Source organism: Minwuia sp. (genome assembly GCF_048263705.1).
In the GTDB taxonomy this organism is placed as follows: Bacteria; Pseudomonadota; Alphaproteobacteria; order Minwuiales; family Minwuiaceae; genus Minwuia.
The window spans coordinates 1-57671 of sequence record NZ_JBLXDV010000014.1; the positions used below are offsets into that span (position 1 = coordinate 1).

Annotated in this window: 45 protein-coding genes (1 of these 45 running past the window's edge); 16 read left to right on the top strand and 29 right to left on the bottom strand. The window is 63.9% G+C overall.

All coding sequences use genetic code 11. The features are described 5' to 3' along the window. Positions 1–42: 42 nt before the first annotated feature. The gene (locus tag ACN0X7_RS17050; RefSeq protein ID WP_417519479.1) at positions 43–1755 is read right to left on the bottom strand and encodes an ABC transporter permease; all 1713 of its coding nucleotides are present in this window, start codon (positions 1753–1755) and stop codon (positions 43–45) included. Further along, positions 1752–2783: a Fe(3+) ABC transporter substrate-binding protein gene (locus ACN0X7_RS17055; RefSeq protein ID WP_417519481.1), complete on the bottom strand. Its 1032-nt coding sequence runs from the start codon at positions 2781–2783 to the stop codon at positions 1752–1754. Before ACN0X7_RS17055 ends, ACN0X7_RS17050 begins: the two co-directional genes overlap by 4 nt. Before the next feature lie 187 nt (positions 2784–2970). Here ACN0X7_RS17055 and ACN0X7_RS17060 point away from each other — a divergent pair, with 187 nt between their 5' ends. Next, positions 2971–3885, top strand: a complete 915-nt coding sequence (locus ACN0X7_RS17060; protein ID WP_417519483.1) for a DMT family transporter — start codon at positions 2971–2973, stop codon at positions 3883–3885. Positions 3886–3900: 15 nt separating this feature from the next. On the opposite strand, the gene ACN0X7_RS17065 is transcribed toward ACN0X7_RS17060, so the two are convergent. Together ACN0X7_RS17065 and ACN0X7_RS17070 are read right to left on the bottom strand one after the other, a co-directional pair. Beyond that, positions 3901–4692, bottom strand: a complete 792-nt coding sequence (locus ACN0X7_RS17065; protein WP_417519485.1) for a methyltransferase domain-containing protein — start codon at positions 4690–4692, stop codon at positions 3901–3903. 16 nt (positions 4693–4708) lie between these two features. Then, a complete protein-coding gene (locus ACN0X7_RS17070) occupies positions 4709–5824 on the bottom strand; it encodes a ferritin-like domain-containing protein (RefSeq protein WP_417519487.1) in 1116 nt (371 codons plus the stop codon). Positions 5825–5976: 152 nt separating this feature from the next. Between ACN0X7_RS17070 and ACN0X7_RS17075 the strand changes: the two genes are divergently transcribed. Next, positions 5977–7320, top strand: coding sequence for an MFS transporter (locus ACN0X7_RS17075; protein WP_417519489.1), 1344 nt, complete (start codon positions 5977–5979; stop codon positions 7318–7320). Positions 7321–7435: 115 nt separating this feature from the next. Continuing rightward, positions 7436–9691 carry an EAL domain-containing protein gene (locus ACN0X7_RS17080; RefSeq protein ID WP_417519491.1) on the top strand — a complete coding sequence of 752 codons (2256 nt, stop codon included), beginning with the start codon at positions 7436–7438 and terminating at the stop codon, positions 9689–9691. Positions 9692–9753: 62 nt separating this feature from the next. On the opposite strand, the gene ACN0X7_RS17085 is transcribed toward ACN0X7_RS17080, so the two are convergent. Beyond that, entirely contained in the window at positions 9754–11403 is a 1650-nt protein-coding gene (locus tag ACN0X7_RS17085; protein WP_417519493.1) for a thiamine pyrophosphate-dependent enzyme, read from the bottom strand. Positions 11404–11586: 183 nt separating this feature from the next. On the opposite strand from ACN0X7_RS17085, the gene ACN0X7_RS17090 reads away from it, so the two are divergent. From ACN0X7_RS17090 to ACN0X7_RS17100, 3 genes are read left to right on the top strand one after another with little or no spacing between them, the layout of a single operon-like run. Then, entirely contained in the window at positions 11587–12729 is a 1143-nt protein-coding gene (locus ACN0X7_RS17090; RefSeq protein WP_417519495.1) for a TAXI family TRAP transporter solute-binding subunit, read from the top strand. Positions 12730–12743: 14 nt separating this feature from the next. Beyond that, on the top strand, positions 12744–14789 hold the full coding sequence (locus ACN0X7_RS17095) for a TRAP transporter permease (RefSeq protein WP_417519497.1): 2046 nt from the start codon (positions 12744–12746) through the stop codon (positions 14787–14789). Beyond that, complete coding sequence (locus ACN0X7_RS17100; protein WP_417519499.1) at positions 14789–15805, top strand: ABC transporter substrate-binding protein; 1017 nt, start codon at positions 14789–14791, stop codon at positions 15803–15805. Before ACN0X7_RS17095 ends, ACN0X7_RS17100 begins: the two co-directional genes overlap by 1 nt. Positions 15806–15831: 26 nt before the next feature. On the opposite strand, the gene ACN0X7_RS17105 is transcribed toward ACN0X7_RS17100, so the two are convergent. Further along, positions 15832–17136 (bottom strand): ABC transporter substrate-binding protein, encoded by a 1305-nt coding sequence (locus ACN0X7_RS17105; RefSeq protein ID WP_417519501.1) that lies wholly within the window; start codon positions 17134–17136, stop codon positions 15832–15834. 172 nt (positions 17137–17308) lie between these two features. Here ACN0X7_RS17105 and ACN0X7_RS17110 point away from each other — a divergent pair, with 172 nt between their 5' ends. Beyond that, positions 17309–18829, top strand: coding sequence for a GH3 family domain-containing protein (locus tag ACN0X7_RS17110; protein WP_417519503.1), 1521 nt, complete (start codon positions 17309–17311; stop codon positions 18827–18829). Here ACN0X7_RS17110 and ACN0X7_RS17115 read toward each other — a convergent pair. Genes ACN0X7_RS17115 through ACN0X7_RS17125 form a run of 3 tightly spaced genes read right to left on the bottom strand, consistent with a single transcriptional unit; the run spans position 18817 to position 21382 of the window. Next, positions 18817–19293, bottom strand: coding sequence for an NUDIX hydrolase (locus ACN0X7_RS17115; RefSeq protein ID WP_417519505.1), 477 nt, complete (start codon positions 19291–19293; stop codon positions 18817–18819). The two genes, ACN0X7_RS17110 and ACN0X7_RS17115, sit on opposite strands and share 13 nt — an antisense overlap. Next, positions 19290–20669 carry an ATP-binding protein gene (locus ACN0X7_RS17120; RefSeq protein WP_417519507.1) on the bottom strand — a complete coding sequence of 460 codons (1380 nt, stop codon included), beginning with the start codon at positions 20667–20669 and terminating at the stop codon, positions 19290–19292. The genes ACN0X7_RS17115 and ACN0X7_RS17120 overlap by 4 nt, the downstream gene beginning before the upstream one ends. Next, positions 20663–21382 (bottom strand): response regulator, encoded by a 720-nt coding sequence (locus ACN0X7_RS17125; RefSeq protein ID WP_417519509.1) that lies wholly within the window; start codon positions 21380–21382, stop codon positions 20663–20665. Before ACN0X7_RS17125 ends, ACN0X7_RS17120 begins: the two co-directional genes overlap by 7 nt. 182 nt (positions 21383–21564) lie before the next feature. On the opposite strand from ACN0X7_RS17125, the gene ACN0X7_RS17130 reads away from it, so the two are divergent. Further along, the gene (locus ACN0X7_RS17130) at positions 21565–22065 is read left to right on the top strand and encodes a Spy/CpxP family protein refolding chaperone (protein WP_417519511.1); all 501 of its coding nucleotides are present in this window, start codon (positions 21565–21567) and stop codon (positions 22063–22065) included. Between the two features lie 88 nt (positions 22066–22153). Here ACN0X7_RS17130 and ACN0X7_RS17135 read toward each other — a convergent pair whose 3' ends face one another. After that, the gene (locus tag ACN0X7_RS17135) at positions 22154–22774 is read right to left on the bottom strand and encodes a phasin family protein (RefSeq protein WP_417519513.1); all 621 of its coding nucleotides are present in this window, start codon (positions 22772–22774) and stop codon (positions 22154–22156) included. Positions 22775–22897: 123 nt separating this feature from the next. Then, positions 22898–23596, bottom strand: a complete 699-nt coding sequence (locus ACN0X7_RS17140; protein WP_417519515.1) for an orotate phosphoribosyltransferase — start codon at positions 23594–23596, stop codon at positions 22898–22900. 76 nt (positions 23597–23672) lie between these two features. Between ACN0X7_RS17140 and ACN0X7_RS17145 the strand changes: the two genes are divergently transcribed. Continuing rightward, positions 23673–25757, top strand: coding sequence for a S9 family peptidase (locus ACN0X7_RS17145; RefSeq protein WP_417519517.1), 2085 nt, complete (start codon positions 23673–23675; stop codon positions 25755–25757). A gap of 31 nt (positions 25758–25788) precedes the next feature. After that, positions 25789–26583: a YgfZ/GcvT domain-containing protein gene (locus tag ACN0X7_RS17150; protein ID WP_417519519.1), complete on the top strand. Its 795-nt coding sequence runs from the start codon at positions 25789–25791 to the stop codon at positions 26581–26583. On the opposite strand, the gene ACN0X7_RS17155 is transcribed toward ACN0X7_RS17150, so the two are convergent. The 7 genes from ACN0X7_RS17155 to purM all read right to left on the bottom strand — a co-directional run bounded on the left by ACN0X7_RS17155 (position 26570) and on the right by purM (position 32610). Next, positions 26570–27541, bottom strand: coding sequence for an alpha/beta hydrolase (locus ACN0X7_RS17155; protein WP_417519521.1), 972 nt, complete (start codon positions 27539–27541; stop codon positions 26570–26572). The genes ACN0X7_RS17150 and ACN0X7_RS17155 overlap by 14 nt on opposite strands. 11 nt (positions 27542–27552) lie before the next feature. Beyond that, entirely contained in the window at positions 27553–28173 is a 621-nt protein-coding gene (locus ACN0X7_RS17160; protein ID WP_417519523.1) for a glutathione S-transferase family protein, read from the bottom strand. Between the two features lie 18 nt (positions 28174–28191). Next, positions 28192–29343, bottom strand: coding sequence for an MFS transporter (locus ACN0X7_RS17165; RefSeq protein WP_417519525.1), 1152 nt, complete (start codon positions 29341–29343; stop codon positions 28192–28194). Then, positions 29340–29996 (bottom strand): NUDIX hydrolase, encoded by a 657-nt coding sequence (locus ACN0X7_RS17170; protein ID WP_417519527.1) that lies wholly within the window; start codon positions 29994–29996, stop codon positions 29340–29342. Before ACN0X7_RS17170 ends, ACN0X7_RS17165 begins: the two co-directional genes overlap by 4 nt. Next, entirely contained in the window at positions 29993–30718 is a 726-nt protein-coding gene (locus ACN0X7_RS17175) for an NUDIX hydrolase (RefSeq protein ID WP_417519529.1), read from the bottom strand. Before ACN0X7_RS17175 ends, ACN0X7_RS17170 begins: the two co-directional genes overlap by 4 nt. 150 nt (positions 30719–30868) lie before the next feature. Then, a complete protein-coding gene (gene purN / locus ACN0X7_RS17180) occupies positions 30869–31519 on the bottom strand; it encodes a phosphoribosylglycinamide formyltransferase (RefSeq protein WP_417519531.1) in 651 nt (216 codons plus the stop codon). Continuing rightward, positions 31507–32610 (bottom strand): phosphoribosylformylglycinamidine cyclo-ligase, encoded by a 1104-nt coding sequence (gene purM / locus ACN0X7_RS17185; protein ID WP_417519533.1) that lies wholly within the window; start codon positions 32608–32610, stop codon positions 31507–31509. The genes purN and purM overlap by 13 nt, the downstream gene beginning before the upstream one ends. 15 nt (positions 32611–32625) lie before the next feature. Here purM and ACN0X7_RS17190 point away from each other — a divergent pair, with 15 nt between their 5' ends. The 5 genes from ACN0X7_RS17190 to pdeM all read left to right on the top strand — a co-directional run bounded on the left by ACN0X7_RS17190 (position 32626) and on the right by pdeM (position 36800). After that, positions 32626–33723 carry a DUF2066 domain-containing protein gene (locus ACN0X7_RS17190; protein WP_417519535.1) on the top strand — a complete coding sequence of 366 codons (1098 nt, stop codon included), beginning with the start codon at positions 32626–32628 and terminating at the stop codon, positions 33721–33723. Continuing rightward, the gene (locus tag ACN0X7_RS17195; RefSeq protein ID WP_417519537.1) at positions 33720–34802 is read left to right on the top strand and encodes an AI-2E family transporter; all 1083 of its coding nucleotides are present in this window, start codon (positions 33720–33722) and stop codon (positions 34800–34802) included. Before ACN0X7_RS17190 ends, ACN0X7_RS17195 begins: the two co-directional genes overlap by 4 nt. After that, a complete protein-coding gene (locus ACN0X7_RS17200) occupies positions 34799–35464 on the top strand; it encodes an HdaA/DnaA family protein (RefSeq protein ID WP_417519539.1) in 666 nt (221 codons plus the stop codon). Before ACN0X7_RS17195 ends, ACN0X7_RS17200 begins: the two co-directional genes overlap by 4 nt. A 150-nt stretch (positions 35465–35614) precedes the next feature. Then, positions 35615–36055 carry a DUF2147 domain-containing protein gene (locus ACN0X7_RS17205; protein WP_417519541.1) on the top strand — a complete coding sequence of 147 codons (441 nt, stop codon included), beginning with the start codon at positions 35615–35617 and terminating at the stop codon, positions 36053–36055. A gap of 19 nt (positions 36056–36074) precedes the next feature. Beyond that, the gene (gene pdeM, locus ACN0X7_RS17210) at positions 36075–36800 is read left to right on the top strand and encodes a ligase-associated DNA damage response endonuclease PdeM (protein ID WP_417519543.1); all 726 of its coding nucleotides are present in this window, start codon (positions 36075–36077) and stop codon (positions 36798–36800) included. Here pdeM and pelG read toward each other — a convergent pair. From pelG to ACN0X7_RS17255, 9 genes are all read right to left on the bottom strand, one after another. Beyond that, positions 36759–38135, bottom strand: a complete 1377-nt coding sequence (gene pelG / locus ACN0X7_RS17215) for an exopolysaccharide Pel transporter PelG (protein ID WP_417519545.1) — start codon at positions 38133–38135, stop codon at positions 36759–36761. The genes pdeM and pelG overlap by 42 nt on opposite strands. Beyond that, positions 38135–39676 carry a GT4 family glycosyltransferase PelF gene (pelF, locus tag ACN0X7_RS17220; RefSeq protein ID WP_417519547.1) on the bottom strand — a complete coding sequence of 514 codons (1542 nt, stop codon included), beginning with the start codon at positions 39674–39676 and terminating at the stop codon, positions 38135–38137. Before pelF ends, pelG begins: the two co-directional genes overlap by 1 nt. Beyond that, on the bottom strand, positions 39669–40820 hold the full coding sequence (locus ACN0X7_RS17225) for a tetratricopeptide repeat protein (RefSeq protein WP_417519549.1): 1152 nt from the start codon (positions 40818–40820) through the stop codon (positions 39669–39671). The genes pelF and ACN0X7_RS17225 overlap by 8 nt, the downstream gene beginning before the upstream one ends. Next, on the bottom strand, positions 40817–42337 hold the full coding sequence (locus ACN0X7_RS17230) for a GAF domain-containing protein (protein ID WP_417519551.1): 1521 nt from the start codon (positions 42335–42337) through the stop codon (positions 40817–40819). The genes ACN0X7_RS17225 and ACN0X7_RS17230 overlap by 4 nt, the downstream gene beginning before the upstream one ends. Then, positions 42337–44490 carry a hypothetical protein gene (locus tag ACN0X7_RS17235; protein WP_417519553.1) on the bottom strand — a complete coding sequence of 718 codons (2154 nt, stop codon included), beginning with the start codon at positions 44488–44490 and terminating at the stop codon, positions 42337–42339. The genes ACN0X7_RS17230 and ACN0X7_RS17235 overlap by 1 nt, the downstream gene beginning before the upstream one ends. Before the next feature lie 182 nt (positions 44491–44672). After that, positions 44673–45599 carry a homoserine O-acetyltransferase/O-succinyltransferase family protein gene (locus ACN0X7_RS17240; protein ID WP_417519555.1) on the bottom strand — a complete coding sequence of 309 codons (927 nt, stop codon included), beginning with the start codon at positions 45597–45599 and terminating at the stop codon, positions 44673–44675. A 5-nt stretch (positions 45600–45604) separates the two neighbouring features. After that, the gene (locus ACN0X7_RS17245) at positions 45605–46513 is read right to left on the bottom strand and encodes an ATPase (RefSeq protein WP_417519557.1); all 909 of its coding nucleotides are present in this window, start codon (positions 46511–46513) and stop codon (positions 45605–45607) included. A gap of 50 nt (positions 46514–46563) precedes the next feature. Continuing rightward, entirely contained in the window at positions 46564–52290 is a 5727-nt protein-coding gene (locus tag ACN0X7_RS17250) for a hypothetical protein (protein ID WP_417519559.1), read from the bottom strand. 9 nt (positions 52291–52299) lie between these two features. Beyond that, the gene (locus tag ACN0X7_RS17255) at positions 52300–54522 is read right to left on the bottom strand and encodes a polysaccharide deacetylase family protein (RefSeq protein ID WP_417519561.1); all 2223 of its coding nucleotides are present in this window, start codon (positions 54520–54522) and stop codon (positions 52300–52302) included. 85 nt (positions 54523–54607) lie between these two features. Between ACN0X7_RS17255 and ACN0X7_RS17260 the strand changes: the two genes are divergently transcribed. Further along, positions 54608–55930, top strand: a complete 1323-nt coding sequence (locus ACN0X7_RS17260; RefSeq protein WP_417519563.1) for an MFS transporter — start codon at positions 54608–54610, stop codon at positions 55928–55930. Here the strand turns inward: ACN0X7_RS17260 and ACN0X7_RS17265 are convergent. Further along, positions 55918–56934: a fumarylacetoacetate hydrolase family protein gene (locus ACN0X7_RS17265; protein WP_417519565.1), complete on the bottom strand. Its 1017-nt coding sequence runs from the start codon at positions 56932–56934 to the stop codon at positions 55918–55920. The genes ACN0X7_RS17260 and ACN0X7_RS17265 overlap by 13 nt on opposite strands. 81 nt (positions 56935–57015) lie before the next feature. Continuing rightward, a protein-coding gene (locus tag ACN0X7_RS17270; RefSeq protein WP_417519567.1) for a homogentisate 1,2-dioxygenase crosses the window boundary here: on the bottom strand, positions 57016–57671 show its 3' portion. Its footprint extends 490 nt past the window's final position; 656 of the gene's 1146 nt are visible here — the last part of the coding sequence; its start codon lies off the right edge, out of view — the gene reads right to left on this strand; the stop codon is at positions 57016–57018.

Consider the following 57671-nt stretch of genomic DNA (forward strand, 5'->3'; position numbering starts at 1 on the left):
CCAGCCAGCATGTTGAATCAGAACCAGACTGATTTGGGAATCCTAAATCGATTCAATCAAATATGGGGACGCTCTAGGTGCGGATACGCCCCGGATCATCCGGCTCATCAGGATCACCGGCACGACACCGGCCAGCACGATGGCCAGCGCGCCGGGTGCAGCGGCCGCGAACTGCTCGTCGGTGGCATACTGGTGTGCCAGTGTCGCCAGTGTCTCGAAGTTGAAGGGTCTGAGCGCCATGGTCATGGGCAGTTCCTTCATCGTGTCGACGAAGACCAGCAGCGCGCCGGTCAGTACGCTGGCCCGGATCAGCGGCCAGTGCACCCGCCGCACCAGCGCGACCGAGGTGCAGCCCAGCAGGCGCGCCGCATCATCATTGTTGCGCGACACGCGCTCCATCCCGGATTCCGTCGCACCGTAGGCCAGCGCGAGAAACCGCACCGTGCATCCGAACAGCAGCGCGAAGATCGAACCCGACAGCAGCAGGCCGGTCGAGATACCGAACCAGTCCCGCATCACACCATCCAGCGCATTGTCGAAGCTGGCGAACGGGAACAGGATCCCTACCGCCAGCACGGCACCGGGCACGGCATACCCGATACTGGCAAATCGAGCCGCCCAGACCACAGGCCCGCGCCCGCCGGAGACCCGGACGGAATAGGCCAGCCACAGGGCCAGGCCCGCCGCGCACAGGGCGGCGAGGAAAGCCAGTTCGAGCGAACTCAGCAATCCGGCAAGCAGTTGCCCTTCGAACAGCGTATCAAGACGCCCGAGAGATTCAGAAAGCAGCAGGCCGAACGGCAGCAGAAACCCCAGGAAGACCGGCAGCAGGCAGGCGAGGAATGCCAACCCCGCCCGACCGGGCGTGAGACTCTGGCGCGGTGATGCGCCGCGCACGTGGCGCGGATCGGCAAAGCGGCGATCCGCACGGTTGCGGCGTTCCAGCCAGACCAGCAGCGCGACCACGGCCACCAGCATCAGTGCGAGCCCCGCCGCACCGTCCAGGCTGCCCATGTTCAGCCAGACGTGATAGATGCCCGTCGAGAAGACCTGCACGGCGAAGAAGTCCACGGTGCCGTATTCGTTCAATGTCTCCATCATGGCCAGCGCAAGGCCCACGGCGATGGCAGGGCGGGCCATCGGCAGGGCGACCCGCCAGAACGCCCGCGCCTGATCCATGCCCAATGTCCGCGCGGCCTCCACAGCGGCCCGCGACTGCGACAGGAAGGCCGTCCGCGCCAGCAGATAGACGTAAGGGTACAGGACGAGCGACATCACGATGATCGCGCCACCCAGACTGCGGATTTCAGGAAAGGCGTATTGGGAAGCCGAGGACCATCCGAAGGTGGTCCGCAGCCACGTCTGCACCGGACCGGCATAGTCGAGGAAATCCGTGTAGACGAAGGCGACGATGTAGGACGGCGCGGCCAGCGGCAGCATCAGGCCCCATTCGAACCAGTTGCGACCGGGAAACTGATACATCGCCACCAGCCAGGCCGCGCCGACGCCCAGCATCAGCACCCCGACACCGACACCCAGCGCGAGCGCCAGCGTGTTGAGAATGTAGTCCAGCAGGAAAGTGTCGATCAGATGCTGCCAGACAGCGGCTTCCGCCGACAGCGCAAACACAACAAGCGCGATCAGGGGCACCCCGATCAGCCCGGCCGAAATCACGGCGAGAGAACTGACGCGGAGCGCCCCTGTGCGCTGGATCCCGGCGTCGACCGCCGGGCTGTTGCTGTAGGTGATGCTCACCCGTCGAAATTCACCTTGTCGACCAGTTTCGCCGCATTCACCCGTTCGCGACCGATCTTGTCGACCTGGATCGCGTCTTCCTTGAAGTCGCCGAACCCTTCGACGATCGGATGCAGTTTCGCGTCCTCCAGAACAGGAAACTCATAGTTCTGGGCGGCATAGATGCCCTGCGCGGTCGGACCTGCCAGGAACTCGATGAGTTTCACCGCATTCTCCCTGTTCTGCGCATGCTTGGTCACCGCAGCGCCGGAAATGTTCATGTGGGCGCCTTCACCGGACTGATCGGGAAACACGGGACGCACCTGCTCGGCGGCACCCTTCTGCTCGGGGTCCGACAGCATCACGCCGTAGTAGTAGGTGTTGCCGATGGCCAGATCGCACTCGCCGGACGCCACACCCTTGATCTGCGCGCGGTCATTGCCCTGGGGCTTGCGCGCCAGATTGGCCTTCAGACCCTTCAGCCAGTTCTCGGTCCAGTCCTCGCCATGGCGCGCGATCATCGCGGCGACCAGGTCGATGGTGTAGCCGTGCTTGCCGGAGCGGGTGCAGATCTTGCCCTTCCACTTCGGATCGGCGAGATCGGCGTAGGACAGCGCCATATCACCCGGCACACGGTCACGGCTGGCATAGATGATACGCCCGCGCTTGGTGATCGCAAACCAGCGCCCCTCCGGATCGCGCAGGTTGGCGGGGACCCGCTCGTTCAGCGTATCCGACGACACGCTCTGCACCAGATCCTCTTCGACCAGATCGTTCAGGCGACCGGCGTTGGTCGTGATCACGACATCGGCCGGTGTATTGGCACCTTCCGCCTTCAGACGCTCCAGCAAGCCCTTGTTGGCATAGACCATGTTGACCTTGATGCCGGTTTCCTCGGTGAAGGCATCGGTCAGCGGCTGCATCAGGAACGGCTGCCGGTATGAGTAGAGATTGACCTCCTCTGCTGCGCTGGCAACAGCGGGAATGAGGGCCGCCATGCCGGCCGCCATCGTGAGGCCGAGAACAGAGGTACGAATCGTGGATTTCATGTTTCTACGCCCAGTTTGTTGTTGCGATTGATTATCAGTTACCGCCCATCGCAAACCATGTCAATCATAATGAAAATCATTCGCATGATGGGCAATCGGGACTGTTGCAACCTGCCCATGCGCAAACCGCAGTCCGCCGAGGCGATCACATCTTGGCACCGAGCGGTGACGCCCTATTGTCGCTGCCATGTCCACGGATTCCTCCACCCCGTCTCCTGCTGACACCGCGCGGCCCGACAGCTTTGCACTGATGATCTTCATCATGCTGGTGATGGTCTGGGGGCTGCTGTGGCCGATGATGAAGATCGCCACGACCGAGATCCCCGTCCTGCCGTTCCGTGCCATCGGTTCGATGATGGCCGTCGTCGCCATGGCGCTGATCACGCTGATCGCCGGACACAGCCTGAAGGTGCCGAGGGGATCATGGCTGCCGCTCGCCATCGCCGGTCTGTTCAACGTAGGGGCATGGCTTTACCTGTCGGCGGTTGGCGTGACCATGATCGGCGCGGGCCGCGCCGCATTGATCGCCTATACGATGCCGGTCTGGGCCTTCCTGATCAGCATTCCGATGCTGGGCGAGAAGGTGACCCGCTGGCGCGTCGCCGGTCTGGTGCTGGCGATGGCCGGGCTGGCCATCCTGATCGGCGAGGACATCCGCGCCGCCAGTCGCACCCCGGTCGGCGTTCTGGTGATGATCGGGGCGGCGTGGTGCTTCGCCTTCGGCACGGTCTGGCAGAAGAAGATGGACTACGGCATGGCGCATATGCCGGTCATGACATGGCAGCTCTTCTTCGGCGCTGCGCCCATCGTTGTCCTGGCCATCCCGGAGATGTCCGATCTGAAACCGGTGTCCTGGCAGGCCGTGGGTGCCACGATCTACGCTGGCCTGATTGCCCAAGTCTTCGGCGTGGCGGCCTACCTCTGGCTGGTCAAGCGGCTGCCGGTGAAGACCTCTTCGCTGTCGATCCTGCTGGTACCGCTGGTCGGGCTCGGTTCGTCCGCGCTCATCCTGGGCGAACGGCTGGGCTGGACCGAACTGATCGCCGCGCTGCTCATCTTCGGGGCCATCGGCACTGCCTTCCCGAAAGAAAAGACCACGTGAACCGGGCCGCAGCGATCACGCCTTCGCGGTGACCGCGAACTGTGGCGCGATCGCGAGATAGGTGCCGTCGGACCGCGCCCGATCGATCAGCGCTTCGATACGGTCGATCTCATCCCGGGGAAGCTCACCTGCCGTGCGGGCATAGCCGATGGCATTGGCGATCATGCCCGAGAGCCGGCCCGTACTGTCAGGTGCCCCCAGCAGTTGAACCGCGATCTCACTGAAACCGGCCCGCCGCGCGACGCCGTGCAACTGCCGCCCGATCAGCGCGTTCGGCCAGGCCCAGCGCGCGGACTGCAGCAGAGCCTGCCACGCATCCGCCGGGACCGGCTCCACGATCATCATGCCCCAGTCGCCCTCGATGGCATGCGCCAGACCGTCGGGCCTGAGGACACGACGGAACTCCCGGAACGTCGTAACCGGATCAGCGACATAGATGATCGTGTTGCGCGCGATCACCCGGTCCGCCGTACCGCCGTCGAGCGGCAGCGCGTCATCGTCCAGCAGGTGCACGCTGATGCGATCCGACAGCCCCTGCTCTGCGGCCAGGGCGCTGGCATGCTCGACGAACGGGCGATTGATATCCACGGCGTGCACATGACCATCCGGTCCGACCCGCCGTGCAAACTCGACCGCGGCAAATCCCGGCCCGCAACCGAAATCGACGATGGTCTGACGCGGCCTGATGTCGGCGGCTTCGTAGTAATGCGCGGTCGCCGGGTTCCAGCGGAACATCTTCAGATAGCGTTCGAACCGTTCCGGCTCGATATCCACCCAGTGCGCCTGGAACCCCGACGGCCCGCTCATGCCCGGACCTGCCCGATCAGATCGGCTTCTGGCCGATGACGCGCCGGTCCTTGTTCAGCTCCTTCAGGAATTCCATGCCGTCGGCCGCGATGGCCTCGCCGATGTGCAGCCCTTCTTCCTTTTCCAGATCGTCGATGTCGATCCAGTTGGCATAGAGCGGACGAGTCCGTTCGGTGATGATGCCAGCGTTCAGCAGCGTCTTCACCAGCACGCGCATGATGTTGGTGGGATCGCGCAGATCGTTGCGCTTCATGGCATCGCGGTCGGTATAGACCTCACGCACCGAGTCGCGGACCCATTCCCATTCCAGACCGAACTGCGGATAGATCTCCCGCTTCTGGCGGATGTTCGTCAGGTTGAACAGCAGCGTCTCGAAGCACTTGGCCGCCCATGTCTCGACGATCTCATGTTCTTTCTCGGACAGTTTCGGGATCGTACGGTCCGCCCAGATCTTGCCGAAGCGGTGATGGAAAGCCTCGTCGGTCATGACAAGCTGCACCAGGCGTTTCAGCACCGGGTCGTTTGTATGGCGATGCAGGTTCGCGAACGCGCCCATGGCCAGACCTTCGATCAGCATCTGCATGCCGACCAGCTTCTTGTAGACCTCGGGTGCCATGACCAGTTCGTTCATCAGGCTGCCCAGCGAGTCGCCGACCGGATAGGCGGTGCCCCAGCGGCTGCCGATATACTTCGCGAATCCGGTGACGTGACGGGCCTCCTCGCGCGCCTGGTTGGTGGCATACTCCTGCGCCCCCGGATCCACCAGGATGTGACACAGACTGGCCGACAGGCTCAGCGCGCCCTGCTCCCCGTGCAGGATCGACGACAGCCCCCAGCGGGTGGATTCATTGGCCAGCCTGATGCGCTGACCCTCGTCCAGCCGGTCATAGACCGCGCCCGTCAGTTCCGGCACCTGCTCCGGCGGCATCAGGTATTCGTTCTCCAGATCGAAGTCCTGCGTATAGTCCACGTACTTGGCGTCCAGCGGATCCCAGAAATGGTCGTGGGTCGCCGAGATGATCTGGTCGAATGCATCCGTGCGCCGGTTGTAGCGCCCGACATCCATCATCACCGGAAATGCGTCGCGATCGACGGTATCGTAGGACGCGTCATGCGTGATGTGCTGAACCATGCTAAATTCCTCCCAGAACAGTGCGTCACCCCGGCAACTGCAGAGTGACGTTAACGTCAACGTGACGGCATTCTAGCAAAAGCAGTTCCGTTCGCACCAACTTTCGTTAGTCTCGGTCGCTTGGAGAGAGCGGTTGAGGGGGAGAACAGCCGATGCAGACCAGTTTCAAGGCCCGCCTCGGCTGGGCGATGTATGACTGGGCGGCGCAACCGTTCTTCACCATCATCTTCACCTTCATCTTCGGGCCGTATTTCGTGGCCCAGGTCGTCGGCAACCCGGCCGAGGGGCAGGTCCTGTGGGGCGACACCCAGACCATCGCCGGTCTGATCATGGCCTTCATGGCACCCGTACTCGGCTCGCTGGCCGATGCCACCGGGCCGCGCAAGCCCTGGGTTGCCGGGTTCACCATGCTCTGCGTGCTCGCCTGCTTCGGCCTGTGGTTCGCGGTGCCGGACGCCAGCGACGGGCGCATCAATCTGGTGATCTTCTTCGTGGTGCTGGGCGTGATCGGAGCGGAATTCTCCATCGTCTTCAACAACGCCATGCTGCCGACATTGGCCAAGGACGGCCAGGTCGGCAAGCTGTCCGGCTATGGCTGGGCGATGGGTTATGTCGGCGGGCTGATCGCGCTGATCATCATGCTGATCGTGACCGGGCAGATGCCCGGTGTCGCAGGCCCCGAATTTTCCGAAGGCAGCTTCATCGCCGAGCGGCTGGCCGGACCCTTCTCGGGGCTGTGGTTCGCGCTTTTCATCATCCCCTTCATGCTGTGGACGCCCGATGTGCCGAAGCTGGTGGATGACCGTGTCGAGGCGGTACGGGCCGGTCTGCGGGAACTGCGCCATACGCTGCGGACCCTGCCGCAGCGTCCCAATATCTTTCGCTTCCTGATCGCGCGGATGATCTACTACGACGGCCTGAACGCCATCTTCGCGTTCGGCGGGGTCTATGTCGCGGCACAGTTCGGCTGGGGTCTGACCGAACTGGGCCTGTTCGGCATCGTCGCCCTGATTGCCGGCATCCCCGGCAGCCTGATCGGCGGCTGGCTGGACGACCGCATCGGATCGAAGCCGACCCTGTTCCTGTCCATCGGCGGGCTGTTCCTGGTGACCCTCGGGCTGATCTCGGTTGGCGATGGCAAGGTCGCCTTCGTGGTACCGATGGATTTCCCGACACCCGATGACGGACTGTTCGCGTCGACCGCCGAGTTGATCGTGATGGGCCTCACCGCGGTCCTGGGCGTCGTTGCCGGTCCCGCACAGGCCGCGAGCCGGTCCATGGTCGCACGTCTGGCACCGCCGGATCAGCTGGGTCAGTACTTCGGTCTGTTTTCCCTTTCCGGCAAGGTGACGGCCTTCCTGGCCCCCTTTGCGATCGCGCGCGTCACGGCGGGTACGGAAAGCGTCCGTGCCGGTGTTTCGGTCATCCTGATCTTTCTGGTTGTCGGCCTGATCATCCTCGCCACGGTCAGGGAACAGCGCGACCCTGACGTGTAGTCCGCATCACTGTTTCAATCATTCATGATTGGTTAATCAATAGCAGCCACTCTGTCCGTGTAGTATAGGAGTCACTCAATTGGGAGTGATGCCAGTTCGTGATTGGACGGAATCCATGAGTGCCCGAAACATTGAACGCAAACATGCGCAGCCGGAAGAAGATCGGCTTTCGGCCCTGCATGCCCTGAATCTGCTGGACACGCCGACCGATCCGGACATGGATCACCTCGTCTCGAACCTGATGGATATCCTGAAGTTTCCGGTCGGATTTGTGTCGCTTGTCGACCGGGACCGCCAGTGGTTCAAATCCATTCACGGCATGAATCTGACAGAAATGCCGCGCCAGATCGCCATTTGCGATCACACAATCCTCGATGACGTGCCCCTCGTCATCGAGGATCTGACGCTGGATGCACGGTTCAGCCAGAATCCGGTCGTGACAGCCGAACCTCACCTGCGCGCCTATGCCGGCACCCCGATACGCACATCGGGCGGTCATCGCATCGGGACCGTCTGTGTCGCCGATACCCAGCCACGCCGGATCACCGAAACGGACACTTCAGTCCTGACGCGTTTCGCCAGCATCATAGAGCGGCTGATCCTGAGCATCGAAGCTTCGCAAATGGCAGAGAGCCATCAGGATCGGATTTCAGCCGCCCGTGCGCAGGTCCAGAACCTGCGCGAACAGTGCGAGCGCGTCGAGTCGACCCTGCATGCCGGCCACTGGTGTCTGGACCTGGAGACCGAGGAAGTCATCTGGAGCCGGGGCGTTTTCGACCTGCACGGTCTGGCCGTCCAGCGTGAACCCTCCCTGGCCGAGGCGCTCGCCTTCTATCCCGAAGAGGACCGCAAACGCATTGAGGACAGCCTTGCCGCCACGCGGGAGACGGGACGGCCATTCGACCTTCAGGCCTCGTTCACGGACGCCGGCGGCCGGCCGCGATGGGTGCGCGTACGCGGCGAAAAGTCGGTCACCGAGAACGGCACGCCCTGCATTGCGGGCGTTTTTCAGGATATCTCCGACCTTCATGACATCCAGTCATCGCTGGCCGCGGCGAACAGCACGGACCCGGTGACGGGCGTGCCGAACAGCCAGTGTTTCGAGAAGGAACTGGCACACTGGATCAGGGAGTCGGGCGGAAAGACCTTCGCGCTGATCGAGATCGGCATCCCCAGTATCTCGGTGGTGCGGCATTCCTACGGCATGTCGCTGACCGACATCATGCTGCGTGAGATCGCCCGTGAACTGCGTTCGGCCCTTGGAGACGGCGAGTTTCTGGCGCGCACGTCCTACGAAGGGTTCTCGATCCTGACCCGGGAGCGCCCGCGTCCGGAACTGCTGCGCAAGAGACTGACCCGGACGCTGGCAATCCTGAACCGCAAGGTCGCCATCCTGAACCGCCGGATCGACATCGAACCCAGATGCGCTGTCGCGTTCCATCCCGCCGACGGAACCAGCGCCTCGCGCCTGCTGCGGTCGGCCGATCTGGCGCTTCGTGTGGCCTATGATGACGCGTCGCCGGACGCCTCCGGCATCGTCTTCTTCGAAAGCGAGATGGCGGCCAGATTCGAGGTTCGCGAGAATGCCGCCGGCTTCCTGCAGAGTGCGATCGACGAAGACCGGGTCACGGCGTTCTTTCAGCCGATCGTATCGCTGGAGAGCGGGCGGGTCGATGGCTTCGAGGCCCTGGTCCGGGTCCGCATGCCGGACGGATCCTTCTCGGGTCCGCTTGAGTTCTGGCCCGCACTGCTGGAACCGGGCATCTCACGTGAACTCGGCTTCATCATGCGCGACGCGGTCATTCAACGGCTCGGCGAGTGGCAAAAAATGAGCGGGCGGACACCGCGGATATCGCTCAACGCCGCCACGTCGGATCTCGGGGAAGCCGGCATGCAGGCCGACCTTGTCGAACGCCTGAAAGCGGCGAATATCGCCCCCGGACTGCTGAAGATCGAAGTGACCGAGAATGTCCTGCTGACCAATCAGGGCACCGGTGCCGGCGCGCGCGTCGCGAAACTGCGCGCGCAGGGAGTCCTGATTTCACTGGATGATTTCGGAACCGGATACGGTTCGCTCACCAACCTGCTCTCCCTGTCCGCCGACGAAGTGAAGATCGACAAGAGTTTCGTCAACGGTCTGGAGACCGATCAGGACAGCCGCGCCATCACCAGTTCGATCCTCAGCATGGCACGGGAGATGAACATGACCACGGTATCGGAAGGTATCGAAACCGTGGCGCAGCTCGATTTCGTACGCAGCCAAGGATCGACGCACGCGCAGGGCTTCCTGATCGCCGAGCCGATGCAGGCCAGTCAGGCCACGGCCCTTCTGCGCAAAGGAGCGATCGACCTGTCCTTCTCTTCGACCTGAGGCACTACGGGCGCGATCCCTCCGCGCCCGATGACTCCCTGAACCAGACGATCGTCCGCCGCCTACCCCTTCAGATCCGCGATCGACAGGAAGGCGGAGATTCGCTCCAGACTGGAATGCACATCGACGACCACGGGACCGTCGTGCGCCATGACCTCGGCGACTTTCGCCTCGATATCGTCCTGCATGGTGATCGTCACACCCTTCGCGCCGAACGCTTCGCCGTATTTGGCGAAATCAGGATTGACCAGCGGCGTCGCCGCGACCGTGCCGGGGAAGAACTTCTCCTGATGCAGGCGGATCGTGCCGTAGGAACCGTTGTTGGAAATGAAGGCCTTGACCTTGACGCCCTGTGCCATGGCTGTTGCAAGCTCGTTGCCTGTCATCATCGATCCCCCGTCCCCCAGGAAGGTGATGATCTGGCGGTCCGGACATCTCAGACCGGCGGCCACCGCCGCGGGCGTCCCCATGCCCATCGCCCCGGAAACCGCACCGATCATCTGTTGCCTTCCGTTCAGACGGATATGGCGGTGGACCCAGCTTGAGAAGTTGCCCGCGTCGGTGATCAGAATCGCGTCTTCCGCCAGGTGCGGGCGCAGCGCCTCGATCACCAGCCCGAAGTTCACACCGTCATCGGCAGGTTCGGGGGCGCCCCCCATCAGGCCGTCGATGTAGTCCTTGATCCGTCCGATCCAGGACTGACGGTCGGGTTGTTGCGTCGGTCCCGCCTGCGCCAGCGCCTCCAGGAACAGCGTCGGATCGACGGTGAGCCCGAGGTCGGCGGAAAAGATCCGGCCAACCACATTGGCATCGGGATGCACGTGGATCAGGGTCTGGGCCGGCGGAATCGAGGGGAAAACGTACCCCTGGGTCGTCGTATCGCCGAGCCGGGTGCCGATGGCGAGAATCAGATCGCTGTCCGACAGCAGGTCCACCTGCGGCTTGGGGATATTGAAGCCCAGATGCCCGGCGAACAGCGGCAGTTCGTTGGGAAAGATATCCTGATGCTTGAAGCTGGTGGCGACGGGCACCGACCATTTCTCCGCCGCCGCACGCAGGGCCGCTCGGCCCGCGGCGTGGTCCAGCAGTCCGCCGGCGATGATCAGCGGTCGCTCCGCCCTGGCCAGCATGTCTCCGATTCGCGCCAGGTCCTGGTCTGCGGCACGCACCTTCGACACCGCCATCGGTTCCAGCGGGCGCGCGGTGGTCTCGTCGAACTGCATGTCTTCCGGCAGCACGATGACGACGGGGCCGGGCGTGCCGCTGCATGCGATCTGGAACGCGCGGGAGACGATCTCCGGTATCCGGTCAGCATCCATGATCGTCCAGACAGCCTTGGCCATCTCACCGAACATCCGGGAGTAGTCCACTTCCTGAAACGCGCCGCGGCCCAGTTCATCACGGGCGACCTGACCGATGAACAGGATCATGGGCACGGCGTCCTGCTCGGCCGTATGCACGGCGATTGAGGCGTTGGTGGCTCCCGGCCCGCGGCTCACCAGCGCGATGCCCGGCCGGCCCGTCAGCTTCGCGTCCGCCACCGCCATGAAACCGGCGCCCGATTCGTGACGGGACTGCACAAGCTCGATCCTGTTGCGGCGGGCGAACGCATCCAGCGTCGCCAGATAGCTTTCGCCCGGAACGCAGAACGCGCGATCGACGCCCTCCGCTTCAAGGCAGGCGACAATAAGGTCTGCTGCGGTGCTGCTCATGTTTCCATCTCCCCTGACGCCGGTCGGTTGCATATCCGGCACTTGATACCTGCTGGTATTGTTTTCTTATTCATTGGTTTATCGTCGATACCATAGTTGCAGGATCATCGCCTCTCTGCGAAGATTAGGGAAGTTGCATATCGATGGAAAAGCGATGTGCTTGGTTCAGGGAGGAGATTCTCTATGAAGTTTATCGTCAAGACCGCTGCTGTCGCAGCAATGGTCGTCGCGCCCGCTATTGCCGGTGCCGCCGATCTGCCGGAAAAGATGACATGGACGGCCTATGGCACCACGGCTTCGGGCTATGCCCAGTCGGTGGCCATCGGCAATGCGCTGAAGGATGCCTATGGCACCAAGATGCGCGTCATTCCGGGCAAGAACGACGTGTCCCGCATGGCCCCGCTGCGCGATGGCCAGGCCGACTACTGCGCCTGCGGTGCGGCAGCCTACTTCGGCCAGGAAGCAGCCTTCCTGTTCGCGTCCGAGGAATGGGGCCCGCAGCCGCTGCGCGTTGTCATGACCGCGATCGGTGCGAACAATCTGGGTCTCGCGACCGCCAAGGACGCCAACATCAAGACCATGGCGGATCTCAAGGGCAAGCGCGTTTCCTATGTGGTCGCCGGCGATGCGCTCAACTGGAATGCCGCAGCCAACATGGCCTTCGCGGGCCTGACCTGGGACGACGTCCAGAAGGTCGAGGTTTCGGGCTTCAAGGCCTCTGTCGATGCGATCATCAACGGTCAGTCCGACGCCGCCTTCATGTCGACGATCACGCCGCACGCACAGCGTCTGGCTGCTTCGCCGCGTGGCATTCACTGGCCGCCTCTGCCGCACGACGATGCAGAAGGCTGGAAGCGCCTGAACGAGGCGCAGCCGATCGCGCTGCAGCATGTGGCGACCAAGGGTGCGGACATCTCCGAGGAGAAACCGCATGTCGGCTACGTCTATCCGTACCCGATCCTGATCACCAACGCCGATCAGAGCGCGGACGAAGTCTACGCCCTGGCCAAGGCGATCCAGGAACAGTTCCCGAAGTTCAAGGATTCCGCTCCGGGTGCCGCCGGCTGGGCGATGGAAAACCAGACGCTGGTCTGGGGCATGCCCTACCACGAGGGTGCCGTGCGCTTTTACAAGGAGATGGGTGTCTGGTCGGCTGAAGCCGAAGCCAACAACGCCACGCTGATCAAGCGCCAGCTCCTGATCAAGGAAGCCTGGGATTCGATGGGCGACATCTCCGGCATGGAAAAGGACGCCGTGCTGGCCAAGTGGATGCCGATCCGCGCCAAGGCTCTGGAAGACGCCGGCCTGCCGGTCGTTTTCAAGTAAACCGGTTGATCTGAATGGCAAACCAAGCTGGCGCACAGCCGGCGGGCCCCGATGGGGGCGCGCCGGCAGCCGGTCAGGTGAAGATGGTGGTGGCCGATACCGAATTCCGGTATCGGCCACTGTCGCCTTTCTGGCGCGGCATGCTGATCGCGATCACGGTGATCACGGTCCTTCTTTCGATTTATAAGCTTTTCAATCTGGGTCATACGTTCGGATACGTGCCGATCGACACCCAGTATTTCTTCGTACTGCTGGCACTGCTGCTGCCGCTGTGCTTTCTGGTATTTCCCATGCGTCCCTACACGGACGGCGGAAGCCCGCGGGACCGCGCCCTGTTCGGTTTCGACATCATCCTGATGCTCGCCGCAGTCGGTGCGAACCTATATCTGTTTACCTATGCCCGCGATATCGTGGATCTCGGCTGGGAATGGGCGGCACCCACGCACATCCAGATCGCGGCCGGAATTCTCTGGGTGCTGGTGCTTGAGGCCACGCGCCGTGCCGCGGGACTCTCGGTCTTCATCATCGCCCTCGTCTTTTCGCTTTATCCGCTGTTTGGCGAGTGGCTGCCCGATCCCCTCGAAACCTTCGAGAACGAACCCTTTGGCAAGACCGTCGCCTATCACGCGATCTCCTCCGAATCCATTCTGGGCATCCCGTTCCGCGCCTTCGCCAATCTGGTGATCGGCTTCCTGATGTTCGGCGTCGCGCTGCAGCATACGGGTGGCGGCAAGTTCTTCCTGAATCTGGCGTTTTCCCTGCTGGGCCATGTGCGCGGCGGTCCGGCGAAGGTCGCGATCTTCTCGTCCGGCCTCATGGGTTCGATGAGCGGTTCGGTCATCACCAACGTCATGACCACGGGTGCCCTGTCGATCCCGGCCATGATCCGCACCGGCTTCCGCCCGTCGCTCGCCGGCGGCGTCGAAGCCTGCGCATCCACGGGCGGCGTTCTGATGCCGCCGATCATGGGCGCCACGGCGTTCATCATGGCGATCTACCTGAACGTCCCCTACTCGGAGATCATCATCGCGGCGGCCATCCCGTCGTTCCTGTACTTCTTCGGCCTGTTCATGCAGATCGACTCTTACGCGGCCCGTGCCGGGCTGGAGGGCCTGCCGAAGGCGGAGATGCCGCGGTTGCGCGATACCATGCGCGAAGGCTGGCACTACATCTTCGTGTTCCTGCTGCTGGTGTTCATGCTGCTGTACCTGCAGCGCGAGGCGCTGGCCCCCTATTACGCAACGGCGATGATCATCGTGATCAACCAGATCACGCCGCACAACCGCTGGAAAATGGAGCACGTCTGGAAGTTCATCATCGCGGTGGGGCGGCTGTTTGCCGAGCTGGCTGCGATCCTGGCCGGTATCGGCATGATCGTCGGTGCGCTGTCGATGACGGCGAAGATCTCCACGCTGGCGAACGAGTTGCTGACGCTGGCCGGTGGCGATGTCTTCCTGCTGCTGATCATGGGGGCGCTGGCGAGTTTCGTGATGGGTATCGGCGTCACGGTGACCGTCGCCTACATCATCCTCGCGATCACGCTGGCACCGGCGCTGACGCAGTCCGGGCTGAACCCCATGGCCGTTCACATGTTTATGCTCTACTGGGGCATGCTCAGCTTCATCACGCCGCCGGTTGCCCTGGGTGCGTTCGCGGCGGCAACGCTGGCGGGCTCGAACCCGATGCGAACCGGCTTCGAGGCCATGCGCATGGGATCGGTGATCTACTTCATTCCGTTCTTCTTCGTGCTGAACCCGGGTCTGATCATGCAGGGGACCGTGACACAGGTTCTCACCGTGACGGCCACGGCGGTCATCGGGGTCATTCTGATGGCGTCGGCGTTGCAGGGGTATCTGATCGGTATCGGACGGATGAACGGTAACGCGATCCTGCAATGGCCCATCCGGCTGGCGATCGGCTGTGCGGCGCTGCTGTTCCTGGCCCCTGGCGGCAAACTGACGGGTTTCACCCATGTGGAACTGGTCATCGCCGGACTGGTCATCGGCGTTCCGGCGATGGCGCTGGCCTGGGTAACCGGACGCAACAAAGCCACCGCGTAATGCGAAGGGCTCTGGCCGGACTGATCCTTGCCGCTTCGGCGATGATCAGTCCGGCTGCCTTCGCGGGCAAGCACGCCCCCCAACAGTGCGAAATCGACCGTCCCATCGTCATTGCCGGCCTCAACTGGGACTCGAACGCTTTCCATGCCGCACTGGCCTCCCGCATTCTGAGAGACGGCTTCGGCTGCCGGGTCGAGATCGCGACGGGCAGCACCCGACCGCTGTTCAAGGCCATGACCCGGGGTGATGTCGATATCACCATGGAAGTCTGGAAGGACAATCTGCCGAAACTCTGGCCCGAAGCCATGCGCACCGGGTCCGTGGTCGAACTGGGCGTCAACTATCCGGACGCCATCCAGGGCTGGTTCATTCCGGCCTATCTGACCCAAGGACCGGATGCCCCTGCGCCGGACCTCAGGGCCGTCAGCGACCTTCCCGCGCACAAGTCCCTGTTCGCCGACCCGGAAGACCGGCGAAAGGGCCGCTTCTACAACTGCATGCTGGGCTGGGGCTGCGAGCCGATCAACACCGCCAAGCTTCAGGCCTATGGCCTGGATGCGCATTTCACGAACTTCCGGCCCGCTTCGGGCAAGGCACTCATCAAGGCCATCGACCGTCACTACGAGCGGCGCGAACCGTTCCTGACCTATTACTGGGGCCCCACATGGGTGCTTGGCGCCTACGATCTGGTGATGCTGGAAGAGCCTGCCTACGATCCGGTGGTCTGGCAGCGGCTGACACGGGACCGAAACCCGGAGAAGGCCACCGCCTATCCCACGTCAGAGATCACGATTGCGGTCCACAAGGCGTTTCACGAACAGGCCCCGGCCCTCGTCAGCTTCCTCTCCCGCTACCGGACAAACAACGCGCTGATCTCCGAGGCGCTCGCGGACATGAACCGCTCGGGCCGTGGCGCGGATGCCGCCGCCGCACAGTTTCTGAAATCACGCGAGGACATCTGGACAGACTGGGTGCCCGCGGAAACAGCCGACCGGATTCGTTCAGCGCTGCGCTGAACGGCGTCGGACGCCGGATCCGGGTCCTACTGGCACCTTAGCGCGATACCCTTCTCGTTCGCATAGGTGGCTGCCGATGCCTCCACCAGCGGCCTGACAATGGACTGGTCGGTCTCGATCCAGTCCGACGCCGATGTCCAGGCCCCGTCCTTCCATTGCAGGAACCGCACGGGACCGCCGCCCTCGTGATCCTCGCAGGTCATTGAGAACTCGGGGATCAGCCCCGTTGCCCCCAGCCGCTCCAGACGTGCACTGTCGAACGTCAACTGTTCCAGCGCGGCCTGCACTTCCGCGCCGGTGACCGGACGATCCTCTTCCACCATCTTCATCGCGTCACGGATCGCCTCGGCACCGATCATGGCCATCGCCACGGACCGGTTCGCGTAGATCGTGCCGATCCGCTTCTTGTCGAGCGAGCCCTTGCCCGCGTCATAGACATGCCTGATCATGTCGCGGATGACTGGGAAGTCCTTGCCTGCGGCGTGAAATCCGGCAGCGTAGTAGCCGTTGGCCGCATCGCCTGCGGGTCGCGTGTCCTCCTCGGACCCCGACCACCAGACGCCGATGATGCGATCCGCCGGAAAGCCGACCCGGGCAGCCTCGTTCAGCGCCGTGGGATTCATCACGCCCCAGCCCCGCAGGATGACATAGTCGGGGCGGAACTGTCGGGCGATCTGCAGCCAGATCGCCTTCTGATCCAGACCGGGATGCGCAACGGGAAAGTTCCGCACCTCGAACCCGTAACGCTCTGCCTGGACGGCCAGGACCGGGATGGTTTCCTTGCCGTAGGCGGAGTCGTGATAGAGGTTGGCGATCTTCATGCCCTTCAGCTTCTCGATGCCGCCGCGCAACTGGGCGATGAACCGTATCTTGGCCGTCGACTGGCTCCAGTAGTTGGTAAGCGCCGGGAAAAGATATGGAAACACGCGACCGTCCGATCCGTCGGAGCGCCCCGACCCGATGGTCAGCAGGGGAATGCGGTCCTTTTCGGAACGTTCCAGAATGGCGTAGGTGGCATCCGTCGACAGCGGGTGAAAGAACGGCGCGCCGCTCACCCCCTTCGCCTTCATCTTCTCATAGCACTCGACGACCCGATCCGCCTTGTAGGCGGTCTCGCATTTCTCGTAGACCAGCCTCACACCGTTGATGCCGCCATCGCGAATGTTCAGAAGCTCGTAGTAGTCGGCCATCCCGTTACCGATGGCCGAGCCGCTGGCGGCATAGGGACCGGTCCAGTAGGCGGCGATGGGGATGAACTGTTCGGCGGCACGGGACGGGACAGCCATCATCACCGCGATGGCCAAGCCGGTAAGAAGTCCGCCAAATCGCATCGCAATCTCCCGCATCGTCGCGCCCCTCTTTGCGGGGACATGCACCGTGTTGCACCTTCTATATCATGTGCCGGATGCGGAAGGAACGTGGTGACCGGGCGTTGGCCACTTGCGGACTGGAACCAGTGCATCGACATACAAGCTGGAAGCCGCCCACTGACAGGAGCTCCTATTGATCGACGCCACACCGCTTCTGAAGATCGCCGCCCGCAGGCGGCTCAAGGCCCTGCAGGCACAGGATCCGGCTGAAACGCAGGCTGCGGAACTGATGAAACTGCTGCGCTGGGCGCGCGATACGGCCTTTGGAAGGGCACACGGGTTTTCCAACCTGCGCACCGTGGCGGATTTCCAGCGCGCCGTGCCCATACGAAGCTATGAGGACTTCTGGAGCGACTGGTGGCAGAAGCCCTTCCCCAAGCACCGCAACATCACCAGCCCCGGAAAGACCACATGGTTCGCCGTGACGTCGGGGACGACGTCCGGCGCGACGAAGTACATTCCGGTGACCGACCGGATGGTCGCCGCCAACAAGCGCGCCGCGATCGATGTCGTCACGCACCACCTCGCCAACCATCCCGACAGCCGGCCGCTTTCCGGCAGGACCTTCATGATGGGGGGGTCGACCGATCTGGTCGAGGAAGCCCCCGGCGTCTTCAGCGGCGACCTGAGCGGCATCGCCATCAAGACCCAGAGCTTGTGGACGAAACCCTACGCCTGGCCGCCCACCGAGACGGCGCTGCTGGAGGACTGGCAGGAAAAACTTGATCGCTTCGTCGAGGACGGGTTCGAGCAGAACATCGCCATCTGGACCGGCGTGCCGAGCTGGATGCTGATCCTGCTTGAGCGCATGCAAGAGGTCTCGGACGGCCGTCAGCCCTTCCCCAACCTGGAACTGCTGATCCACGGCGGTGTCGCTTGGGATCTGTACCGGGAACGGTTCGCGCCCTTCCTGAAACAGACCGGTGTGGCCACGCGCGAGGTCTATCCGGCATCCGAAGGTTTCATCGCCGTCGCCGACCGTGCTGATGGTGAGGGTCTTCGACTGATCATCGACAATGGAATCTTCTTCGAGTTCGTACCGCTCGCCGAACTCGGTTCCGACAATCCGACGCGCCACTGGGCCGGGACTATCGAACCCGGGATCGACTATGCCGTCGTGCTTTCCTCTTGCGCCGGTCTCTACGCCTACCTGCTGGGAGACACGGTAAGGTTCGTCGACACGTCTCCACCCCGGCTCCTGATCACCGGGCGCACGTCCTACATGCTCTCGGCCTTCGGCGAGCACCTGATCGGCAGCGAGATCGAGCGGGCCGTCAACGTGGCTGCGCAGGCTCAATCCGTCCAGATCATCGAATTCTCCGTCGGGCCCGTCCTTTCAGAGGGCACCGGCGGCAAGGGCGGTCACGTCTATATCGTCGAAACCGGGAATGCCGCTGACGCAGGGAAACTCTCCGCAGACATCGACCGGGCACTGTGCCAGGCCAACGACGACTATCGCGCGCATCGGTCGGGGGGTACGGGCATGGAAGCGCCCGTCGTGCGCCTGGTGCCGGAAGGCAGTTTCCGGCACTGGATGGCATCGAAGGGCAAGCTGGGCGGACAGCACAAGGTTCCACGGGTGATCAGCGATCCGGCGAAGTTCGCGGCGATGCTGGACGACTTCGACCGGATCGCCGCCGATCAGCGACGCTGACGCGCCCGCAGGTAGCGCCGCGTCGGTCCGAACAGGGGCAGGTCGAACGCCTCCGCTGTCGTCAGCCAGCGGGTTTCGGCGATCTCGATCTCGTTCCGGACGATTTCCGGTCTCGTCTGAACCAGCGCTTCGAAAATTTCGACGCGGTCCCGGCGCAGGGCGTGCCCCAGGAATTCGCCATGGACGAAATCCAGCTCCGCTGCCGCAACGATGATGCCGGTCTCTTCCGACAGTTCCCGCGCCGCCGCATCGCGATAGTCTTCGCCCGCATTCAGGCGCCCGCCCGGCAGGGACCAGAAACTGTTGTAGGTGTTCTGGACCAGCAGCACCCTGTCATTGCACCAGATGGCGGCCATCGCGCCATTCATGTGCGGAAACGGCAGCAGGCGCACGCCCTTGCGCAGAAACCAGGCGGCCTTGTAGGCCGTCCGCCACAGCTGCACACGGGTCGAGGCCGCGCTCACGTCGCGCTGTCGCCCGGCAGCCAGGCCGTCGCCACCAAGCCGCCGCCGCGACCGTTGGACAGCGCCAGATCGCCGCCAAGCCGCCGGAAGACGTCGCGGGCCAGCGCCAGCCCCAGGCCACTGCCTCCGGTATCGCGGCTGCGCGAGGTCTCGACCCGATAGAACGGCTGGAAGACCTTCTCAAGTTCGCCATCCGGCAGGCCGGGACCATCATCCGAAATCACCATTTCCACCCGAACGTCGTCGGCAGACAGCGCAACCCTCGCATTGCCGGCATAGCGCACGGCATTGTCGATCAGGTTGGCGGTCGCCCGCTTCAGTGCGACGGGCCGTCCGAAGACCGGCAGCTTTTCAGGTCCGTCGAAGGTGACGTCATGGCCCTGCGCCTGCATATCCTCGGCCAGATCGCGCAGCAGCGACGCCAGGTCGAGCCGCGAGATCGCTTCGTTGGCCTGATCCCCGCGGATGAAACTCAGCGCCGCGTCCACCATCAGGTCCATGTCGTCGATATCGCGGATCGCCTTGGTCTGCTGCTCTGCATCCTCGATGAATTCCGAGCGCAGTCTCAACCGGGTGAGCATGGTCTTCAGATCGTGGCTCAGCGCACCGAGCATCAGCGTGCGGTCATCGACCAGGCGCTTGATCCGCTGCTGCATCGTGTTGAAGGCACGCGCCGTCTTCTTCAGTTCACGCGAGCCCTCCTCGGCCAGGGGCGGCGCATCGACGTTCAGTCCCAGGCGCTCGGCCGCAGCCGTCAGCTTGCGCAACGGGCGGGTCGCCCGGTAGGCGGCCCAGAAGGAAAACAGGACGATGACGATCCCCAGCGAGGTCACCCAGAAGGCCGTCCGCAAGGCCCATCGCAGCGACGTCAGGTCCGTCGCCAGCACGAAATGGACCCATTGGCCGTCCTGCAGCGTGGTCGCGACGATCATCTTTGTCCGGCTGGGCAGCAGGTCGGGTTCGGGCGGACCGTCCCGATCGCGACCGAAGAGCGGATTTTCCCAGTCCCCCACGCGCGAGAGCACCAGCGGCCTGTCGCCCAGCTGCCGCAGCAGGCGGCGGGCATGCCGCTGCACCTGACGCATCTGCATCAGTTCGGGATCCGGCGGCGGCGGTCCGGGGGCCAGCCTGACACGCATGGTCGGGCCCGAGACCGCACGGATGATGTCACGTCGCCCGGCGACGGTGGCCTGATCCAGCAGCGGGACAGTGTTGTCGATGCGTCTGGCGGCGGAATGGGCGAAGAGACGCGTCGCGGCCTCCGAGCGGTCCTTCACGTACCAGCCGATGGAAATACCGACGCCGACCAGCATCAGGATCATCAGGATCATGGCGAGCCGCGCCGCGATGCCGCTGTCGCGGAACGGTCTCAGCATGGTGTGACATCGGCAGCGAAGTAATATCCGCCATGGCGCACGGTCTTGATCAGCCGCGGCGTCTTAGGATCCTCGCCCAGTTTCCGTCGCAGGCGGCTGAGTGCAACATCGATGGACCGGTCCAGCGGTCCCAGCACCCGGCCCGACGTGAGATCGGCGAGCTGATCGCGGCTGAGAATCTGTTGCGGGCGTTCGACAAGCGCCTCCAGCAGGTCGAACTCGCCCGATGTCAGCACGACCAGCGTGCCCTCCGCGTCGCGCAGTTCCCGGGCCGCCAGATCGACCTGCCAGCCATCAAACTGCACCACGCGCGCGCGTTCTCCCGTGGCGGAGACGGGGTTGGATTCGACCCGGCGGAGCACAGCACGGATGCGTGCCAGCAGTTCACGCGGGTTGAACGGCTTCGGCAGATAGTCGTCGGCACCGATTTCCAGACCGACGATACGGTCGGCCTCCTCGCCCAGGGCGGTCAGCATCAGGATCGGTATGTTGCTGTCGGCGCGCAGGCGGCGGCAGATGGCCAGCCCGTCCTCGCCCGGCATCATCAGATCCAGCACGATCAGGTCGAAACGACCGCCTGCGAGTACACGGTCCATCTCCTTGCCGTCGGCAGCGGTATCGACGCGGAAGTCATGACGGACCAGAAAGCGGGCCAGCAGATCCCGGATTTCACGGTCGTCATCGACGATCAGGATATGGGGGCGGCGTTGCATGGTCCCGATTTATAGCCTGTTTGGCCTGCGCGCTCCGGTTTTTCGTAACGCTTGGTAACGGTCCGGCCCATGGTTACCGACGGTTACACCCAGTTGCCGCCAAGGGGCTGTAACGGCGGGGCACGGCTCGTAGATAGACCTGGTCACCACGAACAAGATCACCTGCAATGAAGGAAAACATCATGCAACGTCGACTGAAAATCACACTCATCAGTGCCGCCGCGGCCCTGGGGCTTGTCGGTGCGACCGCCGGCCTGAGCGCCGCCACTTCCGGCAGCTTCGAATATGCGGGATACGGTGGCAAACATCGCGGCATTCACATGGTCTGCGCCCAGGGCGAGGAGCGTCTGGAGGATATCGTCACCTTCGCCGAGATCCGTCTGAGCATCACCGATGCCCAGCAGGCCGAATGGGATACGTTCGCTGCGGCCGTGCAGACCGGCGGCAAGCAGATGCTGACGGCGTGCGACCGCATGGAGACCCTGCGTACCGGCACCGCGCCGGAACGCATGGCCGAGATCGAGGAGATCATGGAGACCGCGCTGGGTGCGACCCGGACCATCCGCGCTTCGTTCGACCCGCTCTATGCGGTTCTGACCGATGAGCAGAAGGCGACGGTCGAACGGCTGACCAAGCACCGCGGCGGTCATCGTGGCCACAGCAAGGATCAGAAGGACGGCTGACGCCGATCCAAACCGACGGAACGAAAAAGGCCGCTGGTTTTGCCAGCGGCCTTTCTCTTGACGTCTTCAAGGATGCTGAAGATCGCGATCAGACACCCATCATCTTGCGCCACTGCGCGCCGGCGTCCTTGAACGATGCAACCATCGGATTGAAGGAAACCGAAAACAGGTCCTGATAGCGCTCGTTCAGGCTGGAGAACTGCTCGCTGTAGGCCTTCGCGGCAGTGTCGAGATAGTTCTGCTGCGCCTTGATCAGGTCGGCGGGGCCGGACACGTTCTGAAGCTCATCGATGAACGCCAGGTTGTCTTCCACGCGGCTCTGGACGAAGCGGGTGAAATCATCGCTGATTTCGGTCGTCAGACCGGCAGCGTTCGCGATCGCCGGTTCGGCCTTTGCCGCCGTCTTCGTGGCGGTCTTCGCTGCGGCCCTGGCGGGCGCGGCAGCCTTCTTCACGGCCGTCTTGGCGGTCTTCCTGGCGGCGGGCTTGGCCGAGGCCTTGCGCGCGGCGGACTTCTTCGCCGCAGGCTTGGCGGCCGTCTTGCGGGTGGCAGGCTTCGTCGCGGCGGCAGCGGCCTTGGCAGGCGCCTTCGCGGTTTCGGCGGTCGCCTTCACCGTCGTTTCAGCGGTCTTTGCAGCAGCGTCCGTCGCGGTCTTCGCGGCTTCGGCGGCAGGTTTCTCGATCTCGGTCTTCTTCGGTGCGTCGTTCATATCGGAACTCCCAGATACAATTTATGGGGCACCCTGATATTGGTGCCTGAACCATCAATCTAGGAATTCATGCTGCATTGCACAATAGATCGAGTTGCGACGCAGCATCGCAGTCTGGGTGCCCTATTCCGGTGCCTCCGAACGGCCGCCGTGCGCGCCGGACCAGCCCACCGGATCGTTCAGGAACGCCTCGACCTCGTCCAGCGTCCGGGTCTCGAAATACCCGCTGTCCCGCGCTGCTTCCAGCACGTCCCACCAGGTCGCCAGATAGTGGAGTTCGATACCCGCCTTCTCGAAATTCGCGTTCGCGTGCGGGAAGATGGAATAATAGAAGACCACGAACGCATGGTCGACGCTGGCGCCCGCGTTGCGAATGGCTTCACAGAAGTTGATCTTGGACCCGCCGTCGGACGTCAGATCCTCGACCAGCAGGACACGATCGCCCTCGTCCAGCTTGCCTTCGATCTGGGCCATGCGCCCGAACCCCTTCGGCTTCTTGCGGACATACTGCATGGGCAGCATCAGCCGGTCGGCGATCCAGGCGGCATAGGGAATGCCCGCGGTTTCACCGCCCGCCACACCGTCAAAGCTTTCGAAACCCACCTGACGCCCCAGCGTTTCGGCGGCCAGATCCACGATCTTCTGACGGACGCGCGGGAACGCGATCAGCCTGCGGCAGTCGATGTAGACCGGGCTCGCCCAGCCGGCTGTAAAGATGAACGGCTTGTCCGCGTTGAAATGCACCGATTCCGTCTCGATCAGCATCCGGCTGACCAGACGGGCGGCCTCGATCGCGTTGGGGTGTGTTCTGACCGGCTTCATCCCATATACCTCTGCTCTGACTGTTCAGCCGTTTATAGTCGCGGCGCACCGATTCCTGAAAGCCCGGAAAGCATCCATGACAAATACACCGCCCGTCGCCGACCGACGTCCCCGCACCCTGACCGCGCACGGCGTCGAACGCGTCGATCCCTATTACTGGCTGCGCGACGAGAACTGGCGGGCGGTGATGCGCGATCCGTCGGTGCTGCAAGCGGACATCCGCACCTATCTGGAAGCGGAGAATGCCTACACGAAGGCGCAGCTTGGCGATGTGGAAGCCCTGCAGGATGCGCTGTTCGACGAACTGAAAGGCCGCATCAAGCCCGACGACGCCTCACCGCCGGTAAAGGATGGTCCCTTTGCCTATTACGTCCGGTACGAGACGCAGGGCGAGCATCCACTCTATTGCCGGAAGCCGCGCGACGGCGGCGCGGAAGAGTTGCTGCTGGATGGTGACAGACTGTCGAAAGAGCATGCCTTCTACCGTCTGGGCGCGATCCGTCAGTCCTTCGACCACACGCGCCTCGCCTGGTCCGAGGATGTGAAGGGGTCGGAACTCTATCGCATTCAGGTGCGCGACATCGCGGGCGGCGACCCGATCGATCAGATCGTCGAAGGCACCAGCGGCTCAATCGTCTGGGCGAAGGACGGACAGCATTATTTCTATACGAAGCTGAACGATGACCTGCGCCCGGACCGCGCGTTCTGCCACCGCATCGGCGACGATCCGGCCAACGACCGGCTGGTCTATCACGAGCCGGACAGCGGCTATTTCCTGTCCATCGAGGAAAGCGACAGCCGTGACTTCATCTTTCTCGCATCGCACGCCTCGGAGACGACGGAGGTTCGCTTTCTGCGCAGCGACACCCCCGATGCGGCGCCGACCCTGATCGCGCCCCGTCGCGACGGCCATCAGTACGATGTCGTCGATCAGGCGGGCCGCTTCGTCATTCGTACCAATCGTGACGGTGCCATCGACTTCAAGCTGATGGAAACGCCGATCGACGCGCCTTCGGAAGAGAACTGGACCGATCTGGTGCCTGCGCGCGACGGCGTCCTGGTGCGTGGCGTTCAGGCCTTCAAGACGTGGCTGGTCTGGCTGGAGACCGTCAACGCACTGCCCCGTATCGTGGTCACCAACACCGGCAGCGGCGACCGGCACATGATCGAGTTCGAGGAGGAAGCCTTCTCGCTGGGCCTTTCGGGCGGTCAGGAATATGAATCCGGCAAGCTCCGTTTTTCGTATTCGTCGCCGACGACACCGGAACGCATCTTCGAATATGACATGGACACGCGGGAGCGGGTCGTTCTGAAAGAGCAGGAAATCCCGTCCGGCCACGAACCTGCGGACTATGTGGTGCGGCGGATCCAGGCCCGGGCGCACGACGGTGTCGAGGTTCCGATGACCGTCCTGCATCGCGCCGATGCCCCGATGGACGGCAGCCAGCCGGTCCTGCTCTACGGATACGGTTCGTACGGCATGTCGATGCCCGCAAGTTTCAGCCCGCATCGGCTCAGTCTGGTGGATCGCGGCTTCGTCTATGCCATCGCGCACATACGCGGCGGGATGGAGAAAGGCTATCGCTGGTACCTGGACGGCAAGATGACGACCAAGACCAACACCTTCCGTGACTTCGTGTCAGCCGGTGAAGCACTGGTCGAACGGGGCTGGGCAACCCCGGGCGAGATCGCCATCCACGGCGGCAGCGCGGGCGGCATGCTGGTCGGCGCGGCGGCGAACATGCGGCCTGACCTGTGGAAGGCGGTCGTGGCCGAGGTTCCGTTCGTCGATTGCCTGACCACGATCCTGGACGACAGCCTGCCGCTGACGCCGCCCGAATGGACTGAATGGGGCAACCCGGTGGCGTCGAAGGAGATCCACGACCTGATGCTGTCCTACAGTCCCTACGACAACATCGAGGAAAAGGATTATCCGGCGATGCTGATCACCGGCGGCCTGACCGACCCCCGCGTGACCTACTGGGAACCGGCGAAATGGGCGGCGAAGCTGCGCGCCATGAAGACCGACAGCAATCTGCTGCTGCTGAAGATCAACATGGATGCCGGCCATGCAGGCTCCGCCGGCCGGTTCGACAAGCTGAAGGAGGTCGCGCTGAACTACGCGTTCCTGCTGAAGGTCTTCGGGCGGACAGGCAGTTGATTTCGGACCGACAGTTCGCCAGATCAGAAGCATGAGCGACATCAGATACATCAAACTGCCCAATCGCGGTCTGCTGAGGGTTTCCGGCGACGAGGCCGAAAGCTTCCTGCAATCGCTGGTCTCCAACGACGTGAGCAAGGCGGCGGCGGATCGCGGGGTCTATGCGACCCTGCTGACCCCGCAGGGCAAGTTCCTTCACGACTTCTTCGTCGTGCGCGACACGGACGGGTTCCTGCTGGACTGCGAGGCCGACCGGCTGGACGACCTGAAGCGCCGCCTGACCATGTACAAGCTGCGCTCGAAGGTGGATCTGGCCGACGAGACAGACCGGTGGTCGGTGATCGCGCTGTTGAGCGGGGAACTGGACGGCGCTTTCCAGTTCATCGACCCCCGGAATCCCGCGCTGGGCGCGCGTGCCATCATCGACGCCGACCGGCAGATCGACGGCGATGAAGCTCCCCTCGCCGACTACGAAGCCCTCCGTATTTCCATGGGTGTGCCCGACGGCAGTCGCGACATCGAGGTCGAGAAGTCGTTCCTGCTGGAACACCGGATGGACGAACTGAACGCCATCGACTTTAAGAAGGGGTGCTACGTCGGTCAGGAACTCACGGCCCGCACGAAATATCGGGGCAACGTCCGCAAGAAGCTGAACGTCGTTCAGATCGACGGCGCATTGCCAGAGGTCGGCACACCGGTCCTGGTGAACGGAATCGAGATCGGGACGATCCGCACGGGGCACGGCGACAAGGCGCTGGCCATGCTTCGCGTCAATTATCCCGAGGGCGAACTGGAAGCGGGCGACACCCGGATCAGGCCGATCTGAAGGCCCGCCTCAATCCTGCCGCGGCATCGTCGATCCCGACCTGCGCCATCGCCACCGGGCGGATCATGCGCATGAACCCGTGCACGACCGTCGGATATTCGATCAGTTCGACGGCGACCCCGGCTTCCCGGAGCGCCCCGGCATAGGCCAGCCCCTCGTCGCGCAGCGGATCATATCCGGCCACCTGGACCAACGCAGGCGGCAGGCCCGACAGGTCCTCGGCCAGCAGCGGCGACGCATCGGGACTGGCGTAGTTCTTCCGATCCTGCAGATACATCTCCGCCATCGCCTCGATCCGCTCCTTCGTCAGCACGTACCCGGTCGCGTTTTCGTCCAGGGACCCGCCCCTTGCGGTGAAATCGACCGCCGGATAGATCAGCAGTTGCATGACCGGCATGGGCGCGCCCGCATCCCGCAGGCGCCGGCAGACCGCGGCCGTCAGGTTGCCGCCCGCGCTGTCCCCGCCCATTGCGATGCGCGCCGGGTCGATCCCGTATTCCGAGGCGTTTGCATGCACGTAGCGCCACGCATGTTCGCAGTCCTCGACTGCGGCAGGAAACGGATGTTCGGGTGCCAGGCGATAATCGACCGAAACCACCACGGCATCCGACCGCACGGCCAGCGTCCGGCACAGGGCGTCGTGGGATTCCACATCGCCCAGCACCCAGCCGCCGCCGTGCAGGAACACCAGCCCCGGCGCGGGGTCCGTCGCATGGTCCGGGTGATAGATCCGAACGGGAACGGAGGGCTGATCGCCGCCGTCACCAGGCACGAACCCGTCTTCGACGCGCCGCATCTGGCGGGGCGGCGGATTGTAGATTTCGTTCGTCTTCGCGTAGGCCGCGCGCATCTGCAGGTGATCCGGCTTCTCGAAGATGCCGCCCGCAGCGGTCATTTTCTCGATCAGTGCCGCGCAATCGGCATCCAGCGCCGGACGGCTGTTCTTTTCCTGGCTCATCGGGTCCTACCTCAGCTCAGCGGGATCATGACATGGGTCGAAAAGGCCGGACGCTCTCTCAGCCGCTCGAAATAGGCCGTGACATGCGCCAGATCGGGACGCTCCATCGGCAGATGCAGCCATCGATAGACCAGCGCCCCGATGGGAATGTCTCCCATCGTCATGCTGTCGCCGGCAACCCACCGGTTCTGGCCCAGATGCGAATCGAGAATGCCCATCTGTCCGCTGACCCGGGTTGCGGCATCGCCGATGGCGATCCAGTCGCGCTGCGGCTCAGGCGTACGGATCAGGCCGAAGAAGACGGTGGTCATGTCGGCGATCAGGCTGGCCGCCTGCCAGTCCATCCAGCGGTCAGCCAGCGCGCGGTCCGCAGGATCCGTGGCCCATAGCGCGCCTTCGGAATGCTTCGCGCACAGATAGCGGACGATCGCATTGCTCTCCCAGAGGACAAATCCGTCGTCATCGATCACCGGCACGCGCCCGTTGGGATTCATCGCCAGGTATTCGGGCGCGTCATTGCCGCCAAACGTGCCACCGACATTCGTCTGTTCGTGATCCAGACCAAGTTCGCCGACGGTCCACATCACCTTCTGCACGTTGATCGAGTTCGTCCGTCCCCAGATCTTCAGCATGCTGTTCTCCCCCTCAGGTCATCCGCGCTTCATTGACTGCCGGATCACGGTAAACACAAGAAACCCGGCGCAGATGATGATGATCGTCCACGCGAAGCCGTGAGGGTCATCGTAGTCCATCGCGCCACCGATCACCAAGGGGCCTGCAAGCGATCCGATGCCGTAGATCGTCCCGAACGCCGCATTCGCCGTCACCAGATCCGCGCCCTTGAAGCGCTCGCCCTGCAATGCCATCGCCACCGTGTAGATGGACGATGCGGCCGCACCCCATGCGAACAGCACAACCAGACGCCATACGGGGTCGGCGATCGTCCAGGGAATGAGGATGGCCATCGCCGTGGTCATGAAGGCGAGCATCACCAGCAGCCGGATACGATCCATCCGGTCGGCCAGCCAGCCGACGGGCAAGGCCATCACCATGCCGCCGAACACGACCGCGCTGATCAGCGTCACCGCCTCGCCCTCCGGCAGTCCGTTCCGCACGCCATAGACGGCCAGCAGCGACGTGGAGCCGTTCTCGACAATCGCGAACAGCAGCATCGCGCCCGCCAGGGTCGGTGCCACCAGAAAATAGCGCCAAACGCTGAAACTGGCGGTGCCCTCGAACGGCGGATCGGCGACTTTCGCGAAAATCATCGGCAGCGAGGCGAGCATCATTACGATCGCGCCCGCCGCGAACGGCGCCCATCCCTCGATACCGACCACCACCAGGATCAGGGGCCCTGAGGCAAAACCGGCGGACAGCATGATGTTGTAGATCGCCATCACCCGGCCACGGTTGTGGTTTTCGGTCACCTCGTTGATCCAGCTTTCGGATGTCACGAACAGCGCCGATATGGCGATGCCCATGAGGAACCGGATCGGCAGCCACAGATAATAATCATCGGTGATCTTCAGCAGGATCAGCAGCACGGCATCCGACAGGGCGGCAATCAGGATGACGCGTTTCGCGCCGAACCGGGCGACCAGGCGGGGCATGAACTGGGAAACCATCAGGATCGCGAGCGGTGCCATCGCCGAACTCAACCCGATGGCGGAACGGCTCCAGCCGTCGCGTTCCATCAGCAGTCCCAGCAAGGGCAGTGTCAGTCCGAACGCCAGTGCCGCCGCGGCGATGCAGAAAATGGCGACCGTGATCCCTGCCCGGCGTTCAGCGGGCGAGAGGTTCATTCATCGTCCAGGTGCTGATAACGGATGATCGGGGCATTGTTCTGATAGGAAAAGATCGGAACAGCCTCGATGGAGGTGCCGCGGACCCGGCGCAGCACCTCTTCCAGCACGAACTCGGTCACGTCGGCGATGGGCATGGTCAGGCATTCCAGCAGCGGCCGGAAGGCGAGATCCAGCAGTTCGCCGGAACCGCTGATCGGCGCACTGCCGCCGCCTTGCGCATGCTCGGCGTCGGCGATGAAGAACCGGGCGTGAAAGCGGATCGGAGACGGCGGCGGCGTGATGGCACGCGCCAGATAATCCAGTCCCGAAAGATCCGGCGTGAATCGGTCGTTCCGTACTTCGCCAAAAACCAGGCCGGTCTCTTCCCAGGTCTCGCGCGCAGCCGCGACGGCAAGACCCCGCGCGACGTCCTCGCGCTGCACCTGCCGCATCAGCCGCGCCTTGGGCCGGTCAGGCAGGTCAGCCAGGACATCGGCGGTCCGGTCCTCACGATCCAGTCCCCCGCCGGGAAAGACATACATGTGCGGCATGAAGCGGTGGCGCTTGGCGCGCTGCCCCATCAGCACCTCGGTATCCAGGCCCTTGCCACGCGTGATCACCAGTGACGCCGCGTTGCGCGGGCGGACCGGGCGTTTCGGAACATCCGTCATTCGTGCGTGTCCGTGTGCTTGCCGTTGATGTACTGGAACAGGGGCATCCGGTGTCCGGCATCCTTCGGGGGCGGGTTTTCCAGATCGTCTTCGATGCGGCGCAGAACGACGCCCGTGATACGCGGAATCGGAAGGGTGAGCGCCTTCTCGATGCTGACCCAGTGAATATCCAGCAGTTCGCCCGATCCCTCGATGACCTCGTTTGCCAGACGTTCGGCATCCGCCATGAAGAACCGCGCATTGAAACGCTTGGGCCGGTAGGGGGGCGTCACCGCGCGATACACATACTCCAGCGCGTCGAAGTCCGGGGCATGCCCCGTCGCAAAGAAATCCCGCCAGTTGCGCGGCACGGGTTTGCCGGGCTCGGGGTCCTTGACGCCCAGAATGAGTCCGGTTTCCTCGAAGGTCTCGCGGATCGCTGCGGCGGCCAGCGCCCGCACCCGTGCCGGCGTCGCCGCCTTGCTGAGGTGGCCGCTGACATGTTCCTGCAGTTCGCTGCCGGCCCGCACACGCCAGTCCATCCGCTCCACGCCGCCGCCCGGAAACACCCAGTTGTTGGGCATGAACGTGTGCTTGGCATGCCGCTCGCCCATGACGACCTGAACCTGCCCCTTCACCTTGCGATAGAGGATCAGCGTCGCCGCATCGCGCGGTCGCATGGCCTTGGTGCCCGGCTTGCGGACATTCTTGTCGTTGTGGTCTTTCGGCGGCTCAGCAGCCATGTGATTGATCTCCCCTTCTGCCCTGGCGCACGCCACGACGTGGTTGCGCGCCACCATACCGTCGAACGTGACGCGTTCCGGCCTGCCATGGCACGGAACCGGACGGTCCCTTCCGATCTGTACCGCACTTGCCGATCCGGTCTGGCGCGATCACCCGTTCGGATTGATCAGCGGTCCGCCAGCCTCCCCCAGATCGAGATAAGGCACGATTTCACCCGCCACCCGGGCCTTGCCCTCGGCGATCAGCCGGACCGCCAGAGGATACAGCCGATGTTCAACTTCCAGAACCCGCGCCGCAAGGCTGTCGGGCGTATCCTCGGCGCATACCGGCACCGCGCCCTGTGCGATGATCGGGCCTTCGTCCATCTCGGCACGGATGAAATGCACGGTGCACCCCGTAATCCGCACCCCCGATTCGATGACCCGCTCGTGGACGTGCAGGCCCTTGAACGCCGGCAGCAGCGACGGATGTATGTTGATGATGCGATCCCGCCAGCGATCGACGAAACCGCGCGTCAGCAGCCGCATGAATCCGGCCAGGCAGACCAGCTGGACCTCGTGGGTATCCAGCGCCGACGACACCGCGTTGTCGAACGCCTCGCGGTTCTCGAACTCGCTGTGGTCGATGACCAGCGTCCGGATACCGGCACTGCGCGCGCGCTCAAGCCCTTCCGCATCGGCCTGATTCGAGATCACGATACCGATTTCAGCCGGATACGCCTCGTCAGCGCAGGCATCGATCAGCGCCTGAAGATTGGTTCCGCGGCCCGAGATCAGAACCGCCAGCGTCAGCTTTGCCAATGTTCGAGCCCCGCAATCTCGACACCGGCGTTTTCGGTCACGACGCCGATCTGCCAGACCTTCTCGTTCTTGTAGGTCAGATGGGCGACGACCTTCGCGGCCTCCGCAGCCGGCACGATGGCGACCATGCCGATCCCGCAATTGAAGGTGCGCGCCATTTCGGCCGGCGCAACGCCGCCTGACCCGGCCAGCCAGCGGAAAACCGGCGGGAAATCCCACGTGGCTGCATCCAGCTGCACCCCCATCCCGGCTGGCAGCACGCGCGGAATGTTGTCGGTCAGCCCGCCACCCGTGATGTGCGCCAGTGCCTTGATCTGATCCAGCTTGAGGCTCGACAGGACTGATTTGACGTAGATCCGCGTCGGCGTCAGCAGCACGTCGCCAAGCGTCCGTGCTTCATCGAAAGGTGCCGGAGCCGCCAGATCGTGTTTTCCCGTCTCGACAATGCGGCGGATCAGGGAATATCCGTTGGAATGCGGCCCGCTGGACGCGATGCCCAGAACAGCGTCTCCCGGCCGCACGTCATGCGTCCGCGGCAACAGGCGATCCCGCTCGACCGCGCCGACGCAGAAGCCCGCCAGATCGTATTCGCCGGGCCGGTAGAGCCCGGGCATTTCGGCGGTCTCGCCCCCGATCAGCGCGCAGCCCGACAGCTTGCAGCCATCGGCGATGCCGCGCACGACGTCCGCTGCCTGATCGACAGAGAGCTTGCCGGTCGCAAAATAGTCCAGGAAAAACAGGGGCTCGGCTCCCTGCACGATCAGATCGTTCACGCACATGGCGACCAGGTCCTGACCGATCGTGTCGTGCCGGCCGACCTGACCGGCCAGGGTCAGCTTGGTCCCGACGCCGTCAGTCGCCGCGACCAGCAGCGGATCCGTGTATCCCGCCGCCTTGGGATCAAAAAGCCCGCCAAATCCGCCCAGTCCGCCGACCACGCCCGGCCGGTTGGTGGCCCTGGCGTCGCCGCCGATCCTGTCGACAAGTTCCGCGCCCGCGTCGACGTCGACGCCTGCATCGCGATATGTGAGTCCGCCTGTAATGACGCTTGCCCGCCTGTGGTCTAGAGTGTGGCCAGACGATGCCGCCAAAGGAGCCGGATTGCAATGCTTGCCCGACTGAAACGCACCCTGTTGATTGCCACCGCGCTTCTGATTTCTGCAGCGGGAGGCGCCCAAGCCGATCTCTATGCCGTCGACGGCATTCCGGTCGATGTCCGCGCCGAAAGCGCATCGGCAGCCCAGCAGCGCGCTCTGGCCCAGGGACGCGCTGCGGCATTGCGCAAGGTCATGCAGCGCCTGACACGGGAATCCGATCATGGACGGCTGCCCACGGCCAGCGATGCCGACATCCAGGCCATGGTCACGTCCCTGCAGGTCTCGGACGAAAAGACCGCCCCCGACCGGTATATCGCCACGCTTTCGTTCCAGTTCGCACCCGACCCGGTTCGCGATCTGCTGCGCAACAACCAGTTGCAGTTCACCGAATCGCAGGCCCTGCCGGTGCTGATCGTGCCGGTTCTGACGGTCGGCGGCGAGGCGTCGATCTGGACCGATCCGAACCCGTGGCTGAACGCATGGTCGCGGCTGGATGGGACGCAGAGCCTGGTGCCGCCCGCGGTCCCGTTCGGCGATGTGGAAGACGTGGTCCTGCTGAGCGCGGAACAGGCGCTGGCAGGCGACGAAGGCTCGATCCTCGCCCTCGCCCGGCGCTACGATGCCGAGACGGCGCTGGTGTTCGACGCCACCATGCAGATCGACGCCGCCAGCCGGAATGCGCAGGTCGATGTCCGCATGCGCAGCTATGGCACCGATTCGTATCAACCGATCATCCGCAGTTTTCAGGGATCGGTTGCCAATGGCGCGACGCCCTTCCTGATGGAAGCTGCCCGGACGCTGATGGAAGATGTCGAACGGCAGTGGAAATCCATCACCATCGAACAGTTCGCGGACCTGAACGAGATCACGGCGCTGGTGCCGGTGAACGATCTGGATGACTGGTTGCAGATTTCCGGCCTGATCGACCGCGTGCATCTGGTGCGCCAGAAGACCCTGAAGGCCCTGACGGTGCGGGACGCCCTGATCACGCTCAGCCACGGCGGCAGCCCGGAATCCCTGCAACGCGCGATGGCACGGATCGGACTGGACATGCAGCAGCAGCCCGACGGGTTCTGGTTGCTGGTCCGGCGTGGCGTCCGGCAATGACCCAGAGGCGACAGGCCGCCTACTGGCTTGCGTTCGCGGTCGGGCTGGGACTGTTCATCTGGCTGCTGCGCGACATGCTGCTGCCGTTCGTGGTCGGCATGGGCATCGCCTACCTCTGCGATCCACTGGCCGACCGGCTGGAGCGATGGGGCCTGAGCCGCAGCCAGGCGACGACGCTCATCACCCTGACATCGCTGACCGTTTTCATCATCGCGCTGCTGCTGTTCATCCCGCTGATCGTGCGTCAGACGAGCGATCTGCTGGCCGCCCTGCCGGATTACATGGAACGGGCATCCCAACTGCTGAACATGATGGCCTCGAACCTGGTGGAGGCGGCTGAGAACCGCGGCGTCGACGTCACGGACGGCAACGGCAAGTTCGCACTGAAAGACTATGCCAGCCAGGCCATCAACTTCTTCGGCAAGCTGGCGGGGGATGTGGTGCGCGGCGGTGCCGCCCTGCTGAACTTTTTCTCGCTGCTGGTGATCACGCCGATCGTCACATTCTACCTGCTGCTGGAATGGGATCGCATCGTGGAGAAGATCAGCAGCTGGCTGCCCAAGCGTCACGCGGACGAGATCCGCGACATTGCAGGCCGCATCGACCGGACCCTGGCCGGATTCGTGCGGGGTCAGGGAACGGTATGTCTGTTCCTGATCGTCTTCTACGCCGTCGGGCTGAGCGTCATCGGGCTAAAATTCGGTTTCGTGATCGGGCTGATGTCCGGGGCGCTCTCGTTCATCCCGTTCGTCGGCGCGATCTTCGGGGCCATCGCATCCATCGGGCTGGCCCTTGTCCAGTTCTGGCCCGGCGACACGACCAGCATCATTCTGGTGGTCGTGCTCTACATCGTCGGGCAGGTCCTCGAAGGCTATATCCTGACGCCGAAGCTGGTGGGCGACAGCATCGGGCTGCACCCCGTCTGGGTCATGTTCGGCGTGCTGGCAGGCGGCGTTCTGTTCGGGTTCGTCGGCATGCTGCTGGCGCTGCCCGTCAGCGCGGTGATCGGTGTTCTTGCCCGATACGGACTGGAACGCTATCTGGCAAGCAGGCTTTACGATCCAGACAACCCTGCATGAATCCCGAACAGCTTATCATCCAGTTCGCCCAGACCACGACCTACGCCCAGGACCAGTTCCTGCCTGCGGACTGCAACCGCCGGGCGCTTGCGCGGATCCTGGACACCTCCGGCTGGACGGATCACGCGCTGATCATCCACGGCCCCCCGCGATGCGGAAAGACGCACCTTTCCCACATATGGGCCGCGCTGAACGACGGGCACCTGATCAATGGTGTCGATCTGACCTTCGATGCCGTACCCGGACTGTCGGGCCGGTCGATCGTGGTCGAGAACGCCGAGAATGCGGAAGATCCGCGGGTGCTGTTTCATCTCTACAACCTGCAGCGCGAGGACCGGGGCAGGCTGTTGATGGTATCGCGCCGCCCGCCGGCAGGGTGGGGATACGACCTGCCGGACCTGACGTCGCGCATTGCGGCCACGCCGACGGAGGAAATCATCCAGCCCGGCGAGGACCTGCTCGGCCCGTTGCTGGTCAAGCTGGCGGCGGATCGCCAGATGGTCCTGCCGCCCGACGTGGTGCAATACATGCTGAAACGGCTGGAACGTTCGTTCGCGGCAGCGGAACGCATCGTGAAGGCACTGGACGATGCGGCCTTGAAAACCCAGCAGCGCATCAGCCTGCCGCTCGCCCGGAAGATCATGGACGGCACCGACGTCTGACGCGGGCGCAACCCCGAAAGCGCTGGCGAAACCAGATCGAACTGTGCGAGAAACATGTTCAGTTTCCGGTCATGATGCGGTGCTATCCAACGATATGGCAACCAGCATGACCTGCCTTTGTACCGTGACTTCTCAAATCGGAGATTCGAGATGACCCTGCCCCGCATCCTGCCCGCCGCCGCCCTGTTTCTGGCCCTGTCGCCGATGGTCGTCCAGGCGGCTGACGATCCCGTCGTCGGCACCTGGTGGAACGAGAAGAAGACGGCGCAGATCACCATCGAACCGTGCGCCGATTCAGTCTGCGGCAAGATCTCGTGGATGAACGCGCCCAACCGCGACGACGGCACGCCGAAGCGCGATGTCAACAATCAGGACGAGGCCCTGCAGAACCGTCCGATCCTGGGCATGCAGATCATCGGCGGCTTCGAGAAGCAGGAACCCGGCAAGTGGGAAGACGGCGAGATCTACAACCCTGAAGACGGCAAGACCTACGATTCCAATCTGGCGATCAACAAGGACGGCACCCTGGCTGTCGAGGGCTGCGTGCTTTTTTTCTGCCAGGAACAGACCTGGGCACCGGTGACGCAATAGCGCCGGAAGCGCCGGGCCGATGCTGGTCAACGGCGCGCGTCTGGTCGCCGATCCTTCGGGGGCCCTGTTCTGGCCGGCCGAACGTCTTCTGATCGTCTCGGACCTGCACTTCGAGAAGGGGTCGGCCATGGCGGCGCGCGGTCACGGCCTGCTGCCGCCCTATGACACCGCCGAGACGCTGACCCGTCTGGAACGGCTGCAGAAGCGCTATACGCCGGAGCGGGTGATCTGTCTGGGCGATTCCTGGCATGACGGCGCAGCCTATGGCCGGCTTTCCGACAAGGAACGCCAGCGGGTGATCGCCTTCTCCCACGCGCAGGACACCATCTGGATCGAGGGCAATCACGATCCGCACCCGCCGGCCGAGGTGGGCGGCACGGTCGCCGGCGAAGTGGCGATCGGTCCCCTGGTGTTTCGTCATCTGCCTTCGCCGCAGCGCCGCGCGCCCGGAGAGGTTGCCGGACACCTGCATCCGAAGGCGCGCATCAGCCGCCGCGGACGCTCGGTTTCGGCGCGCTGTTTCGCCAGCGATGGCGCGCGGGTCATCGTTCCCGCCTTCGGTGCCTTCACCGGTGGGCTGGACGTCACCGACCATGCGTTCCGGGGCCTGTTCACCGGCACCTTCCACGCATGGATGATGCTGCCCGACAAGGTCTATGCCGTGCCGTCCACGCGGCTGGCCCGGCGACGCGTGGAACCCGGCTCAGACCGACGAGTTGTTGCGCACGAAGGTGAGGAAGGGTAGCCGGCCCACGTTCCAGACGCACAGGGCATAGGCCAGCACGAAAGTCAGCAGCGACGCGAGGAAATAGCCGTAACCATACCAGGCAAATCCGAGCTCCAGCGTCACCCAGGACAGGCCGCCATTGAGGACCAGATAGACCACCTGCACCAGCAGCATGGTCTTTCTGAGGTCGAAATAGGCCAGCACGATCCCGACGAACATCAGCAGCACGTGGAACAGGGCCCCCAGGACGCCGAACCTGAAGATGCCAAGCTGCAGCGGCGGGATCGACAGGAGCTCGAACAGCTGTCCCGCGACCAGAATCACCGTGATCGCAATACAGAACTGCAGCACGATCACATTGCGTGACGCCATCAGCAGCGACTGGATGATGTTGCTGTGATTGTTCTCGATCCGCGCGTAGTTCGCATGGTGCTCAATGTCGCGATAGAACCGCTGATAGTGCTCGAAAAAACGGGTCTCGATGTTGACGATGAAGATCGCCATCGCCGGAATGATCGTCAGGTAGGCCAGAAACATCGCCCCGTCGTAGATCGGGAAGGAGACGAAGTTGGCGTCGGTGACCTCACGCTCGGGCGCGCACCACATGACCCATTTGTCGACCCAGATCGCCAGATTATAGGCCAGCCCCGCCAGCGCCAGATCCCAGTACTTGCGAAAGTAGCCGAGGAACCGCCATGGCCGCATGATGCGATACGGATATTCGGCGAAAACCCGGGCGATCAGGGCGAAGAAGATCACCGCCAGACCGAGATTGAAGCCGATGGTGATGCCGACCGCGCCGAGATACTGCGCCAGACCCAGCGCTGCCGCGCCGGCGACCACCATGCCGACGAGAAAGGCCAGCGTGACCGAGCGGTAGTCCTTCAGCGCCGTCAGGAAGACATTCACCAGCCAGATCGCGGTGACCAGAAAATAGTTCACGATCGCGGCCGCAGCGAGGTCCGGCGGCAGGTCGAACAGCAGCAAATAGGCCGGAACGATGATGATCGCCTGACTGCCCAGCAGCAGGCACATCGCGCCCAGCAGCATGCCCGGCGCTTCTTCGACCTCCTTCTTGAAGATCATGTCCGCCAGATAGCGGGTCGCGACCAGCAGCACCGGCCCCGAGAACGCCAGACTGAAGGCGAAATTGTAGATCAGAATCACCCGGAAACCGGTCAGCTCTCCCAGATCGGTCAGGTAGATCCCGAACATGTTGATCGATCCGACGGCCAGGATCGTGAACAGCCAGGGACCCGAGGAGACGATTGCGGAGTGGGTATAGCCCTGCACGATCCCCAGCAGATCGTCGCGATTGGTCAACCGCCTGAGCGCAAATCCGATGCCGGCCATCAGGCGGCCTCGTCACTGTCAATCTCGGTATACCGCTCACCGTGGGGGACATCCGCCATGGCGATGTGATCGACATAGAGTTGATGATAGATCCGGTCGATCTCGACCTTGTTGTAGTAAAGCCGCACGCGTTCGCGGATGGCTTCCTGCGCAGACGCCAGCGCCTCCGGGTCCTTCAGCAGCGCCGCCAGCGCCCGGCCCGTCTCACCCGGATTGGCGAGCGGAGTGATCGCGCCGCCCGACCCCAGCTTCGGCTGCTCATCGGGCATGCCGTACAGCATGTCGCGACACGATCCCACGTCGGTCGAGACGGTCGGGATTCCCGCCGCGCCGCCTTCGAGGATCACCAGCGGCTGGGCTTCGGAGATCGAGGTCAGCACCATCACATCGACCCTGCCCAGATACTCGTCCAGCTTCACGCGCCCGGTGAAGACGAAGCTTTCCTGCAGTTCCAGATGTTCAACCATCTGAACGCACTCGCGATAGTAATCCTCATCCTCTTCGGTCGGCCCCATCATCAGGGCGAGCACGTCCGGCACGTCCTGTTTCAGGACGGCAACCGAGCGGATGAAGGTCTTGATGTCCTTGATCGGGACCACCCGGCCGATCAGGGCAACGGTGGGGCGGTCATGCGGTTCGCGGGGCACCTTCGAATAGCGCTCGTAGTCCACGCCGTTGGGCACGATGCGCAGCTTGGTGTTGTCGGCCCCGTCACGGCGCTGCAGATCCTGATTGCCGGAATAGAGCGTGATGATCTGGTCGCAGGCCTGATAGCAGCACCGGCTGTAGGCCACGAACGTGTCGATCCACAGGTCCTTCAGGTCACGCTTCGGCTTCTCCAGCCCCAGGCTGCCCGCCGGACCTTCATAGAGCCAGTCGGCCATGGCGATCTCGATACGCCGTTCGTTGGTGTAGATGCCGTGTTCGGTCAGCAGAACCGGACGGCCCGTCTCCAGTTTCGCACGGGCGGCGAACAGCCCGGCGTAGCCGGTCGACACCGTGTGAAAGACGCGCGCATCCGGCATGGGCGACAGCATGACGCTGAACAGCCCGCCCAGCAGGGAACGCCACGTCCAGAAATAGTCGAGGAACGAGCCATCCGCCATGTCCTTGCGATACATGCGCAGCAGCATCTCCCAGGCTTCGGGCGAATCCATCAGCGTCTCTCGGCCGAGTCTTTTCTTCGTCCGGAACATGACCTGCAGCAGGCTGTCCAGATCCCCGATGGAACCGCTGGATTGCAGGGCCTTCAGCGACGGCTCCATCTCGGCCAGACGGCGCGCGAGACGGGGCACCCGACCGTCGCCGCGGGGCATATCCTGCAGGAAGACATGATTGATGCCACGCACGTTGTCCGGCATCTCGTAGCGCCGCTCGGGCGGCTTCTTGCCGGGCAGCAGGCTGACGATATAGAAGGTCAGGTCGCTCTGCGCCGTGACCAGATCGTGCACCCATGTGGAAACACCGCCGGCGACATAGGGGTATGTGCCTTCCAGCACCAGGCACACATCGACCGGCTCGAAATGGTCGATCCTATGCAAGCTTCAGATCCTCCGCGCGCGGCGCAGGCGGCAGATCATGACCCAGCCAGAGCCGCACCACGTCCCGCAGCCGTTCGCTGGTGCTGGGATGTTCCAGTATCTCCTCGCCGAACCCGGCGACGGCGTACCGCAGCTTGTCGTAGTTGCCCAGGCGATAGGCTGCCTCCAGATACCAGGACAACTGGGCCGGACCGACGAAGCCGTTCGTGAACCCGGCTTCAAACCATTTCTCGGCCTCTTCCAGCCGCCCCTGCCGCACCAGCAGGCGGCCGACCCGCAGCGCGGCATCCTCATGCTCGGGATCAAGCTCGACGGTCTTGCGGTAAAACGTCTCCGCCTTCCGCCGGTTCTCGGCCTGCCGGTCACCGTCCAGAATGCCGCTGAAGGCGTAATCGTCGAAATGGCGGGCGACCAGAAACTGCGTTTCCGCACTGGAGGGCGCCTTGCGGGCCGCCGTCTCCAGATCGATCGCCCGCTCCAGAAAATCGCCCTCGATGTTCGCGGCAGCGGTCGCCGCCTGGACCCGCACCGCCGGATTGGCATCCGACAGCGCGCTTTGCAGCGCCGGGGCGAACTCCGGCCGGAAATCGCGCGACAGGAGGGAAATGACCGCCCGCTTCTGTTCGATCGAGCCGTACTGCAGCACGTCGGTAAAGGAGGTCACATTTTCCTGACTGGCCGAGTCGGCCAGGCCACGCATGAGCATCTCGTAAAGACGGCGCGAGGGTTCGTCGATCTCTTCGGGGAACAGCGACTGATACCATTCGTCGAAGGGCGTCGCCCGGCGGCGGAAGAACATGTGCAACAGCATGGCCAGCATCGTGCCCAGTGGGCCGAAGGGCCCGAGGAAGACAAGGGTCAGTGCCAGCAGGGCGAGAAAGCGGGAACGCCCCCCGTTGGGCTTCAGGTGCCAGGCCGCCAGCGCCACAGCGGAACAGACCGCCACATGCAACGCGGGGGCGATCCACAAGGGCCGGTATTCGATCCAGAGAAGCCAGCATATCAGGCATTCCACCAACGTGGCCCCGATCGCAACGGCGAGGACGGCCAATGTCGAACGGCGCCCCCCGCCCGCCAGCGCCTTCACACGGCGGCGCTCGGTCTCGATCCGGGCGAGTTCCTCCTCGACTTCCTGAATGCTCACGACGCCAGGCCTTCACTGCGGTGTGACGGCTCGACCACGGCGGATTCATCGGACGGCGTATGGATGGCCTTCACGGACGCGGTGATCTCCACATCCGCGATTTCCGCCTCCTTCAGATAATGCAGGATGGCCTGTTCGACCTTGGCCACCAGCTTCTCGCCCGCCGTTTCGGGGTTCGCGCCGGGGATGATCAGCGCGAAATCCCGGCCGGTCTGCTTGTATTCATGCGCCATGACCGTCGGCGGCATGTGATTCTCGACCACATCCTTCAGGGCCTTCACAAGCGCCTGGCGCCGGTCGACATGCAGAACGTCCAGCCCGATCGCCTTGATCTGGATGGCGGTGACCCCGATGCCGAAGCGCTCGCCGAACTGCTTCATCAGCTTCGTGTGCGAGCGATAGACCGCATCCGTATAGAGCGTGCGCTCCTCGTTCATGAACATGTTGCCCTGGGCCTTGCGGAAGCGGCGCGCGTTGGCGAAGGCCGTGCCGACCCAGTCGCTCAGGATGCGGAAGTTTTCCAGCGATGACACATGCAGTTCCAGGAAGCCCAGCGCCTCGATCTTCAGCATGCCCACCACTTCGCCGGTATCGACCGAGGTCAGCGGACCGGCAAGGATGCCCTCGCCCGCCAGCAGGCGCTCCTCGTCAGCATTCACGGCGGACAGGAACCGCTGCCGACCGACGACCTCCTGAAAGATCGGTGAGCCGGAATCGAAGACGCGCGCGTAGGGGTCATCGTCTTCCCAGCCATCGTTCGTGACCGCCTCCAGGACGCTGCCGTTCAGCAGATAGAGCGAGAACTTGGTCGGCTGCATCACCGCCCGCACCAGATCGGCAATACCGATCAGCACCTCGCCCGGCCCAAGCTTCTCGATCGCCTTGGCGGCCTGATACAAGGTGAAGACAGTGCGCAACTGTCCGGCGACCCTGACTTCAAGCTGCTCCTTGGTTTCCAGCAACCGGTTGTAGGCGCTGGACAGCACCTGCTCACGATGGCTGGTCTGTCCGAGATCGATCGCCAGTTCGCGATTCCTTTGCCGCAATCGTTCCCGCAACAGGCCGATGAACAGCGCGGAGATGACCCACAGCAGGGGCTGGGCCGCATACTCCCACGCGATCAGATAATCCTCGTTCGTGAATGTCGCGAACGAGGCACCGGACGCGCGTCCCAGCGCCGCCGACGGACCATCGGTCAGAAGCGCGTGATAGAGATCGGGATCGATGCCCGACAGCGTCGTCGCGACCGTACACAGGACGGCGGCCGTCAACCCTTCGAACACGCCGTACTGAACCGCCAGCAGGATGATCGGAATCCAGTAGGGATTTGGATTCAGGTTCTCGAACCCGTCCATCGGCGCGAAGGCGTAGTCGATCCCCAGCAGGATCGCGATCGCCAGCAGCAATTCCAGATAGGCCACGTACCGCTTCGGCGGCTTGAGATAGGCGGCTTCATAGGCCGCGACGCTTTCGTCCGAAAGATCGGTCAGCACCGCCGGTGTGGGATCCGTCGCCATCAGAAGCGGACCAGCAGGTGCCCGCCCACACGGGTGAAGACGGCATCGTCGCCACGCCCGGAGACACGCGAGTGACCGGCCCGCAGACCGAGTTGCACATCCTCGCCCGCTTCCCAGACAAGTTCGCCGCCGACACTGGGGCCGAAGCCGCCGAAACGGTCGAGGCTAAGGCTGCCAAACACGTTGTAGCGCCAGTCCTTCAGGAATACCCCGCCAACCGACAGGTCGATCGAATGGAATTCGGTATCGGTCAGCGGCATGGGATTGAAGGCGTTGCCATTCGCATCAATGCGGGTTTCGATCGACTGGACATACTGGGCGTTGAAGGAATATCCGACCGACAGGTCCGCTGCTTCCCATGGCACCAGATACCGAGCTGACGCCGACAGATCGACGGTGGTCGCCGCCGTGTCGATGTTCGCGATGCCATAGCGGTTCACCCCGGCTTCGCCCTGCGCGGTCCAGCGCTGTGAAAATTGCCGTTCGTGGCGCACGGACAGGCGGTCCTGCGTGCCTTCGTCCGCGATACCCTCGACCAGTTCCCAATAGGCACGGTTGTATGTCGCGTTCACGCCGGTAACGCTGTCCGGCGTGCGGAAGCTGTAGCGAACGGCACCCCCCGGCCCGGACGCGGACGCCAGCAGGGCACCTTCGATGCGATGCCCCGAGACCGGACTGCCGCCCGCATAGATCTCGCCGCGCTGCCGATGGACAGTCACCGATTCCGTGACACCGTTCGCGCGCAGCACTTCGTCATCGTCCAGAAAGCGGTTCTCCGCCGAGAATCCCATATCGATCATCTCGGTAGGCAGGAAACGACCGCTCAGCACGGAAACGACCTGCAGGTCGCCATCCTGCACCTGCTGATAGTCGATATCCAGCCGCACCTGCGGACCGAACTCGCGGTCGAGCGCGCGCCGGGCCGAGGCCAGATCACGGCGTTCGGGATCAAGGCCGATGGCCTGATTGTACAGCCCCGCCGCGCGTCGCCAGGAACCAACGCTTTGCTCGATGCTGGCCAGTTCGACCAGAACGTCTGCGTTCTCCGGGTTCTCGGTCTTCAGTTCCGCGAGCTTTTCCTTGGCAGCACCGGTTTCACCCTGCCGCGCCTTCAGTCGCGCGCGCAGGATGTCGAGACGCACGTCTTCCGGTTCGCGATCGTCGGTCGTTCCCGCTGCCGCGCGCTGCAGCGTGATCCGCGTGCGCGGGCCGCCGTGATCGACGGCGAACGTCACGGACGGCTGTCCGATCAGCAACACCGTGTCATAGCCGGTGCTGACACCCTGCAGCCAGCCGGGCATCTGTTCCGCCAGTCCCTCGACCAGGCCCGGATCGACCGGCTGGTCCAGCCGTAACAGCAGCTCCCGTCCGGACTGCTCGGTCCGTAGTGTGACCTTCGTCGCCCAGTCCACCTCGATCAGGGCCTGCCGGTCGCCGACCTCGGCATTCAGGCGCGCGTTGGCGATCATTTCCGACGAGAACCGGTCGGAAGAGATGACCCGTTCCGAAGCGGTCGTCTCCGTCGAAACCCGCAGCCGTTCGATCGCCTTCTTCGCCTTGCGATCCAGCACAACGGGGGCGTTGTCGGCAGCCGGCGCGGGAGTCGGTCTGACCGCCGGCGAAGGTGCCGGGGGCCGGGCAACCTCAGCGGTCTGTGCCGGGGATGGCGTCGCCGCCGAAGGCGGGGTCAGGACCGGTCGCTGGGACGCGCGCGCCGACGGGGCAACGCGCGAAGCCTGATAGCCCGTCGCGTAGGTCATCTCGATGACCAGACGGCGACCGCCGCTCAGGACGTTGAAGTAGACGTCATCGGCTGCGGTGAGTTGCAGGCGCGACGCCGTCTTGTCGATGCCCACGATCCAGTTGCCCAGACGCTGGCGCAGCGCGCCCAGATCGGGCGCGTTGAAGGCGCGGTCAAAATTCAGCACCAGCACACGGCTGTCTGCGGCGACTTCGAACCGGAATTCGGTCGGCCAGGTCAGTTCGATCTGTGCCATCGGTCCCATGTCCGCGGACAGAACCGCGACATGCGGCGCTTCTACCGGGGCCGACTGCGACAAGATTGCCGTGGGCGAGAGCACGCAAACCGACAGTGCGGCTGCACGCAGATACATCCGCCCGCCCAGCGCCATCGATTTAACCCGATCTTTCACGCACCGATCACCCCGCCACACCTGCTCGCCTGTCCGTCAGGACCTCACATTTCCGGGAACCGCATTGCAGTTCCGCCGACGAGCAACTTCTGCAAAACCGCATTCTGCAAGAAATACACCACGATCACCAGCAGCTTGGCCAGATCACCCGAACTCGGATCGCAACTGTTCCGGCCAAGTCACTAATTTTCAGTGACTTTGTTGGCGGCAATCGTCGAAAGCCAGTTCTGATAGAGCCGCGTTCCATCATCCCGCCAGTCAAAGGACGGCGTCTGCGACGGATCATTGTCGGGATAGTAGTTAGCGGGAATGTGGATCGGCTGATCGGCCGCGACATCGCGATCGTATTCCCGCTTCAGCGTATCGGCATCATACTCGAAGTGATTGAAAATATAGAGATGCCGGCGGCTGCGGTCCTCAAGCAGTCCCAGTCCCGAACCTTCCGAATCCGCCACCACGACCAGTTCCGGCGTATCCGGCAGATCCTCGCGATGGATTTCGGAATGGCGGGACACGGGGATGCGGAAGCCCTCGCCGAAACCGTCGAGATAGGGGCTGGCCTGTTCGATCCGATGATCGAAAACCCCGAAGATCTTGCGGTCGAGCACGTATTTCGGGACGCCGTGAAAGTGGCTCAGCGCCGCCTGTGCCGCCCAGCAGATGTTGAAGACACCGGTCTGGCGGGATTCAGCCCATGCGAAGACATCGAGCAGTTCGTTCCAGTATGGCACGTCCTCGAACGGTTCCTTCTCGACCGGGGCACCGGTGATGATCAGGCCGTCGATCTCCAGATCCCGCACCTGATCGAAGCTGCGGTAAAAGCGACGCATGTGTTCGACCGGCGTATTCGCCGAGCGGTACGCGGGGTCGCGAACCCGATCCATGTAGGCACCGGTGGCGAAAAGGATGACCTCGACACGGCGGGGCCCGTCCGCCAGTTTGCGGATCAGTTGCGTCTCGGTGGCGATCTTGTCGGGCATCAGGTTCAGGATCGCGATCACAAGGTCCGGGTTGGCCGCACGGCCCGAGGGCGCATGGGTGACGACCTCGAGTCCTTCCTTCGAGAGCGTCTCGACGGCCGGCAGGCCTTCTGGCAGCAAGGCGGGCATGATCGTCAGGCCGCCTCTGCCACGCGCGTGTCAATGGCGCGTGCGACCAGTTCGACAAAATCCTGCCCGTCGCGCACCGAGGCGGTATCGCTCGCCTCGACGACATAGCCCATCCGGTCCGCGATCGCCTGATAGCGCGGGATCCGGTGCTGCCAGAGCCGCGGGAAGATCCACTTCACGAAATCATCCGGATCGATGTCGTCGACCTGGTTCACGGGCGACGGCGGCAGATCCCGTTCGGCGCGGTAGTCCGGTATCGCCGCCTGCAGGAAATCATCCCTGTAGAACAATGGTTTCGGATTGCGCATGGCCGCCGCTTCCACCCGTTTGTAGTCTTCCTCGCTGGCACGGATATAGAGCAGCAAGGTGCCTTCGGACAGGGAGGTCAGAACCGGATCGGTCTCGGCTGCGAACGGATCGACGATCTCGCAGATGCTTCCCGACGCATCGTTGATGAAGTTCGGATATCCGTAGATCTCCAGCGCCTTGTTCCGGAACCGCTCCACATCGATCATCGAGTTGATCTCGGCCTGTTCATGCAGGTCCTGACGGTGGCGGAACTCGGCATAGCTGAGCCCCCCCTCTTCCGCACCGGTGCCGTCGGGACGCCCGATCTTGCCCAGATAGGTGGAGATCGGATCCAGATTGTCGACCGTGATGTTGGAGCAGATATAGATGGAATCGCTCAGCAGCAGCTTGCGCAGGAAAGGCACCTGCATCGCCTTCCGCTTGATGTTGTCGAGGATATCCTCCTCCAGATACTTGGTGCCGATGCGGTAGTCCGCCGAATAGTGAAACCACTCCGCCTTCGGCAACCGGTCGGCCAGCATCGTCTTGCCGACACCCGACATGCCCAGCAACGTGATCGCCTTGTGGGGTTCGCGACGGAAGGCGTCGCCTGACTCGTAAAGCATCGGTGCCTCGGATCATCTGCGGTGGAACGGGTGCGGCGGCAGAACCTATATCAGTTCTGTCCCAGCAACAATTCCGCCCTGTCATAGCGGCGCAATTCGATCAGCAGGGCTGCAAAATCCGCAATGAGAGACCGATCGTCGGGACGTTCGGCCAGCAGGCCTTCGTATATCTGCACGGCGCGTTCCCCGTCGCCGATGGCTTCATGGCCGGTGGCGCGCATCCGGCGACTTTCGAAATCGTTCGCCCCGCTCCGGTCCATCACCGCCAGCATCCGGCGGTAGGCATCGCGCGCCTCGGGCTGGCGATTCATCTGCGAGAGCGACTGACCATAGTAGTACCAGGGCCGATGATCGCTCGCCGCCTTGTTGCCCGGTGTCCGGAAGTACCGTTCCAGTGTCTCCACGGCCAGTTCGGCCCGACCGGCAAAGGTGAAGGCACGGCCTGCCTTCAGCAACGCCTCGGGATCATCGCCGATCCGGCTGATCGCGCGCTGGTAGGCAGCAACGGCGGTCTTCGAACGCTCGGCCTGCTCTGCCCAGTCGGCCATGCGCAGCAGCAGTCTCGGATCATCCGTCTGCTCGATGATCGGATCAAGTATGCGGCTGACTTCCGCCTGACGCCGGGTCTCGACAAGCGCCGTGATCAGCGGCTGAAGCTTCGGATCCCTCGCGTTTGCCGGTGCGGGACGCATTCCAAGCGCGACCACCTCGTCAAAGGCCCGGACGTTTGCCAGCAACCTCAGCCAGCCCGCCCGGTCCGCCTGCGCCGAGTCCCCGGCCCGCCTCACCAGCCAGTCGAGGCCGCGCTTCGGCGGTTTCGGCCCCCAGAGAAACACGAGCTGTTCCACATCCGGCGAGGATGGCTTTGCATTGGCGGCAAGGCCCAGAAACACCTGCTCGGCCTGATCGCGGGCGTTGAGGTCCAGCAGCCGGAAGGCGATCTCCCGGCGCTGTTTCCCGGGCACATCGGGCGACTGCGCGCGACGCACGAGCCAGTCGATCAGGTCCCGGTCCCGCCCCAGCGTGGTCAGCGCCTCTTCATAGGTCGATGGCCACGTCCCGGCGGGGTCCGCCTCCGCCGCCCGCCTGAGATAGGGCAGCGCCCGCGCCGGCCCGCCCGTTTCAAGCAGTTCGAAAAGCAGCAGATCCCTCTGCGCAGGCGGTGGCCCCGCGTCCAGCTTCGCGGTCAGGACCGCGACGCGCTCGTCCACCGTGCCCGCCTGGCGAAGCGCATCCAGATAGGCCGCCTCCCACGTGGCCGGATCGCGTTGCGCCAGTTCCCGCAGTTGCGGCAGCGCGATGTCCGCGGCCCCGTTCTCCAGCAGGCCGAACAGCAGGGCCGAGCGAATCTCCGGGTCGAGATCCGGGTCCTTCAGCGCATCGACCGCAAACGCCTTCAGATCGGTAGCGCTGCCGCTCTGACCCAATGCGGTGACATAGGCTGCACGCACCTCACGACTGCCCGGCAACAGCGGACGCAGCACGGCGACGGCTTCCTTGCCGCGCCCGACGCCAATGAGCGCCTGCCCCCGGATCAACCGGGATTCATTGCCCGGAAACCGTTCGAACAGGTCATCCGCAGCAGCCAGCGCGAGGCGGTTCGCCTTGCGCTCGGCCGCCAGGAAATACAGGTCCGTCAGCGCCTGGCGCGTCGGTTCCGGATCTTCGCGCAGCCAGTCGAAAACCCGCTGCGGCGACCCGGCTTTCGTCTCCAGCCGTGCCCAGCCTTCCATCACCTGTGGTTCGGATCGCTGCGCAATCAGACGACGGAAGACCGGCAGCCCCTGTTCGGCCTTGCCCAGTTGCAGGTATTGCGCGGACAGATCGGCATAGGCGAACGAGGGGGTCCGCGGATCGGCCGCGATGCCTTCCAGCAGCGCCAGCGACCGTTCGATGTCGTTCAGATCGCTGAACACCTTCGCGAGCCGCAGCACGTCGGCATTCGACAGATCGTCCAGGGCAGCCGCCCTTTCCGCCCATTCCCGCGCCTTGGCCTCATTGCCCCGCGCCACCTCGATCCGTGCCGCCATGACGGGCCGCGCTTCCCAGAACGCCGGTCCGGTCTGCGCCACGATCTGGTCAATCAGTTCGAAATCACCGTCTTCGGCGGCGTTCTCGGCCAGCGATGCGATCGTGTCATCGTCGAAATCGGACAGGACGTGACGCCGCGCCTCGGCATAGGCGAGTTTCGATTGATCCAGTTCGATGGCCAGCGCCATGTAATCATCCGCGATCCGTACCGGCAGCTTCTCGCCATCGGTACGTGCGCGCAGGAAGGCCAGCGCCTCGGCCTTGCGGTCGACGGCACCCAGCGCGCCCGCGTAGGCTTCCGCCACTTCGTCATCACCCGGCAGAAGCTGCTGCAGGATCGGGATCGCATCTTCGGCGCGTCCCCTGGCGATCAGCGCCGTCGCATAGATGCGCCGCGATTCCGGACCCGGATAGCGTTCGTGGTAGGTGCGCCCCGCCTCGAACGCCAGTTCATCGGCCCGCCGTTCGGCGGCCAGATAGTGCACATCCGCGAGGGCCTGTCCGGACACCGACGGCGTCGACGCCAGCCAGTCGAGCACGCGCGCGGGCTCACCCTCGGCGGCTTCCAGCCTTGCCCAGGCTTCGAGGACCTGCGGTTCGCGCCGGTCCTCAATCAGGCGGCGGAGGATCGAAAGCCCCTCCTTCGCCTTGCCGAGCGAAAGATACTGCGCGCCCAGATCCGCAATGGCATAGGCCGGCGTAGCAGGATCGTCGGCAAGCCCCTTCAGCAGCGCGAGCGATTTTTCCGTTGCGCCAAGCCCCGCCCAGACCGACGCCAGTGCCAGCCGGTCCTGATTGTTCAGATCGTCCCGTCCGGCGGCCCTGTCCGCCCAGTCGCGCGCCGCCGCGTCATTGCCCCGCGCCAGTTCGATCCGGGCGGCGAGCACGGGCCGCTGCGCCAGAAAGTCGGGGCCGACCGCGGCCACCATCTGGTCGATGAGGTCGAAGTTGCGGTCGGCGGCAGCCCGCTCGACCAGAGCCGCCACCACGCCATCGTCGAAGCGCCGGAGATCATGCTGCGCCACCTCCGCAAAGGCGGTCTCGGCGCGATCCAGTTCCAGAGCCAGGCCGATGAAGTCGTCGGCCAGACGGAGCGGCAGTTTTCCACCGTTCCGTTGCTGCTCAAGATAGGTGAACGCATCGCGCTTCCGCCCGACCGCGTTCAGCGCACCGACATAGGTCTCTACGGTCTCGTCATCGCCGGGCAACAGCTTCTCCAGTACCGGCAATGCCTCGGCGGCCCGTCCCCGCGCGATCAGCGCCGTCGCATAGACCCGGCGGGAGTCCGTGCCCGGATATGCGTCGACGTAGCGCCGGGCGGCCTCGAACGCGAGGGCTTCAGCGCCCCGTTCCGTCGCCATGAAATAGAGATCGGCCAGCACCTGCGCGGAAGGCGCTTCGGCGGTTTTCAGCCATGCCAGTGCAGCGGCGGCATCGCCGGCAACGGCCTCCAGCCTGGCCCAGCTTTCCATCACCTGCGGTTCGGTGCGGGTTTCGATCAGACGCCGGAAGGTCTGCACTCCCTCGGCCGCCTTGCCCAGTTTCAGATACTGCGCCCCCAGATTGCCGATGGCGAACGCCGGTGTTGCCGGATCATCGGCCAGCCCCTGCAGCAGAGCCAGAGACCGGTCCGTTTCGCCAAGCGCGTCGAAAATACCCGCCAGCGCGATCATCTCGGCGTTCCTCAGATCGGCGCGCAGCAAGGCTTTTTCCGCCCATTCCCGAGCTGCTGACCGATCGTCCCGCGCCAGTGCGATCCGCGCCGCAAGAACAGGACGCGCCGCCATGAAGGCCGGGTCCGTCTGCGCGACAATCCGGTCGATCAGATCGAAACGCCGGTCGTTGGTCGCGGTCTCGATCCAGAACGCCAGCGTCTCGTCCTCCAGCTTGCGATAGTCCTGCCGCAATGCCTCGGCGTAGGCGGTTTCCATCTCCCCCGCTTCGACAGCCAGACTGAAAAGATCGTCCGCGAGGCGGGGTGCGATTGGGCCATCCGCGCCACGCTGTTTCAGAAACGCGAGAGCATCCGCGCGGCGGTTGGCAGCGACCAGCGCCGCGACATAGGCCTCGGCGTCTTCATCGCTGCCGGGCAGCAGTTCCTCCAGCACCGGAAGCGCCTCCGCATGGCGGCCATTCGCCACCAGCGCCTCGGCATAAAGCCGTCGGGAGTCACGGCCGGGATGCTCCCGGTACAGACGGGTGGCAGCTTCCAGCGCCGATCTTGGCGCGCGGTCCGGCGATGACAGGAAGACGATATCGGAAAGCAGATCCTCGTCGAGGCCCGACCGCTGTTTCATCCATGTCAGCAGTTCTGTATCCAGCCCTTCCCGGGCGGCCAGACGCGCCCAGCCCGCATCCACGGCAAGCGAGGGACGTTCCCTCTGCAACCGCCGGAACGCGCGCAGGCCCTGCGTCGTGCGCTCGGTCTCGATGTAGAGCGTCGCCAGCGCCCGCATGGACTGGTCATCCAGATCGGCGGCCCCGGCGATACGGTCCAGCGTCTCCGCGGCCTGTGCCTCCTGACCCAGCCTGATCTCCGCGCGCGCCAGCCGCAGAAGCTGGTCCAGCCGCCGGACCTTCAGGGAACGAGCTCTTGCAACTTCGGCCTCAGCCTCTTCCATCCGGCCAAGCCCGATCAGGACTTCGGCCACCAGCGCGGGTTCGCGGTCCCGGAAAGCTGCCGGGGCCTGGTCGAGGAACTGTTGCAGCAGCGACGTGCGCCGCTCGAAAACCGCGCGATCCATCACCGCGCGGAGACGGAAATCCGTGAGATCGGCCATGTCGCGCGGCGACACCACCTGATCGATCAGGTCGACATCGCCGGACAGGATGACCAGATCGAGCAGGACCGGCACGGCGGTCTCGGGCAGTTCGCCTCTCTCCTCCAGGCCGCGCAGACGCTCCAGCGCGACAAGTTCCTGATCCAGCGACTGCTGCATCCGGGCCCAGGCGACCAGCAGTGCCGGTGTCCGTTGCAGATCGTCCTCGAACCGCCGCAGCAGAAGCAGTCCCAGCTTGGCCTGGCCCCGATCCGAAATCTCGCGGATCACGGGCACGATGGCCGCCGGACCGGTTTCTCCCGACGCCAGCCTGGCAACCGTCTGCTCGGCCAGTTCCGCCTTGCCCGCCGCGTCAGCCAGCACGGCATAAAGACGAACCGTCCGGGCATCGAAGGACTCCGGAAAACGGCGCCACATCTGTTCGGAGGCCGCCAGCGCCTGATCGTACTTGCCCTGCGAGGCGGCAAGCTGCACCGCCTCCCAGTAGTGGGACCGGTCCGCGATGCCGCGCGTCATGAGATCGTTCAGGCCGGACAGCAGGGCCTCGTATTCACCCCGGACCCGGTACAGATCGACCAGCAGCCGCCGTTCCTGCGGCACGCCGTCGATCGCGACCACCTCGGCCAGCATGGCGACATAGTCGTCGCGCCGCTGATCGAAGCGGTAGTATTCGGCCAGACGCCTGCGCGCGGCGATGTCCTTCGGGTTGTTCCGGACATAGGCTTCCAGAAGCTCGACTGCCGTCGGAATCTCGCCGTCGCCGATTGCGAGTTCCGCCAGCGAAGCGATCACGGCAACCGAACGGTCGCCCCGGTCATACTGTTCCAGAAGAACCTGGCGGGCCTCATCGGCCTCGTCGCTGCGCAGCTTCAGCAGCGCCACATCCTTGTCCCGCGGCACCAGCAGGACACTGATGCCCAGGCCAAGCAGGACGAGCAGGACCAGCAGTATGATGTTGAGGCGCATTTTCCCCGGCTAGCTCCTGCCGACCCGGAACAGGCGCACCCGAACCGGGTCGATCGCATCGCCGGGCAGGACGATCTGCAGTATGCCGTCCGGGCCAGCCTGGGCGGACGCGCGCTGAATTTCTGCGTCCGGACCGGAAACCTCAGCCTGCCAGCGTCCGGGCGCCATGCCGGCCCAGCGCATTTCGCCGGCCCCGAATCCGCGGGCGAGGAATGCCAGTTCCGTCTTCGAACGCCTGAGGTCGCGCACCCCCCAGCGTGCGCTGACAAGCCAGGGTATCCCGGGCCGGGCCGACAGGGGTCCCAGCGCGACGACCGGCTGTTCGACCGCCGCATCCAGCGCAACGTAGAGACTGTTCAGATGATGCCGGAAGCCGAGCACGCCTTCCGAACGGTCCATATCCACGGCCCGCTCTTCCGCCCGATCAAAGCGCAGCGTCTGCAGGGCACCCCGGTCCAGAACCCGCCAGCGCGACGCGCCAAGCGCTTCAAACCGTGTGCTGTAGAAGCCCTGGGCCATGCGCGCGTAATGGCTTGTCGTCACCGGCGCGATTTCCTGCGTGCGGGCGAAATCCAGGTTGGACAGCAGCCCGTTCAGCGCGTTGGTCCGCTCGCCGGAATACATGTGATAGTAGATGTTGATCGGTTTCAGCCGGCGCGGCGTTTCGGTGTTGCGCAGCGTATGGACCAGATCGCGATAGCCGAAATACCGGCCCGACCAGAGGTCCGTGTAGGTGTTTTCATTGCTGTTGGCGGCATAGATCTGACGCTCGTCACCTGCCTTGAAGCCGACTGCCGGCACATAGCTGACGGAGGGGAACTCGGGATCGAAGCGGGAATCGCCGCCGTTGAGATTGAGCAATCCGGCCTCACGGGAGGCGCGGATCATCTTCTCGGTCGGAGAGGTGTCACCGGACCAGAGCACGATCTCGACCTTCTTGTCGGGCGGCGCGAACTGATTGACGAAATCCGCCGCCGCGCCGAACTCCCGGTCGAGCCTGAAGGGAAATGTCCCGAACCCGCGCGGCTGGTCATAGGCATCCTTCAGCGTCACCAGTTGCTCGCGCGGGCCCTTCACGTTTTCAACGCCCCAGGCCTCGATGCTGGGGTTGTCGTACAGCTTGACGAAGGGCGCTTCCTTCTCGGGCGTATAGTCCTCGAAAAAAGCCCACTCGAAAGGATGGCTGTAGGTGTGATGCGCCATTTCAACCTGCGGCAGGGCAAAGATCTCGGAGGCAAGAACCTGTGCCTTCCTGTCGCCTGACCAGGCGGGATCGAGGTCCGCGGCGATCGGACCGACCGTGATCGGCAGGTCGGGATACGGGATGATCGCCTTTTCCATCACGACGCGGGCCGAATAGGCCTGCTGCTTCTTGTAACCGCTGACAAGCGACACATTGCGCCAGCCGTCACCGTCGATGTGGCTGAAGTACATCCGTCGGCCCGACAGGGTGGTTACATCCGGAACGGGCCGCGGGACCGCGCCAAAGACCCGTTCGAAAAGCCTGAACGGATCGACGTACCACTGGGTGCGGAAATAGACGGGGTCCTTGTAATAGATCCAGCCGCCTTCGATGAAGGCAGCGGTCGGCGAGATCATGAACAGCGCGCTTTCGTCGCCGGACTGGCGATTGCGCACTTTCAGCATCACTTCGGTCGCGTCACCGGCCGGAAGGTAGAGCTCATAGGGAGGCAGATGGCCATCCATCCGGCGCTCGTGATCATAGAAGTCGGGGTCGCGGTGCACGATCTCGGTATCGAAGGTGACATCGGTCCAGTCGCCCCCCAGTTCGATCCCCAGCTTTTCCAGAAACGCCGTCACGCTGGCCCGTCCCGCGACCGATTCACCGCCGGTCTGCGCCAGAAATCCGAAATCGCCCAGGATGATGAACTTCTTGCCCGCATCGACCATGCGCGTCGCCCAGTCCACATAGGCCAGCGGATCGGCCATGCTGCCTTCGGCGAACCAGGTGATCACACCGGCCACGTCGGGATCGCCGATCGCCTCTTCCGGCAAGCCTTCATCCAGTTCGCGGTAATCCAGCACGTAGCCGAGCCAGTTCAGCGGCATCTCGGCCATCTTGTGCAGGTCGTGAAGTTTCGGCTTTTCTCCCTGCGGATGATGAATGGCGATGATCCGCCGTGGCACATCGGTCGCGAGAACGACATTACTCCAGCCCGCCAAAACGGCGAGCAGACACAGAATCGAGAAAAAACGGTACATCGGGCTCATGGTTAACACAGACTAAGCAACTCCCCTGCCAGCCGCATCTGCCAAGATGGCTTGCCGCCTCCTACGTTCCCGTTAACATGCACGCATGATCAAGGCCCTAGCACCCGTCGCGGCTCTGCTGCTCAGTGTCGCCATGTTGCTGATGGGCAACGGGCTTCAGTCCACCCTGCTGCCGTTGCGCGCGCAGATCGAGGCCTTCGGCTCGTTCGAGATCGGGATTCTGGGATCCGCCTATTTCGTGGGTTTCGCGCTGGGCTGCTGGCGCGGCGCGGTGGTCATCCGCCGTGCCGGGCATGTCCGCGCCTTCGCGGCCATCGTGGCCGTCGCATCGACATCGGCACTGGTTCACGCGCTGGTCACCGACATCGTGGTCTGGTGGTTTGTCCGCGCCCTGACCGGGGCCTGCATCGCCATGCTGTTCATGATCATCGAAAGCTGGCTGAACGAGAAAGCCACCAACGAATCGCGCGGCACGGTCTTCTCGGTCTACACCGCCATCAACCTGTCGATGATCTCGGTCGGTCAGGTGATGATCGCCCTGGGCAACCCCGGCGGGTTCCCGCTGTTCCTGGTCGCTTCGATCCTGATTTCGTGGGCCGCGGTCCCCCTAGCCCTGTCCCGTTCCGAAAGCCCGGCCCCGGTCGAGCATGTCGGGGTGCGGATCGGTTACCTGCTGAAGCTGTCGCCGGTCGGGTTCATCGGCAGTTTTCTGGTCGGCGCGTCGAACGGTGCCTTCTGGTCGCTTGCGCCGATTTTCGCGCAGGGCGGGCAGCAGAACGCCAGCGCGGCGGCCATCTTCATCGCCATCTCCGTCATCGGCGGCGCGGCAGCGCAATATCCTTTGGGCAAGCTTTCGGACCGGATGGACCGGCGCAAGCTGATCATCATCGTCTCGCTGCTGGCCGCCGCCTCGGCACTGGCCCTGGCCATTTTCGGTGCCCGGTCGGAAGCATTGCTGATGGTGACGGGCTTTGCGTTCGGCATGTTCGCCTTTCCGCTCTATTCGCTCTGCGTGGCCCATGCCAACGATCTGGTGGATTCGAAAAGCTTCGTCGAGGCCGCCAGCGGCCTGTTGCTGACCTGGGCCGCCGGCGCGGTCGCCGGACCGCTGTTCGCGTCGGCCCTGATGTCTCAGTTCGGCGGACGGGGCCTGTTCTTCTTCACCATCGCCATCCATGTCGGACTGGCGATCTTCGTCGCGATCCGCATCCGCAAGCGCGACGCGCCGCCTGATGAAACGCGGGGTTCCTTCGTCGAAGCGGCAAATGCGGGGGCCACGATCAGCACGGTCGATGTCGGCATGACCGAACATCAGTCCGGGACAGGCGTAGAACCGGACACCGGGGGGACGGAGACGGACGGCACCGGCATGGACACTACGGAAGACACGAAACCTCAGACGTCGTAGCGCACCACCTTCTGATCGATGCTGCCGAAGATTGACTGGCCGTCCTCGTCCAGCATGTCGATCTTCACCCGGTCACCGAACCGCATGAAGGGCGTTGACGGTTTGCCGTCAGCGATCGTCTCGATCATGCGGATTTCAGCGATGCAGGAATAGCCCAGCCCGCCCTTGTTGACCGGCGTACCGGCACTGCCATCGGCATTGCGGTTGGAAACCGTCCCCGATCCGACGATCGTCCCGGCGCAGAGCGGACGCGTCGTGGCGGCGTGCGCGACCAGATCGGGGAAGCTGAAGGTCATTTCCTCGCCCGCCTCCGGTTTCCCGAACAAATCACCGTTCAGATATGACAGCAGCGGACGATGCACCTTCGCGCCATCCCACGCGTCGCCCAGTTCTTCCGGTGTGATCGCGACCGGACTGAAGGCACTCGACGGTTTGCCATGAAAGAAGCCGAAACCCTTCGCCAGTTCGTTCGGGATCAGACCGCGCAGGGACACATCGTTCACCAGCATCAGCAGCCGGATGTGATCGCGCGCCGCCTCCGCCTTCGTCGCCATCGGCACGTCACCGGTAATCACGGCAATCTCGGCCTCGAAGTCGATACCGTGATCTTCGGAGATCGCCCGGATGTCGTCCCGCGGCCCGATGAAACTGTCCGAACCGCCCTGATACATCAGCGGGTCGGTCCAGAAGCTTTCGGGCAGTTCCGCGCCCCGCGCCTGCCGGACCAGTTCGACATGGTTCACATAGGCGGAACCGTCGGCCCACTGATAGGCGCGCGGCAGCGGCGACGCGCAGGCGGCGGGATCGAAATCGAAGATGTCGCGCGCACCGCCGACGTTCAGCGAATGGTAGGTGGCCTTCAGCAGCGGCTCGCAATGGTCCCAGTTGTCCAGCGCTTCCTGCATGGTGGCGGCGATCTCCGCCACGGGACAGGCCTTCGCCAGGTCCTTCGAGACCACGACCAGCTTCCCGTCGCGGCCGTCTTTCAGAGATGCGAGTTTCATGGTTCTCTCCCGAGATAACTGTCCCAGACAGCAACTTTCAGATCGCTTTCCCTCCCTCTTGAGGGGGGAACATACATTCAGCTATTTCAATCTGGCGCGGTTGGCCATGCCCCAGCTCTTCACGTAATCCCGGTTCTCGGTCGCTTCCGCAGCGGCGGCCACTTCCAGCGGATCACGCGTGTCGATCATGACCGCGACCTCATCGGTCGCCGCCTTCTTCGGCGTGAACGCGTTCTTCAACGCGCCCGGCTGCGGCCCATGCGGAAACCCGCAGGGGTGCAGGGTCATCATGCCGGCGTCGATGTTGTCGCGACTGAAGAAATCGCCCGCGTGATAGAACAGTACCTCGTCATAATCGTTGTTCGAATGGAAGAACGGCACCTTCAGCGCGCCGGGATCGCTCTCGAACGGGCGCGGACAGAAGGTGCAGACCACAAAGCGGCCGGCGAGAAAGGTCGTGTGGGCGCTGGGCGGCACGTGATAGCGCGCGCTCATCAGCGGACGGATGTCGCGCCAGTTGACCTTCACCGGGCACAGATCGCCCTTCCAGCCGACGGCATCCAGGGGGTTGTAGGGATAGGTCACCGTCGACACGCCGCCGCGCGCCTTGATCTGCACCTGCCATTCACCATCGCCCTGCTGCGCCCGGAACATCTCGTCGATGGCGGGCGTATCCATGACAGCCGGATCGAAGATCGCATGCGGGCCGACCAGCCCCTTCTCGGGCAGCAGGTAGG

Bases quoted from the DNA above. Each gene is read 5' to 3' on its own strand.
- ACN0X7_RS17055 (WP_417519481.1), bottom strand. From the start codon at position 2,783: ATGAAATCCACGATTCGTACCTCTGTTCTCGGCCTCACGATGGCGGCC.
- ACN0X7_RS17060 (WP_417519483.1), top strand. From the start codon at position 2,971: ATGTCCACGGATTCCTCCACCCCGTCTCCTGCTGACACCGCGCGGCCC.
- ACN0X7_RS17065 (WP_417519485.1), bottom strand. From the start codon at position 4,692: ATGAGCGGGCCGTCGGGGTTCCAGGCGCACTGGGTGGATATCGAGCCG.
- ACN0X7_RS17070 (WP_417519487.1), bottom strand. From the start codon at position 5,824: ATGGTTCAGCACATCACGCATGACGCGTCCTACGATACCGTCGATCGC.
- ACN0X7_RS17075 (WP_417519489.1), top strand. From the start codon at position 5,977: ATGCAGACCAGTTTCAAGGCCCGCCTCGGCTGGGCGATGTATGACTGG.
- ACN0X7_RS17080 (WP_417519491.1), top strand. From the start codon at position 7,436: ATGAGTGCCCGAAACATTGAACGCAAACATGCGCAGCCGGAAGAAGAT.
- ACN0X7_RS17085 (WP_417519493.1), bottom strand. From the start codon at position 11,403: ATGAGCAGCACCGCAGCAGACCTTATTGTCGCCTGCCTTGAAGCGGAG.
- ACN0X7_RS17090 (WP_417519495.1), top strand. From the start codon at position 11,587: ATGAAGTTTATCGTCAAGACCGCTGCTGTCGCAGCAATGGTCGTCGCG.
- ACN0X7_RS17095 (WP_417519497.1), top strand. From the start codon at position 12,744: ATGGCAAACCAAGCTGGCGCACAGCCGGCGGGCCCCGATGGGGGCGCG.
- ACN0X7_RS17100 (WP_417519499.1), top strand. From the start codon at position 14,789: ATGCGAAGGGCTCTGGCCGGACTGATCCTTGCCGCTTCGGCGATGATC.
- ACN0X7_RS17105 (WP_417519501.1), bottom strand. From the start codon at position 17,136: ATGCGATTTGGCGGACTTCTTACCGGCTTGGCCATCGCGGTGATGATG.
- ACN0X7_RS17120 (WP_417519507.1), bottom strand. From the start codon at position 20,669: ATGCTGAGACCGTTCCGCGACAGCGGCATCGCGGCGCGGCTCGCCATG.
- ACN0X7_RS17125 (WP_417519509.1), bottom strand. From the start codon at position 21,382: ATGCAACGCCGCCCCCATATCCTGATCGTCGATGACGACCGTGAAATC.
- ACN0X7_RS17130 (WP_417519511.1), top strand. From the start codon at position 21,565: ATGCAACGTCGACTGAAAATCACACTCATCAGTGCCGCCGCGGCCCTG.
- ACN0X7_RS17135 (WP_417519513.1), bottom strand. From the start codon at position 22,774: ATGAACGACGCACCGAAGAAGACCGAGATCGAGAAACCTGCCGCCGAA.
- ACN0X7_RS17140 (WP_417519515.1), bottom strand. From the start codon at position 23,596: ATGAAGCCGGTCAGAACACACCCCAACGCGATCGAGGCCGCCCGTCTG.
- ACN0X7_RS17145 (WP_417519517.1), top strand. From the start codon at position 23,673: ATGACAAATACACCGCCCGTCGCCGACCGACGTCCCCGCACCCTGACC.
- ACN0X7_RS17150 (WP_417519519.1), top strand. From the start codon at position 25,789: ATGAGCGACATCAGATACATCAAACTGCCCAATCGCGGTCTGCTGAGG.
- ACN0X7_RS17155 (WP_417519521.1), bottom strand. From the start codon at position 27,541: ATGAGCCAGGAAAAGAACAGCCGTCCGGCGCTGGATGCCGATTGCGCG.
- ACN0X7_RS17160 (WP_417519523.1), bottom strand. From the start codon at position 28,173: ATGCTGAAGATCTGGGGACGGACGAACTCGATCAACGTGCAGAAGGTG.
- ACN0X7_RS17165 (WP_417519525.1), bottom strand. From the start codon at position 29,343: ATGAACCTCTCGCCCGCTGAACGCCGGGCAGGGATCACGGTCGCCATT.
- ACN0X7_RS17170 (WP_417519527.1), bottom strand. From the start codon at position 29,996: ATGACGGATGTTCCGAAACGCCCGGTCCGCCCGCGCAACGCGGCGTCA.
- ACN0X7_RS17175 (WP_417519529.1), bottom strand. From the start codon at position 30,718: ATGGCTGCTGAGCCGCCGAAAGACCACAACGACAAGAATGTCCGCAAG.
- ACN0X7_RS17190 (WP_417519535.1), top strand. From the start codon at position 32,626: ATGCTTGCCCGACTGAAACGCACCCTGTTGATTGCCACCGCGCTTCTG.
- ACN0X7_RS17195 (WP_417519537.1), top strand. From the start codon at position 33,720: ATGACCCAGAGGCGACAGGCCGCCTACTGGCTTGCGTTCGCGGTCGGG.
- ACN0X7_RS17200 (WP_417519539.1), top strand. From the start codon at position 34,799: ATGAATCCCGAACAGCTTATCATCCAGTTCGCCCAGACCACGACCTAC.
- ACN0X7_RS17205 (WP_417519541.1), top strand. From the start codon at position 35,615: ATGACCCTGCCCCGCATCCTGCCCGCCGCCGCCCTGTTTCTGGCCCTG.
- pdeM (WP_417519543.1), top strand. From the start codon at position 36,075: ATGCTGGTCAACGGCGCGCGTCTGGTCGCCGATCCTTCGGGGGCCCTG.
- pelG (WP_417519545.1), bottom strand. From the start codon at position 38,135: ATGGCCGGCATCGGATTTGCGCTCAGGCGGTTGACCAATCGCGACGAT.
- ACN0X7_RS17230 (WP_417519551.1), bottom strand. From the start codon at position 42,337: ATGGCGACGGATCCCACACCGGCGGTGCTGACCGATCTTTCGGACGAA.
- ACN0X7_RS17240 (WP_417519555.1), bottom strand. From the start codon at position 45,599: ATGCCCGCCTTGCTGCCAGAAGGCCTGCCGGCCGTCGAGACGCTCTCG.
- ACN0X7_RS17245 (WP_417519557.1), bottom strand. From the start codon at position 46,513: ATGCTTTACGAGTCAGGCGACGCCTTCCGTCGCGAACCCCACAAGGCG.
- ACN0X7_RS17250 (WP_417519559.1), bottom strand. From the start codon at position 52,290: ATGCGCCTCAACATCATACTGCTGGTCCTGCTCGTCCTGCTTGGCCTG.
- ACN0X7_RS17255 (WP_417519561.1), bottom strand. From the start codon at position 54,522: ATGAGCCCGATGTACCGTTTTTTCTCGATTCTGTGTCTGCTCGCCGTT.
- ACN0X7_RS17260 (WP_417519563.1), top strand. From the start codon at position 54,608: ATGATCAAGGCCCTAGCACCCGTCGCGGCTCTGCTGCTCAGTGTCGCC.
- ACN0X7_RS17265 (WP_417519565.1), bottom strand. From the start codon at position 56,934: ATGAAACTCGCATCTCTGAAAGACGGCCGCGACGGGAAGCTGGTCGTG.